Source organism: Acinetobacter sp. SM34, from assembly GCF_022012365.1.
In the GTDB taxonomy this organism is placed as follows: Bacteria; Pseudomonadota; Gammaproteobacteria; order Pseudomonadales; family Moraxellaceae; genus Acinetobacter.
Window position 1 is genome coordinate 57,672 of the sequence record NZ_JAKLTP010000001.1, and the last position, 57,671, is coordinate 115,342.

Consider the following 57,671-nt stretch of genomic DNA (forward strand, 5'->3'; position numbering starts at 1 on the left):
TTCCAATGAAGTTGCGCCATTTGGTGGTGTGAAGCAATCTGGTTTAGGACGTGAAGGTTCTAAGTTCGGTATTGATGAATATCTCGAAATGAAATATCTGTGTGTAGATTTATCTTCATAATAAATGCTACATCAACCAGTTAAAAATCAGCCCTGCCCATTCAGGGCTGATTTTTAATTAACTGTTTTTTATACAATAAAAACTATTTAAACTTAACTCACACAGCAGTTAAAAAATATTTTTAAGCAACAACATTTACCTATATCAATAACTGGAATTGATTTTCTGCCAAACATCTTTATTGGCTAAAATTATTGTTACACTGTTTAATGGTTTTTTTTATTGATTATGTATAACTAAATATAAGACACGAGTTCAACTCCTGTCATCTCAAATTCCAAATCAGAGAGTTCGATTTCATATAAAAATATTTAGAATCAATATTTAATGAATTTTCAATCTAGAAAAAGTCTTTATGAATATTTTAAATGTCACTCTTGCTTAGACTTGTATTGAGAGGTGATTCTTGATGAACCAAAGCCATAATTTTATATGAATTAGAATAAAAAAATCAGATATTGATTTTGAAAGATAGGCGAGTAGTCTGACTATATAATAATTAAGCGGATAAGGTGATTCTGAAAAACAACTGAGCTAATCATGTTTTGTATTTAATTCTAGATTATTCCTGGAGTTGTAAAATGAAATTATCAGAACAAGTAAAACAAGCATTTTTTGATTACATAAATCACAACTATAGAGTACCAAATTATCTATTAGTCAGTCCCGATATCTATAAAACATTACTTGAGGAACATAGTAATTTTATTACCACTACCCCAATGGATACGGGCATGGAAGATATGAAATTTCTAGAGTGTGAAATTGGAGTAACCTCAAATGATGAGTCATCATTTGAATGGAAAAAGAAATAATGTATTTTTGCTGTGATCGGAATTTCATCCTGTGTAATTCACTGTCTTACCTTTACGGGTACACAGCTAATGGTGCAATTTCTTCAGTTAAATGACCGTTTTTAATTACCGACTGCATGCAGGTTAAAAGCGGATCTTAAATTTATCCTGCTATTCTCGGTATAGTTTTTCTTATTGATTATCTCCTGCACCAGTAGCATCCATAGAGAACTCTGTTTCAACTATAAAATTATTAATTCAAGCCTACGAAAACAAATAATTTTGATCACTAAAAAATACGTTTAGATCAATAAAAAAACAATTATGAAATAGGTCTATTCCATTTTTTAGTTAAATATAGAAAAGGTGCCGAATAACTTAATTAGGCTGATATGCGGGACGCGTTGCAGTTATGTCGAATAGCGTAAGCTCTGGTCTCAATAAAGAGGTGAAATAATGAATATTGCAAAGAACACGATATGCCTTTGGTACGATAACGATGCTGAGGGTGCTGCACGATTTTATGCCGAAACTTTTCCGAACTCATCTGTTGGGGCTATACATCATGCACCTGGAGATTATCCATCAGGGAAAGAAGGTGATGTCATCACGGTCGAGTTCACGGTACTCGGTATTCCATGTATTGGACTGAATGGTGGGCCAGCATTTCAGCATAATGAAGCATTCTCATTTCAGGTTGCAACCGAAGACCAGAAGGAAACGGATTGCTACTGGAATGCGATCATCGGCAATGGTGGTCAGGAAAGCGAGTGTGGATGGTGCAAGGACAAGTGGGGGATTTCTTGGCAGATTACTCCTATAGCTTTACTCGAGGCTTATACCAGTTCTGACCGTGCAGCCGCCAAAAGGGCGTTTGATGCAATGATGACGATGAAGAAAATTGATATTGCCACGATAGAGGCGGCATTTCGTGGCTGAGATGTAGCAGCTTAATAATTCATTAAAGTTGGGCTACGTGGTGAGGTGACTTAACTCAAAATATTGAATTTATGATCAGATGAACAAGAAAACTTTTGAGATTTAGCTTGTGCACTTTCATTGGTTACTCTAAGAAGATATCTAATCCTTTATTCCAGCGAAAAGTTTTCTGCGGTCGCTGAAACTTATATCCCTATATGTATTCATAATTTGGAAAGTGCTAAGAATAAATTCAATCCACTCATTCTTTCGAATCTGTATGTGACAAAAAATTATACAGTTCTCTAAATACGTAAATTATTGTGTCCCATTGAGTTTGTTTGTTATGAAATCTGTGTATTGCGGTACATGACGTTGATGGAATAACTCAATTTGGTTAAAAATAATCAACAAAAAAAATAATTATGTTTTATTCCGTTTTAGTTATAGGGCAAAGTTGAGTCATATAACTTGAGTTAGGGGTCACAAACATAACCTCCTGTTCGGAGAACAAGACTATGAATTTCCTTAAAATATTGATGATTACCGGATGGGTTGTCCTATCCGCACCGGCCATTCTGGCAGCGGAGACTAAGGGTGGCAAATCGGGCAGCACCCCAGCAGCTGACCAGAAGGCTATCGCCAGTGCCATGAGCGCAGCACCCAAAAAAGTGGGTGCAGCAGCCACCATTGTAGCCATAGGCACAGATGGCAAGATGCGTACCTTGCGTAAAGGCAGTAATGGTTTTACCTGTATGCCGGATAATCCGACCACTCCCGGTCCAGACCCGATGTGCATGGACAAGGCAGCCCTAGAATGGGCGGAAGCCTGGATGGGTCACAAACCGCCGACTGTAGGTAAAATCGGCTTTATGTACATGTTAGCGGGTGGAACCGATGCCAGCAATACGGATCCCTATGCCACAAAACCAACTGCTGGTAATCATTGGATCAAGACGGGTCCTCACGTCATGATTGTCGGTGCTGAACCCAGTTTTTATGACATGTATCCCAAAAATGCCCAGCCGGATACTGCTGTACCTTACATAATGTGGCCCGGAACGCCTTATCAGCACTTGATGATCCCGGTTAAATAAATCTAAATCTGGATCAGGGTATACCGTCGCAGTCATGATTCTTTAGGTGCAAGTACATTTCTGGAGATAAACAACACATCCTGTAGTGCAGCGGTTTGCTGTGCATGCCGCTGCACTAGATTCATGAACTTAAAGCACAGGCCAGTAGCGAATGTGAATGGCTCAAGAAAACAGCCACTGATACCCTGCACAAATTAAAAAATAATCAGACTTAGTCTGCTTGGCTTTAAAGTTATTTTGTAGCTCTACACTATCCACTTTAACCATTTTTTATAAATGATTTTGCATCATTCTTTTGTAATTTGATCTTTATTAATGTCCTGATCGGTATTCAGCCATTCAATTTTCTTCACCTGATCGTTCACAATGGTAATGGTATAAAGCATATTTTCAACTTCATAAGTATAATCCATGGCCAGATAATGCTTTTTACCTTCTTGGAGTTCATGAGTAATCATGGAACTCGGAGATAAATGCAGACGATTTTGCATGTCGATATAAGAATCTCCCAAGCTGAGGGTTTGCCCTTCAGGAGTACGTATGGAAGATGTTTCAGAGGCTGCATGAGTAAATGTCATCGCTGACAAAAATATAAGTGGAATTAGTCGCTTAAATAACATGTTATCCCCAAAATAAAATGACAATCAGAATAATTTATCAATATAAAGAACAAAATAGCAGCATGTCTGTAGCAGAATTATTAACAAAATAAGCCCGATGTCGGACAGATCATTTTGACTTAAGGCTGTTTTATCGTGTGTATCTACATGTTCTTTATAACATAGGTGTGCAAGACGCCTTGTGGGTGTAGATAAAATCCAATACTGAATATTGCAAGTTATAGATTTATTTGTATTTACAATCGCATTCATCAAGCTATATAGAACAGAACTATGCTTAACCTTCGCGGCATTTAAAGCTAAACTATGCTATTCAGCTGTATGTCCGTACTTGGAGTAAACTTATGTCGTGGCTTTCTTCGCTTAAATCTGTGTTTTCACCCGCGCAAGAGGTGAAGGAGGAAGAAATCCAGAATGTGCTACAAGGCTATATCTTGCCCAATTCCAAGCATGCCCTGAAAGACCGAATTACTCAAATTAATGTAGAAGGTCAGGTATTACAAATCACCATTAATACTTATCCTGAAGAAGCTGATCATCTACAAAAAATTCATGATGATTTGGCCGATGCACTGGAAAAATGCGGCATTCAGGAACTGAATATGCATGTCATTCAGCAAAAGCACAAACAGGGTGAAAGCTGCACTAACCATGATCATGAAAAAGATGGACATTGTGGTGACAATAAAGCCCAAACTTCCACTGCATCTTCAGGCCAAAAACTTCCGCCTGTCGTAGATGCTGCTGGACAAACAGCTCAAGCTGAAAGCAAAAATGCAGAAGATCCCAATAATCCACCAATCCAGAAACCGGCACCGCAGCAAAGAGATGTGCCCAAGCATCCACGTATTCAAAATGTGATTCTGGTTTCATCGGGTAAAGGGGGTGTGGGTAAATCTACCACCACCGTCAACCTTGCTTTGGCCTTACAAAAACTGGGTTTAAAAGTCGGTGTTCTGGATGCAGATATCTACGGACCAAGTATTCCTACTATGTTAGGCAATGCCGGACGCACTCCCATGATTGAAGCAGAAAACTTTGTTCCGCTGGATGCGTATGGTCTGGCCGTGCTTTCCATTGGCCATTTAACTGGAGATAACAACACTCCGGTTGCCTGGCGTGGTCCCAAAGCGACCGGTGCCTTAATGCAATTATTTAACCAGACTTTATGGCCGGACCTCGATGTGTTGATGATTGATATGCCACCCGGAACAGGCGATATTCAATTAACCCTGGCGCAGCGCATTCCGGTGACAGGTGCGGTTATTGTCACCACACCGCAAAATGTTGCCTTACTGGATGCCACCAAAGGCATCGAACTGTTTAATAAAGTTCAGATTCCGGTGATGGGTGTAGTGGAAAACATGTCGACGCATATCTGTTCGAATTGTGGTTATGAGGAACAGATTTTTGGTACAGGTGGCGGTGACAAATTAGCTGAACAATACCATATTCCTTTACTCGGGCGTTTACCGTTAAATGTGCAAATCCGTGAAAATGCCGATGCCGGAAAACCTTCTGTGCTGGTAGGAGATGATGCTGCGGAAAGTTATATGGCAATTGCACAGAAAATTGCCGATCAATTGCCGAAAGTAGAAAAACCACAAAACCGGATTTTCTAATTTTTTTTGTCTGATTAAAGCAATATCTTCGAAAAGCCCAACCTTGTTTGGGCTTTTTACATCTTGAATTTAGCTTGTATTTTCAATAACAGACAATGCCATGAGACAGCAAGAAGCCGGCTAGGCTTCTAATAGATTAAATAGTGAGTCATAGCTAAAAATGGCATGATTACTGCGGATCTCGGCGCCGTTTATGATGCAGGATAATATTCCATCGCCACAATAGTCGGGTAATCACGAATAACACAACTGCAAAAATGGAAGCCTCTAGTAACAACCCGGATAATAAAATTTTTGCTAAACTTAAATCGATATGTCCATGCCCAAAGTGGGTAATAACGTGGCTGATCTGATGCAGCACACCCAGAATCATATCCTGATCAATCATATTGACCTGGAATATTTTACTGCCTAACCAGAACCCCAGATACAGAATCGGAACTAAGGTAAAAGGATTGGTTAGCCAGGCCAGACATAAACTGACCGGGAGGTTGACTTCAAATAGCAATACCGTCAATACAATCAAAATACTGTGAAACGGTAAGGGCAACATGCCCCAAAACGTGCCAATAAAAACAGCTTTTGAAATGGACTTTCTGTTCACGTACCAAAGTAAAGGATTTAAGGTGTGTTGACCAAAAATCTTCATTACTTTCATCTCTGCAACTTTTTGCGGTGAGGGAAGCCATGACTGAAAGAACTTTTTTGCCATAAAAATCGGCCGTTTAAATGATGGGATATTGTGCCTGAATAGATCCTTGAGGGACAGCTCAAGCCGGCTAAATGTAAATCATCAACCTTAAAATAGTATTTATTGAAACTTTTTCTAACAAATGACTCATAAGTGAAATTGTAAGTGTTTATTATAATTTATTGAAATTTAAATAATTTTTAAAATAAACTCTGTTTTTTTAAAAGATATAAAATTTCTGATTTGCTAAGTACAATAAACTCATTTACTCTTCGCGCACTCTATAGAGAGGTCGCATATGATTTCGTGGTTATTCATTGGCTTGGTTATTACCATTTTATTAACGCCTGGTCCAACAAATACATTGCTGGCATCTTCCGGTATTCAGGTTGGGGTACGTAAATCATTACGATTGATTCCTGCCGAATCTTGCGGCTATTTAATTGCCATCACTGTTTGGGGCATGGTCATTGGAACAGTTTCTGCTAAATGGCCAATCCTTCCCACACTATTAAAGCTTCTCAGTGCACTTTATATTATTTTTCTCGCCATTAAACTCTGGAAAACGGCAGATATTGAAGCCAGTTATAATCAGCCTACCATTCGTGCGCGCGAATTGTTTTGTGCAACTTTGTTAAATCCTAAGGCTTTACTCTTTGCTTCGGCAATTTTTCCAAGCACAGCTTGGCTCACAGTACACAACTATTTCCTCCATATTGCTATGTTTCTGGTGTTAATTGTGCCGATTGCCTTGTTTTGGACATTTATTGGCTCAATTTTAGCGTCAAATAAGGTGGGTTGGTTAAATCAATCTAATTTGCAAAAAACCGCTTCATTGATTTTGCTGAGTTTCTCTATCCCTCTTAGCTATTCTGCTCTTTTAAATCTTTAAATATGGATGAGGAAAATGTTCATTTTGTAAAAAATGTCATCATCACCCGTTCATTATTTCCATTACGGTAGATTTCAGTTAAAGTACAGCGCAATAATTGATTTAACTATTTTTGGATACAAATAATGGCAATTAAGTCTGATCGTTGGATTCGTGAAATGAGCGAAAAACACGGCATGATTGAACCGTATGCAGAAAACCAGGTACGTTATGACGAAACTGGTGAAAAACTCATTTCTTATGGTGTTTCAAGCTATGGTTATGATGTTCGTTGCGCACGTGAATTTAAAGTATTTACCAATGTCCATTCAGCAATTGTCGATCCAAAAAACTTTGATGATAAAAGCTTTATTGATATTGAATCGGATGTCTGCATTATTCCGCCCAATTCATTTGCCTTGGCCCGCACAGTAGAATATTTCCGTATTCCACGTAATGTATTGACTGTATGTTTAGGTAAATCGACTTATGCACGCTGCGGTATTATTGTAAACGTTACTCCACTTGAACCTGAGTGGGAAGGTCATGTGACCCTGGAATTTTCAAATACCACCAATTTGCCAGCACGTATTTATGCCGGTGAAGGTGTGGCCCAAATGTTGTTCTTTGAATCTGATGAAGTATGTGAAACCTCTTATAAAGACCGTGGTGGTAAATACCAAGGTCAGACCGGTGTGACATTACCGAAGGCATAAGTATTATAAATAATTGAATAAGCGGATCATTTTGGTCCGCTTATTTTTTGTTTCCTTCATTCATCGGAAACTGTGTTCATTCGACCAGTTTTTTTTGCAATTGCAATAATATTCAGCATAATAAAAAGTTGTACAGACTTGGTAATAACATTGTCGTAATGACAAATAAATAAAAATTCGGCATGCCAAGCATAGGATGAATTAAAAATAATGATGCGGAGCATCTGATAAAAAGGAAGGTCGTGATGACTCAAAGTTGGAATAATACAAGATTTAAAAAATCTTGTTTGGCGAGTGTGCTCGCAGCTTTACTTAGCCCATCAGTTTATGCGCTTGAATCTTTGTCAGATGATCATCTTTCTGAAACTACCGGTGAAGGGATCGCATTATTGCCTGAAAACTTTAAGATGGTTTTTCAGGGTCCTAACGATATTTCTACTGCTTCAAGCTATAACAATACTGCTATTGTTGCGGCAGACAAACCTAAATACGACACTGGTTTTATCCGTATTATTCCAGTAGGCGAGAACTATACAGGGACGACCGCGACAGATTTAACGACTAAACAGACCAAAGCAGATATTTTTATTTATGGTTTGGCATTATCTAAAACTAATAATGATGCCAATGCTCGTTTTAGTAATACGGGTTTTAACTGGGGAAGCACAGCAAACCCATGGTTGCTTCGTGCAGGTTCTGAACAAAATGTACCCCAATTTAGTACTAACGGTACTATTAGTTATATTGCGCTTGAAGCCCCATTGGCAAAAGTCACAGCAGATAGTACCGAAGACAAGATTAAGTTCGGTTTCTGGACGGATGCATTTTCACGAAAATGGGCGTCGAGTAATGCAATTAATCCTGTGACAGGTGCGCCTGTAGCCAATTCAACAGATGCAACGAATGTAGATGATACGGAGTTAAGCAAAAGTCAGCGTATGCGCTTACAGGTCGTCGCCAATGGTTTAAGTATTAATGGATCACAAGTTCGTTTATTCCAGACGCTGACTTCGGAGACTGCACAATATAACCAGACTTTAGGAATGGCATCTATCCTAAGGTTGAATACCAATTCAAACCCTGAAAATTTAACTTTTGCGAATACAGCTGCGAGTAAAACTGCGCTTGATGTGAATGTATTACGTATGAGTACCGCCGCTACTGATGATGGTATTGGGGCTACTCCAGCTCTTTTTGCAGGTCGCTTAGCCCCTGTGTTTGATAGTAATGAAGGTTTATACCTTTACAGCCCAAATATTAATTTAGTGCTGGGTAATATGTACCAGCCTTTTATTCTCGGTTCCGAGGGACGTAACATTGTGTTGGAAGTGACAGCAATTCCCAAGGTTGCAGATGTGTATAAGAAAATTTATACCGATTATTCACTCGCTTATTCTTCTGTAGGTGCTAGTAGTGATTACAAAGGTTCTACTTGTAATGTTTATGTTTGCGGTTATAACACAAGCCAGGTTGTAGCAAACGGATCAACAGTTAATTATCAGGGAAACAATGCCACTCATAGCAGTATTGCTATTGGTGGAGTTAGTTATGATTCAACAAAAAATTTATTAAATGCCGATAGGACTGGCACTACAACTGGTGTGGTATTTAGAGGTCCAGGTTCTACACCGACTGCTTCTGCGGTGAATTTAGGTTCGGCTGCTATTGATGGCATGTTAATTCAACATTTGAAATTTAAGACAACGGGACTATAGGGGTGGAATGCTTATGAAATTATTTTTTTATCCTGCCCTCATTATCTTTTCGAGTTTGGTTCATGCAGATCTTGTAGGCTTGAACAGTATAGAGTTGACCGATGTAATTGGACAGGGGGGGGCTGATTTAAGTTGGACATTGTCTTTAAACCATAAGTATGCCAATGACATGTCACTACAAGATATTTCTAATAAAAGTAAAGCCTTTAATACTTTGACGGTAAGCGATATTAACTATGTTTACAACTGTACCAACGACATTTTATGCCGTCTTGCGATTTCACCCAACAATCATGTGGAAAATGGCAATCAAAAATGGTTAGTATTTAAAAAAATCCAGGGAACATTGCAAATTGACCGTTTCTCCATGGATGGCTCGACCATTACCAACAAAGATGGAAATCCACAAACGGCAATGCAACTTACTTTTTATGATAATGCACCTTTAAAAATTAGAAATTTAGGTTTTGCTGGATTGTCTGTGGAAAGTGGGGCAGAAGGATACTTAAATTCAGAAACTTATGGCACAGAGGCTGGTACATTCGATAGAGGTTTAGAAAAAGGATTCATGGGGTTAAATGCACATGGGAATTTACATATCTCAGGTAACCTCAAAATTTTTAGTTATAACTGTGCTGGGACTTCAACTAGTCGCTGCTAGTCAGCTAAGAATTTAAGAATAGGGATATTAGAATGAAAATAATAAAATTAAATATACTGACAGCCTGCGTACTTATTGCTCAGCATGGTTATGCTATTCAAGAGTTAAGTGATCAATCACTAAGTAGTGTGACAGGACAAGATGGAATTTCTATTACGCATGAAATGTCGAAAGCGACAATTACTCAGGCGAATTGGATAGACTATACAGATCAAGGTAATATGAAACTTGGTTTGCAAGGTGTGGAAATTACGGGTAATGGCCAAACAAATATTTTAAGTAAATTAGACTTCGACGTAGGTGCAACTGCGAATGGCACAGGTGTAAAAATAAAAGCCAGTGTGTCCCCTTTTCAGGCGGCAGTGCAAAACATCATGTTGATTTGTGATACCTGTAGCACAGATCAACAGCAAAGTTTAGGTTCTTTAAATATTAAAACAACTACACCGTTTGTCATGAATCTTGAAACAACAAATGGATTATTTAACCGTGATGCGAAAGCTCATCTTGATCTTAATCTGCAAAATGCCAGTATTAGTTATGGGTTAAACAACTATAATCTGACTTTAAAAGATTTTAACTTTAATCTTGCAGCAGATGGTTATTTGTACATTGACCGTACAGAGGGTATTGTCTTAACAACTAAAGCTAGAGATGGTTCAGACAACCTGGTTGATTTAGGGCGCGTACAAGATACGAGTGATGTTAGTTCAACACGAACGGGAGCAGATGCCCCCACCAATCCTGGGGTGAATATTGATATACGTTATGGCACTGGAACTACGCAGAATAACGTTATTCGTATGGGGGCATCAGGTGCAATTGCCAATGGTAAAATCTTTATAAATTCTGACCAAAGTGGTTATCAGAATTTTCATCGCAATACCAATGGTATCCTGACAGGCACTCTAACCGATTACCAGGCTTTAGGTGTAGGTGGTTTGCATTTTGGTATGTCTGGAGAATTTACTCGTACAGGCAATACCTTACTTGGTACAAGCCATAAGCCTACAACTTTGGAAATTGGTCATACTGGACATGGTAGTTATGCCATTGAATTCTCAGATCTGGCACCATTAAAAATACGTACTTCAAATACTGATGTTACTAAATTAAATAGCCAAAATGCCTATATTGATTTCGGTGATATTTATATTAATACTGTTAGTACTAATAATTTAAATTTTATTTATAACGATACCATTGAGAAAGTTTTAGGTAAAAACCCAACAGATTCAAACCAAATTACCTATGCCATTAATGCAGCTAGCACAAAGCAAAATGCGGCATTAATTGCTGTGCGTGGTTTTGATTTTCAATCTATTGCCCGTACAGCACGTTTTATTTCAGATAACTCAATTGCGAAAATTGACAACCAAACTGCCCATTGGGGTATTGGTATTCCAATTTATAATCTGAATGCAAACTTGGCATTATTTTCAAAAAGTTATAAGTATAAGACTGCAACGACTGACAGCCAAGGGTTGGGCTATAATCTTGTCTTTTCGACTGATGGTTATGGTATTGATCAAAAAACAGGTGAGCCTGCCACAACGTCTATTATTGTAGTTGACGGTGGAACTGGTTCATTTAATGAACCAGTAAATTATTATGCAGGCCTTAGAAATATTGATTCCTACATGAAATCAGATGGATTGATTGGCTTTGAAGATGATGGAATTTATATTAAGGCAGACAATTTATTATTTGCTGCTAAAGCTGAAATTGCGATTGGACAACTGCCAGGATCTTTATATAACTGTCCAGTTGAAACCCCAAGTTGTACTACTAAAAAAATTGTACCCATTGATAATTTTGCCCAAAAAGACGATGTGTTGTCTTCTATTGCATTTAAGATAGATGGTAAAGGTGAGCTATTAATTATTCCGGGATCGGAAAGTCCAACTGGTACTGCAGATACGAATTTCTTATCGTTAAAAGCGAATTTTGAATTTAACCCGCCAGGAGTAACAGGTGGGAATGGCAGTTACTTCAGTATTATTAATGAAGATACCAATACAACTACTAATGCAGTAACGTCATCCAGTGTCAATCTAAACAAATTGCAAGGGCGTATTGGTCTTGAGTCTCGTATCAAAGTAAAAAGTGATACCGTGGTGATGGATAATCAAATTAAATTTAATTATGAAAATACAGTCAACTCAACGGTTACCAATAAGGTATTAAAAGCGGAATTGGCATTATCGCCTTCAGCAGGAACAATGCAAAAAATGGCAGATATTGCGATTACAGGTGGGACTATGCGTAGTACGTTAGGGATAACACCGCGTTAAAACAAATACCAAGGATAAAGAAAATGAAAAAAACAATATTTGCAGGCATTGTTACTTTAGTCTTAGCATTTGTAACATCCACAATGTCTTATGCAATGACGAGTCTAGATGATCAGTCACTTTCGGATGTAACGGGACAGGCTTTGTTTACACTTACTAAAGAGACTGATTCAACCCAAAGCCTGGATTTTTTTAAACTCGGTTTCCAGGCAGAACTGGCTTTAAATGCCAATATTAAATCACTACAGTTGGGCTGTGGTGGCGATAATGGTGCAGGAAAATGTGATATTGATATTTCGGAGTTATCTTTTGGTTGTGTCACAAATGCATCAGGAACTTGCATTACTTTACCTGGTGTAGCCGGACAACCCACAGGAACAGATCCTAATAATGCAGATACTAATCAAGCGGGTTTAAAAGATTTTGTATTAACCAATCCGTTTTTTCAGTTTGCGATTAAGGGTGGAAGCAACGCAGCAACCCGCCAGGTAGTCGGAATTCGTTTAGGAGCGGATAAAGCAGAAGGACCAATGAGTATTGGTAGTTTGGCATCTTATAGTGGTTATTTGACAGGTAAAACAAATTTAAATATTCAAGCACAAACCAATATTGGGGTAACATGCCAAGGTGGAACTGCAGGGTGTACCTCTGGAGCTGCAAAATATTCTGGTACAGCGTATGGTATGCCATCAGGGGGAACAGTCGCTACTGCATATTTGGGCGTAAAGGATGCTGAAATTTTAAACCTGGGAATTGTTAAGGTCAGATATCAGGATATGACAATTGATACAAAAGCAGCATCATCGAGTGCAAATGTCACAGCTAAAGGAACTCGATTAACACAAGTCGGAATTTCAAATTTAGAACTCGGTAAAACAGTAGATGATGTCGTTAATGGCTTGACGATTAATCAAATCTGCGCGACTCCATTTTATGGTGGAAGCGGCTGTGATGTCCTCACTGGACCTCAATTAGCGAATTCATTGATGCCTGTACTAAAAACAGGAATTCAAATTTATATGAAGCAACAAACTTTGATTGGTCTCGGTCTAGCTGTTCCAATTCAAGGGACATTCGAAACTGATTCCACCTATAGCGGAAAATTAACAACTTTGCTGAATGATTATATTTTGCCGTATAATTTAAACAATGTTCATCAATTAGACGTCAATTCTAATCTCTTTGGTATAGCCTTAACTGCTTTAGACAGTATTAAATATCCAGGTTATGCAGATTCTGTAGGGAAGGGTTGGTCAATGTATCTTCAAGATGCTTTTACCCTGAATATTAATGACTCATTAACCAATTTGATGTCAAACATGGTGCAAAATGGTAAGGCGGCAGCAGGTAATATTACAACTTTAGCGCCAGCTTATCGGAACTGCTTTGGCTCTTTAAAATTCTGCTAATTGTAAAATTTATAAAATAAAAAATCCCGCTACTTAAGCGGGATTTTTTATTTCAAAGACAAATTACTTTGCAATTTTAGCCAGTAATTCTTGTTTAGAAATATTTACAGATTCAGCATCGGTACGACCTTTATATTCGAAAGTACCGGCATCCAGACCTTTTTCACCAATCACAATACGGTGTGGAATACCGGTCAATTCAAGGTCGGAGAATTTCACCCCTGGACGTTCGTTACGATCGTCAAGAAGTACATCATAACCGGCTGCTTGAAGTTCAGTGTAGAGTTCTTCTGCAGCAGCCAATGCACGTGGTGACTTATGTGCATTCATTGGAACTATGGCAACTTCAAAAGGTGCGATTGCTGCTGGCCAGATAATGCCTTTATCATCAAAGTTCTGTTCAATGGCAGAGGCTACCACGCGCGTTACCCCAATACCATAACAACCCATAGTCACAACCAGTGGCTTACCATCTTCGCCTAAGACCTTACAGCCTAAAGCTTCAGAGTATTTTTGACCCAGCTGGAAAATGTGCCCGACTTCAATACCGCGTTTGATTTGTAGTGTGCCTTTACCATCTGGAGATGGGTCGCCTTCAACCACATTACGCAAGTCATAAACTTCAGTAAAGGTTGCATCACGTTCCCAGTTTACGCCAGTTGCATGTTTGTCGGCTTCATTTGCACCGGCAACAAAATCAGAAAGGACTGATGCTGCACGGTCAACAATAACGGTAATGCCTTTTTCAATCAAACCTTGTGGCCCAATGAAACCAGTGGTTAAGCCAAGTTCAGCAATTTGTGCTTCAGTTGCAAATGTTAAAGGTGCTGTAATTAAAGGATGCTTTTCAGCTTTAATTTCATTGAGTTCATGGTCGCCGCGAAGGAATAATGCCACCACAGGTACATTGCCTTTTTCATCCGCGATACCTTGTACGAGCAATGCTTTTACAGATTGCGCAGCATCGGTACCTAAAAAGGCAGAAACCTCAGCAATAGTTTTTTGATCTGGTGTATCAACCAGTTTCAATTCTTGGGTTGCAGCTGCACGTTCACCGACTAGAACAGCTTCAGCCATTTCAACGTTCGCTGCATAATCAGATTCGGTAGAGAAGGCGATATCATCTTCACCACTTGAAGCTAAAACGTGGAATTCATGTGAGCCGGAACCACCAATTGAGCCAGTGTCCGCTTGTACCGGGCGGAAGTCTAAGCCCAAACGGCTAAAGATACGGCAGTAAGTGTCGTACATCACGTCATAAGTTTCTTGTAGAGAAGCTTGATCCACATGGAATGAATAGGCATCTTTCATGATAAATTCACGTGAACGCATCACACCAAAACGTGGACGTACTTCATCACGGAATTTGGTTTGCACCTGATAGAAATTAATTGGCAGTTGTTTGTAGCTTTTCAATTCGTTACGTGCAAGATCGGTGATGACTTCTTCATGCGTTGGGCCAAGCACAAAATCATTGTTATGACGGTCTTTGAAACGTAAAAGTTCTGGACCATATTGCACAAAACGGCCGGATTCTTCCCAAAGGCTTGAAGGCTGGGTTACTGGCATGAATACTTCCAGCGCTCCTGCACGGTTCATTTCTTCACGGACAATCGCTTCAACTTTATTTAGCACGCGTACGCCCATCGGCAACCAAGTGTATAAACCCGAAGCCAATTTACGAATCATTCCCGCACGTAACATGAGCTGATGTGAAATCACTTCAGCATCATTTGGGGTTTCTCTTAACGTAGCAAATAAAAAGCGACTCGCGCGCATGGAAACTGTCCTAATAATTAAGCGTTAAAGCATAAGATTATACGATAAAAAATGAGGTGAACATTTCAGAATGTCACCTCATGTCAAGTGAGTTTATTATGCCATGATTTTTCGGATTTGGCGCGTCATAAAATTCTTCAAGTCATCCAGGTAGGTGAAGATCACAGGAACCACAACCAGAGTCAATAGGGTGGAAGTGATTACGCCCCCAATCACGGCATGGGCCATGGGTGCACTTTGTTCGCCGCCTTCACCCAGACCCAATGCTAGAGGAATCATCCCCATCACCATGGCACTGGTGGTCATTAAAATAGGGCGTAGACGGGTTTTACCCGCTTCTATAATGGCATCATAACGATCAACCCCACGATCCATGGCTTTTTTGATGAAGTCAATTAACAGGATGGCATTTTTGGTCACTAATCCCATCAGCATGATAATACCAATAATGGAAAACAGGTTCATGGTGGAATTAAACAGGAATAAAGCCAGAAACACCCCAATCAGCGAGAGCGGAAGGGAAGCCATAATTGCTGCAGGGTGAATGAAGCTGTTAAATTGTGAACCCAGTACAATATAGATAAACACAATGGAAAGGGTAATGGCTGTTAAAGCATAGCCTGCCGATTCTGCCATGTCTTTATTTGCGCCCTGCGTAGCAAAACTATAACCCGGTGGCAAATCAAAGTTATCTTCAATTTTTTTGATATCTGCACCAATATCACCTGCAGGTCGGCCTGCTGTATTGGCTTTTACCAGTACTTCACGAGCCAAATCACGACGGGTAATTTGCGATGCACCCATCGTTTCGTTAAAGGATGCCACACTCGCCAACGGTATTAAAATAGGCTGGCCTGAAGCATCGGTTTTTTGTGAGTTCAGATAAAGATTTTGTATATCGCTCGGTAAGGTACGTCTGTTTTCAGTCAGGCGAAGATTGACATCATAGGTTTCGCCTTTTTCATCTTGCCAGGTGGTTACGTTATCGCCTGCAATTAAGGGACGGATGACACTGGCAATTTGATTGACAGAAAGGCCTAAATCACTCGCCAAGACCCGATTGATATGAACTGCCAGGGTCGGCTTAGGTTCTTTCAGCGAACTTTCAAGATCGACGATACCTTCTACTTTAGAAATTTCTGCAAGAAAGCGATCGGAGATTTTTTGCAGTTCGTTTAGATCGGGTCCTTTAATGGAAATAAGAACCGGCTTTTGTCCACCAGAAACAGTTTCATCTGCAGAAGCCACAGAAGTAATGGTAATCCCAGCTACGCTTTGTAGGCGCTGGCGAAACTCGTTATTCAGTTGGGTTAGTGTTTTAGCACGTTCCAGACGAGGGGTAACCCTGACGCGTATGCTGACATGGTTTTTACCGCGATCAGTTACTCCATTAATAATACTGTAGGTATTACGCACATCTGGATGCTTGCGAAGAATATTTTCAACTTGTAATAGCTTGGCTTGTGAATATTCGAGTGATGCATCCACTGGTGTTTCAAATTTAATCCGAATTTCATTTTTATCTGGAACGGGAACAAATTCTGTACCAATCAATTTAGATAAACCCAAAGCCCCAAAAAGCGAAGCGACTGCAACCATCAGGGTTAAAATGCGGAAGCGTAATGCCAATTTTAACAGCTTTTCATAGTAATGGCTTAAATGATCAAGTTTTTTGGATATCCAGTTAAAGAAGCGTTTGATTCTGCCGGGTTTTTTGTTTGGATCATGTTTTTCAGCCCAGTGCGCAGAAAGCATGGGATCGAGGGTAAAACTGACAAACATCGAAATCAGCACTGCAGCACTGACGGTTACCCCAAATTGATAGAAGAATTTACCAATAATTCCGCCCATAAATGCAACCGGCAAAAATACCGCAACAATGGTGAGCGTGGTAGCTAAAACCGCCAGCCCAATTTCTTTGGTTCCATCCAGTGCCGCCGTAACGGCATCCTTACCCATATCGGCATGGCGGACAATATTTTCGCGCACTACAATGGCATCATCAATCAGCAGACCAATACTGAGGGATAATGCCAGCAAGGTCATCATGTTAATGGTGAAGCCAAACGCCCAAATAAAGGTTAATGTACCCAGCAGGGAAATTGGTAAAGTCAGCCCGGTAATGGCGGTGGAACGGAAAGAGCCTAAAAACAGTAAAACAATCAGAACGGCGAGCACTGCGCCTTCAATAATGGTACGTGCAACATCTTGAATACTGCCACGAATTCCTCGAGAACTGTCCACTGCAACTTTAGCCACTGTACCCTTGGGGAGCTGTTTCTCGATTTTCGCCAAGGCTTTATAGCTGGCATTGACCACATCAATCACATTGGAATCGGAATTGCGCAAAATATCCATTGCGACCGCAGCTTTACCATTTAAATAAGCGCTTGATTCAAAATCGGTTTGACCATCTTCAATGCTTGCCACCTGTTTTAAGTAAATAGGAGCACCATTTTTATTGGCAATAATCAAATCACCAAAAGCTTGCGGATGAATCACTTTAGACTTGATTTCCACCACCAGTTCTGAGGTCGGCTGTTTTAAAGTTCCTCCCGGAACTTCAATATTTTCACCTTTCAAGGTATTGATGACCTTGTCTACCCCAATGCCAAAGCTTTGCAGTTTTTGCGGATCGACTTCAATACGAATCTGGCGTTGTGCATCGCCCAGTAAATTGACTGTACCCACGCCTGGTACAGTTCGAAGTTGCGGGACAATTCGCTGACTTAAATAGGAGCTCAGGTCGCGTAACGGCATGGTCTCCGATTCAAACACAATCGACATCACCGCATTGGCAGTCGGGTCGTAACGCTCAACAACAGGATCTTGAATTTCATCACGGAACTGGGCAGTAACAGGAGCAATTTTATCGCGAATATCCTGGGCGGCCACCGCAGAAGACATATCTAAATTAAATTCGACAATAATGGTCGAAAGCCCTTCACTAGATTGAGAAATAATCTGTTTTAAACCGGAAATGGTGTTGATCTGATCTTCCATTTTTTTTGTAATTTCAGATTCAATGGTTTCAGGAGAAGCACCAGGATATGAGGTATACACCACCACAAATGGAAAATCGACATCGGGAAATTCTTCTACGCCCATGCGTTGCCAAGATGCCAGCCCCAGTACTAGTAAACACAACATCATCATGATGGTGAAAACAGGATATTTAACACTAATTCGGGTAAACCACATAAGAACAATCCTGTACTTATTTTTTATTCTTTATTGATGATGACCGCTTGATGAATGTCCTGGTCATTAAATTTAATACGGCTAATTTGGTCTGTGTTTTGCAGTCCTTGAACAACAGCCAAATTGTCCTGAGAACGTTGCTCTAATATCACCAGATTTACTTTTTCAATTTTGTTCTGTCGAATCACCCATACGTAGGGTTTAGCTTTAACATCCTGAATCACATCAAGTGGAATGAGCTGACCTGAAACCTGGGTTGAAGCAAGAATGTTGCCTTCTACGAAAGAACCGATACTGAGTGAGTTAATGGTTTCATTTGGTCTGGCAAAAAATTCAATCTGGCGACTGGCAGGATCGGCAATAGGGGAGACTCGAGTTAAAACCGCAGTCAGTTGCGCTGGATTACCTTGAATGGTGTATTCAATTTGTTGTCCAACCTTCAATGCAGCCTGCATGTCACTTGGCAATTTGGCCTGAATTTCCAATTGATTCGGATCCACGATTTCAAACAGGGTCTGGCCAGCAGCAACGGTTTGGCCGGCATCGACCTGGCGCTGTGTAATCACTCCAGAAATGGGGCTATAAATAGTCCCTTCACGCTCGGCTTTTTGGGCAATATTGACACTGGCCTGCTGTGCGTGCACATTTTCCAGTTGCGCCTGATAGTCTACATTGGCCTGTTCATATTCAACTTTGGAAATAAAGCCTTGATCCAATAAGCGCTGTTTGCGCTGCATCATATTCTTTGCTAGGTTGGCCTGGGCTTGAGTCGCTGCAAGATTGGCCTGGGCTTGCGCTAAACGTGCGGCATTATCTTGATTATTCAGGAGAACCAAGACCTGTCCCTTAGCGACCGACTGCCCGACCTGGACATAGACCTGGGTTGCAGTAGCCGTGACCTGAGCCTGTATGCTACTTTGATTGACTGCACGAAGCGTACCGGTAAAAGCACTTTTGGCGACAGAAGTGCCATTCTTCACGGAAACTAGATCTTTTTCAATTAACTCAATTTTTGTTGTTGTTTCTACAGGTTTTTCTATCTCATTTTTTTGGCAAGCTGTTAGAAGTAAAGTTAAACACAGAACGCTGCCGGTTAAATATTGCTTATGGTCACTTAATTTAGATTTTTTCATATGCTGTCCAGATAGCATGTAGCTTCATCCTTTTTATTTATTGTGACTTAAATTAAGTGCTTCATAGCCTAAATACAATTTATTCAAGCGCTTTTAAGCGAGCGATAATATTGTCGTATTCTGCTTGAGTATTTCGATAGTTAATTTGTAATGATTGAATCATTGCTTTTTTTGCTTCAATGTTCTTCTGATTGTTTTCTAAATTATTTTTTAAGCTACTTGGCAGGGCTTCAGCTTTACGCAAGTGTTCAAGCTGCTGACGTTTAAAGTAGATCCGGTCAGTCTGTAATTGTTTTAACTGGTCTTGCTGGAAGGTAATTTGTTTTTTAATACTGGCTAATAAGTCATTACGTTTTGTAATTGCAACTTGACTGCTACCATAAGCTTTTTTAAGTTTCAAGTCTGCTGCCTGTTTCTGGGCATGTGCGGCACGTAAGGGAGCCTGTTTGATCTCCAGTTCGCTATTGAAGGCACGATTACGTTTGATCACCTGCATGTTCTGATCCAAAGCTTCATAGCCATGGCGAATATGGTTGGGGGTAACGTTACTACTAATATTGGCCACACCTCTGCTGTCATAATAACGATACCAGGTGGCTTTAGGTGGCAGATTTTCAGCAAATGCCGATACTGCCTGAAAAATGATAAAAGAAAGAAAAATGAATCTTAAGGTCATTTTTTTTTGTGCAATGAAAGCAAGTTTGTATTTAAACTGACTTTGCATTGTAACCCCCGAATAAAAGTTGACTAAATTACTTATTTTAAAAGTAATAAATAGGCTATCTTAGACTTAAAATAAGCAATAAAAAACCTCTGTCTGTCAAAAAAAAATCATTGGTCGGTAGAAAATGTGAAGCTGTTATTGAAAATAAACGAAAGTGAGTCTTTGTGCGGAAAATGTTCATTGAAAAGGCAAGTAAAGATATGTTAAAAATGTTTTTAACTTGTAATAAAATTTTCGACTAAAATTGTTTGTACATTCTAAAAATCGGAAGGGTCATTAAATGGACGATAAATTCCACAATCTAAAAGTGATGGTGATTGATGATTCAAAAACCATTCGTCGTACAGCAGAAACATTACTACAACGTGAAGGTTGTGAAGTCGTGACCGCAGTAGATGGTTTTGAAGCATTGGCAAAAATTGCTGAAGCCAATCCGGATATTGTTTTTGTAGATATCATGATGCCACGTTTGGACGGTTATCAAACTTGTGCACTTATCAAGAATTCACAAAATTATCAAAATATTCCAGTCATTATGCTGTCAAGTAAAGATGGTTTATTTGATCAGGCAAAAGGTCGTGTTGTTGGTTCGGATGAGTATTTAACTAAACCCTTTAGTAAAGATGAATTGTTAAACGCTATCCGCAATCACGTAACAGCATAAGTTTATTTTTATTGGGGAAAAGCATGTCACGTATCCTTATCGTTGATGATTCACCTACAGAGACATTTCGTTTTAAAGAAATTTTAACCAAGCATGGCTTTGAGGTGATTGAAGCGGCAAATGGTGCTGATGGTGTCACAATGGCACAAGCAGAACTGCCAGATCTAGTGTTAATGGATGTGGTAATGCCTGGGGTAAATGGTTTCCAAGCGACACGTCAAATTGCACGTGGTACGACAACAAAACACATTCCGATTGTGATTGTCAGTACCAAAGATCAGGCAACCGACCGAGTTTGGGGGAAACGTCAGGGGGCGAGTGATTATTTGACTAAACCTGTAGACGAAAAACAATTAATTGATGTGATTAAACACCACCTCAATGCAGGATAAGCTCTATGGCAGCTAATGGATTTATCGAATTACTTCGGTTGGCGAAACGTGGCAACAAAAACTACGTTACCACTGAAAATGAAGTAAACCGATGGTCAGGCATTGCTTTTGAGATGATGGGGCAATATTTTGTTGCCCCTTTAGGTGAAGTATCTGAAGTGATTTATCCACCTAAATATACGCCGGTTCCCAATACTCAATCCTGGGTAATGGGTTTGGCCAATATTCGGGGACGTTTACTTTCAGTAGCTGATTTGGCGCATTATATTTCGGGGCATCGAAGTCAGTTTTCACCGACTCAAAAAGTATTGTGTATTAGTCATAATGACCATTATGTCGGTTTGGTGGTAGATCAGGTTTTGGGGATTCAACACTTTAACAAGAAAAGTTTCTTTTCTAAACACAGTGAATTAGACAGCAATTTACAAGAATATTGTCAGGGATATTTTTATCAACATAATCAACACTGGCATGTTTTTTTATTTAGTCGTTTATTGCAAAACCCAAAATATATGAATGCCTCTATAAAATTTATAAATTAATAGTCGCACGCTAAAGAATGATAGCGCAACTCGGGGAGAAGCTGGATGGGCTTTAAACTTAAAAAGAAGAATACAAGTGAAGGCACCAGCCGTAAGGGTGGGAATGCTTTATTAGCAAAGATTCAATCACAAACAGAGCAATTATCACGTGTATTTGGTGACAGTGAAAAGTCCAAACCATTAATTTTGGGCGCAGCATTTTCTCTGATCGTAGCACTATTCCTATTATTGTACTTATTCTATAGTGTGCCACGTAATAACGAATTGACACGTAGTGTCGGTGACTTGCGTCTGTTATCACAGACCATTTCACGTCAGGCTACTGATGCAACAGCTTCTGGAACCAAAGAATCGATTGATAAATTAGTTCAATCGCAAAAAAACTTTGCTGAAAACTTGGAGGTGGTTAAAGATATTCATCCACATACGGCTGCATTGATTGAAGTAGAAAAGCAGTGGAAAACGATATCAGAAGGGATTGATTTAATTTCATCTCAACAAAAAATGATTAACCAGCTTTACGATACCAACATTGCGATTGGTGAATCGATTCCGGGGATTCAGGCAGAATATAACCTAATGGTTGACCAAATGGCACGTCAAAACATGCCAAGTAACCAGGTGGTGATTGCGAAAAACCAGGTATTTATTGCAGAACGTATTCTTCGTTCGATCAGTTCTGTATTAGCGGGTAGTGATAACTCACGTGAATCTGCAGATGACTTCAGTGCCGATACCGAAACTTTTGGTTCTTACCTGAATGCCCAGTTGAATGGTAGTGCAGAACTGGGTGTAGAGAGTATTACTGATCCAGCATTACGTGAATCGCTTAGCGGTATTAAAAGCGAATATGATGATGTACTGAAATCTGCATCTGCAACGATCCTTAAAAACTCGACTCAAATTGTAAAAGTACGTCAAGCTTCTGCTTCAATTTTTGCCCAGTCAGATGAATTGTTAACTAACCTGAATAAGCTATCCGGCGGTTCAAGCTTGGCGATTGCACTTCCTGCATTGCTATTAATCTTGTGTCTGGTTGCTTTCCTGTTTGCTGTATTCAAATTACTTGCATTACGTGGCCAGTCAGATAAACAGCGTGTAGCAAGCTTGCAAGAAGAATATGACCGTAACCAAAACGCGATTTTACGTTTACTGGATGAAATTGCCGATTTGGCAGATGGTGATTTGCGTTCATACGCAACGGTATCTGAAGATTTTACCGGTGCAATTGCCGACTCCATTAACTTCGCGATTGACCAGTTACGTGACCTTGTATCGCGTATTACCGATACATCGCAAGAAGTTGCGCAATATACCGCCAATACGCAGGGCATTACCAACCAGTTAGCCGAAGCATCTGAACACCAGGCGCAAGAAATTGCCGGTGCATCTGCCGCAATTAATGAAATGGCAATGTCAATTGACCAGGTATCTTCAAACGCTGAAGAATCAGCAGTCGTTGCGGAACGTTCGGTAAAAATTGCTGCCAATGGTGCGGATGTTGTAAACCGTTCTATTGAAGGTATGGATACCATTCGTGAGCAGATCCAGGAAACTTCAAAGCGTATTAAACGTTTGGGTGAGTCTTCTCAGGAAATTGGTAACATCGTTGCCTTGATTAACGATATTGCCGACCAAACCAACATCCTGGCATTGAACGCTGCAATTCAGGCATCGATGGCAGGGGAAGCAGGTCGTGGTTTCGCCGTGGTAGCCGATGAGGTACAGCGTCTTGCGGAACGTTCAGCATCTGCAACCAAACAGATCGAAGGCTTGGTAAAAACCATTCAAACGGATACCAACGAAGCGGTAATTTCGATGGAACAAACCACTTCGGAGGTTGTACGTGGTGCGAACTTGTCTAAAGATGCCGGTGTGGCACTGGATGAAATCCAAAACGTATCGAGCAACCTGGCGAAATTGATTGCCAACATTTCTGATGCTGCAAAACTTCAGTCTGCTTCTGCAGGTCATATTGCAACCACGATGAATGTTGTACAAGAGATTACCTCGCAAACCACCACAGCAACATTCGATACAGCACGTTCGGTATCTGAATTGGCAAATATGGCCGAATCATTACGTGAATCTGTAACTGACTTTAAATTACCTGACTAAGGTAAGACCGAAGCCTTGTGATGATATACCTTGCTTGCGGGCAAGGTATATCCGAAAAACACAGATAATGCATCGACAAGATGAACTTAACTTCAAAGTTAGGTCTCGCGTGATGGTGACAATTAAGTTTGAGTGCCCTTCTTGGTGGCAAATCAACGTAAGAAGCCTAAGCTATGAAAGAAATATTAAAAAATTTAGTTGAAACGACAACGCTTCCTGAAGATAGTTATCTTGATCAAGATGCAGAAATTTTAGAAATTTTTGTTGAAGAAATAGAAGAGATCTTCGTTGAATTAAGTACTTTATTTGTTCAATGGTTTGAAAATCCACAAGATCAGGAAACCTTGACTACGATTCGTCGCCATTTCCATACCCTTAAAGGCTCTGGACGCATGGTGGGGGCAAAGTCGTCTGGCGAATTGGCGTGGTCGGTTGAAGATACTTTGAATCGTGTCATTTCCGGCACAGTAGTTTTGGACAGCACAGTTCAACGGTTTGCTCAAACTGTATTTAATATTTATCAATATAAGTTATACCCAATTTTTAAAACGGTACAAAATGCTGATATCGACTTAAGACCTCTCGTATTATTGGGGCAGCAAATACAGCAGCAGGTCAGCATAGAGCCTGCATTAGAAGAGTTACTTGAGCTGTCTAGCAGCTTGACCAGTGTAGATAGCCCCACTGGCTTAGAGTTACATGACCTATCATCTAGTGAAATAGAAATTGAAGCAGCAAGCGAAACTACTGCTAATGAAGAGCCTGTTGCAGCAGAAGACAATAATTATCTAGAAGAAACGGTTGCAATCTTTATTGAAGAAGCGGAAGAGCATCTGCTTACGATTGATCAGTTCCTGAAAAATGAACCGGAAAAACAGCAGGATTATAATGGCCTGATCCGTGCCTTGCATACCTTGCGTGGCAGCTCTTCAATGGCTCAAATTGAACAAATTTTTGAAGCCAGTACCAAGGTTGAAAACCTATTTAAAACGCTTTTACAAGAAGAGATTGTTTCTACATCGGCACAGACTGCTTTGCTGATTCAATATGCTGAATTTGTCCGTGATTATTTACATACCTTAAGACAGGGGCAAACCCAGAAGCTGGATGCGATTTATGCCACCTTTAACACGGCATGGGACAGTTACGGTTTCACTTCGATAGAAGTGGATGAAGATGTCAACCCGCAAGGTCTAGTGTCCAAACTGGTTGAACTGAATATCGACTTGCTGTTGGATGCAGAGTTCGAATTCGATAAACGCGCCAAAGTTGAATATCCGGAATATATCCAGGCTTTAAGTGAACAGGCACAACAGTTATTGGATCATACCGATAACCGTGCTGCGATGGGTATTCATCAATTTACCAATGAATTGAAGTCTAGCTATGAGGCACTGGTATCCAAGCCAGAACTGCTTAATATTGATTATGCCTATGAATTGTTCGGACAGGCACATCAAGAATTTATTCATCTGTTTGATACCCTGGCAGCGGGTCAGCGCGTTATTTTAACGGAAGATGTTCAGAAAATACTGAGTGACCTAGCGGCCTTTGTTCAGCAAGACCTTGAACAGTTTGAAGCTGAAGAACCGGGTGCTGAAATTCAAGCCAAAGCAGTCCCAGCTATTGCTTCAGGCAGTGTGGATCTGGCGCAAATTTCACAAAAAATACGTTCAGATCGTGCGCAAATGCATGCCGCTGATGCAAACAGTGATTTTGATGAAGATTTGCTGGAGATCTTCCTGGAAGAAGCAGAAGAATTGTTAGGCGGGATTGATCAGGACTTGAATACCTGGTCGAAAGATCCATCCGATACAGCGGCACTGAATAATTTAATGCGTTATTTGCATACCCTCAAAGGTGGTGCAAATATGATTCAGGCGACTCATATTGGTTTAATCTCGCATGAATTAGAAAGCATTTATGAGCGGGTGATTCGTCAGCAAATTGAAGTCAATCCACAACTCATTAGTATTATTCGTTTAGTACAAGATGATATTTCCGATCGTATTCAAGTCATTCGTGATGAGCAGATTGACTATGCTGGTACTGAATCGATTGAAATTTTAAGAAATATTCAAGCGATCGCTCAAGGTAGCGTGGTGGTAAGCGCTGCAGTTGCAGAAGTCGAAGCGATAGCTGTACCTGAAGTCGCGACTGAAATTGAAGAACTTGGAACTACAATTGAAATTGAAGCCGAAACTGAAGTCGAAGCTGAAACAGTTGCTGAGGAATTAGCAGAACCTGTGGCAATTTCAGCCGCAGAAGTCGAAACAGTTGCTGAAATTACCTTGATAAGTCCGGTTCATGTTGAAGATCCAGATGATAGTATCCGTTCAATTGCACAGGAAACATTCCTAGAAGAAGCAGAAGAGATTCTGGAGTCTACGGATGGCCTGTTGAAGCAATGGTTTGATCAGCGTAGTGACCGTAGCTTGCTGCTTCAATTACAACGTGCAGCCCACAGTTTGAAAGGTGGTGCGCGAATGGTTGAAAATGAACCGGTAGGGGCCATTGCCTACCAGTTGGAAACCACATTCGAACGTTTTGCGGTGCATCAGTTCAACTCGAATGTTTATGACCTGTTATTGCAAACAACCTTTGCATGGTTAAAACAGGCGATCTTCGAGCAAGATTACAGTAATTACGACAGTATTAAGTTAAGCTTAGAGTCAATTGAATTTGTTGATGTAACGGCGAAATTGCCAAATCGTGCCACTCAGCCCGATACGCTTACAACGGTTAAAGCCTTTGAATTCGTTCAGGGTGATGGTACGGAACCACCGGCAATGCTGGGTGAATGGGGTACAAGTACTCAACAGGAAAACAGCAATGAAATGATCCGTATTTCTGCCGATCTGGTGGAAAAAATGATCGATTTGTCTGGTGAAAATGCGATTAACCGTTCGCGTATTGAAATGGACTTGGGCCAGTTTGGTAATACCCTGAACGAAATGGAATTGGCGATCAAGCGTCTGGCTGACCAGTTACGTCGAATGGAAGGTGAGCTAGAATCGCAAATTATTGCCAAACATGGTGACACTTCACGTTATGCTGACTTTGACCCATTGGAGATGGATCAATATTCATCATTGAACCAGTTGTCAAAATCACTGGCGGAATCTGCATCTGACTTGGTGGACTTTAAAACGACCTTGTCTGAAAAGATTCGCGATACCGAAGGCTTATTGTTACAACAATCACGTATTCAAGCCGAGATTCAGGAAAGCTTGATGCGTACACGTCTGGTACCATTTGACCGTTTATTGCCACGTTTGCAACGTATCGTGCGTCAAACCTCATCGACGTTGAACCGTCCAGCGGAGTTAATTGTTCAAAACACTGAAGGTGAATTGGATCGTAACATTCTTGAACGTCTGGTGACTCCGTTTGAGCACATGCTACGTAACGCGATTGACCATGGTCTGGAAGACACTCATGTACGACATGAACTACAGAAGCCTGAAGTTGGGAAAATTGTCCTCAATATTAGCCGTCAGGGTACTGACGTACTGGTGTCGTTCAGTGATGATGGTAAAGGGATTGATGAAGCAAAAATTAAAGAAAAAGCGCTCAGCTTGGGTTTAATTAAAGCCGATCAATCCATTGATAAGCAGGAAATCCTGCAATTAATTTTCCATCCTGGATTTACTACTGCCAAAGAAGTGACCCAAATTTCTGGACGTGGTGTTGGTCTGGACGTGGTGCAAAGCGAAATTAAGGCGCTGGGTGGGCATATTTCCATCGAGTCTGAATTGGGTAAAGGTACTACATTTACCATTCGGGTACCGACCACAGTAGCGGTAAGCGATGCCTTGATGGTGAAATCTGGTGATCAGCAGTTTGCGATTTCACTGGCACAAATCGACCGTATTGTACGTATTGCACCATCTGCGCTGGAGCAGTATTTCAACAGTAAAGATGACTTCTTTAAAATTGATAATACCAGCTATAAACTGCGTTACTTATCTGAATTCGTATCCAATCAGCCTTTACCGCGTTTAAGTAGTATTGCGCATTCTTTACCGGTGCTACTCATTAAGGGTAATAATGGGCAAACCATTGCCTTATTGGTAGATCAGCTGATTGGTTCACGTGCACAAATTGTGGTGAAACCGATCGGTCAGCAATTCTCAAGTGTGGGTGTCATTGCCGGAGCAACCATTTTAGGTGATGGTCAAGTCTGCCTGATTTTGGATGGCCAGAATATTGCCCGCCAAATTCAGAGTACCCAACGTCTTAAACATCTGTCTGATCAGCGTGAGCATTCTCGTTACAGCAATGCGCGCCGCCTGATTATGATTGTGGATGACTCGGTGACTGTACGTAAGGTGACCTCACGTTTACTTGAGCGTCAAGGCTTTGATGTGGTAACAGCCAAAGATGGTGTAGATGCCATGGAGCAGCTGGAAAATGTCAAACCAGACTTGATGTTGCTGGATATTGAAATGCCACGTATGGACGGATTTGAAGTCACTAACCTAGTTCGTCACCATGACGTGCATCAAAACTTGCCTATTATCATGATTACTTCAAGAACAGGCGAGAAGCACCGTGAACGTGCATTCAGCCTTGGGGTAACGCACTATATGGGTAAACCGTTCCAGGAAGCGGAATTACTGGAAAATGTGGAAAGTTTGTTAGACGAGACCAGTCAGGGGTAATTAAATGAGCCAAAATAGTGTTTCAAACTCTGCTGTTGATCAAATTTCACAACAAGAGTTATATCACCTTATTACGGTATCTACCGGATTTATCGATACGTATATTATTGGGTGTCATGGCAAGGAAGCGATGATTCTTCCACAAAATATTGTCTTGTCGGCACTGGATAGTGCCACACAAGTACCTTTTGTAGAATGGCATGAACTGAAATTACCGGTATATGCGGTGAATGATCCAGAGCGGAAAACTGGCGTGGCATTGGTGATTGAAGGGGATGATGTCAGTCAGCGTTTTGCCCTGATGTGTAATGAGATGCCAAAAACTATTCGTCTGCGTATTTCTGAAGTGGTGGATGATGAGCGCACCGTAACAGACCTGGATGTATTTCAGTATGTGCGTATGGGCGATCAGGTATTTCATGTGCCAAATCTGGCTCACATCCAGTCTTCTTTGGGGTTATAAAACCTAGCGCTTAATCTAATAATGGACAATAAAAAAGGAACCTTAAGGTTCCTTTTTTATTTATGGATTTATTAGTTTTTAGTTAGCCAATAAGCCTTCCAAAATTTGCTCATAAATTTCAGCAAGCGGTTCTAAATCAGCGACATTTACATGTTCGTCAATTTGATGAATGCTGGCATTTAATACCCCGAGTTCGAGCACTTGTGCACCAGTAGGTGCAATAAAGCGACCATCAGAAGTGCCACCACTGGTAGACAACTCAGTTTCAACACCTGTTACATTACGAATGGCATTTTTTGCTGCATTGACCAGTTCACCCACTGGAGTCAGGAATGGCAAACCAGATAAGGTCCATTCAATATCGTAATTCACTTGATGTCGATCCAGAATTTCCAGAGTACGTTCTTTTAGCTGTTCGGCAGTGACTTCAGTTGAATAACGGAAGTTAAATAAAAGATTCATGGTTCCTGGAACCACGTTGGTTGCACCGGTACCTGCAGAAATATTGGAAATCTGGAAAGATGTAGCCGGGAAATATTCATTACCATTGTCCCACACCGTATCACACAGTTCAGCTAAGGCTTTAGATGCAGTATGAATCGGGTTAATGGCAAGGTGAGGATATGCTACATGGCCTTGTTTACCTTTTACGGTCAATTTGGCATTCAATGAACCACGACGACCATTTTTAACGATATCACCCAATTGATGCGTACTAGAAGGTTCACCGACCAGACACCAGGTCATTTTTTCATTACGTGCTTCTAAAGCTTCTACTACTTTAACCGTTCCGTTAATTGACGGACCTTCTTCATCCGAAGTAATAAGGAAGGCAATAGAACCTTTATGATTCGGATATTTGGCAACAAAACGTTCAGAAGCTACCACCATGGCTGCCAGTGCGGTTTTCATGTCGGCACTACCGCGGCCATAAAGTTTGCCATCGCGGATTTCCGGTACAAAAGGATCTGAATTCCAGTCATCTAAACTGCCGGTGGGTACGACATCGGTATGGCCTGCAAAACAAAGCACCGGTGCTTCAGTTCCTTTACGCGCCCACAAATTATCGACATCTTCAAAACGCATCGGTTCAATATTGAAGCCTATTTTTGCTAAACGTTCCGCCATTATGGTTTGGCAGCTATGATCGATCGGTGTTACAGAAGGCTGACGTAACAGTTGCAAGCTTAAATCAAGGGTGGAGGAAGATGTCATGCGATTTTCATAAGTCGATAAATTTGTCGGTACTATAATAGGCGAATATGCCCTTGAAAGTGAATGACTGCCATAAAATTGCCATAAAAAAACCCTATCTTGGATAGGGTTCTGTGTGTGCTGAAGACAAACTAGTTTTTGCGGATTTCCTCAGAAGTTTTTTCTGCAGTATTGGTCACGGCATCTCCGGCTTTAGATACATCTTTACCCATACCTTTAAAGGTATTACAGCCAGTTAAAGCGAATGCAATAATGAGGGAAGCGGCAAGAATTTTTTTCATCATCATCTCCAAGTAATTCATTATTTTGATGTCAATTCAGGTTAATTAATGCCCAGCGTAAACAATATGGTTTTTTGATGGTAGAAAAGTAAGCATTTGTTATAAAAATAGACAATTCTCATAAAGTTAGCCCTTTACCTTTTGAGAAAGGAGGGGAGAATTTCGGTACATATAGAAATTATTTTGATCTTTTTGCAGATATAACCCATTGCTCCACCAGTGTGCCGTATCGCTACTGATATGCTGTTGCGGACAAATCCATTCTTGTCGTTGTAATCGATAAAAATCAGAAGTTTGCGGTGGAATATGGCTTCCCCAGTAACCTAAGCGGCGTTGCAGATTAACCCAGTTAGGGATAGCGCTTACCGTGCTTTCAATAGGGAGGTAGAGCTGTCCTTTAAGTACCGCAAAACGCTGTTCAATATTATGCTCCAGTGCATCCTCAAATTGAAACTGCTGCTGGCTAAAGTGACTTAACTTGCGCAATAAGGTATCGCTACGGTTTAAGCCATACCAATAAGGCAAAGAAAAATCACGTTCCGCCAAATAGTATTTTAAAGCCACTTCCCAGTGTTCAATGGCCTTGCTTTCAGTATTGAATAACAGGAAGTCGAGTTCACCCAAGGTGCGTGGCCCAGCTATTTTTTGAATGCTATGACCGAGTAATTGATAAGGGTGATAGTCTTGCTCGAGCAGCCAAAACCAGATAAACATTTCAAAACGTAATCCCAAACGGGTACTTTTCAGTTGTTGTAAAAAGCTTTCTAACTCTTGCGGATGCTGATCTAAATAAAGCAGTCTGGCACGATAATTTTCAAAATGGCTGTGCCATATAGCATTGTCGTGAAACTGAAAAGTGTGTTTTAACACCAGTTCGGCAGGAGTATCCGATAAAATATTTGGACTGCATATGCAAAAGGCCAATTGCCGAACCAGTAAATTTTTAAATTGCAGCCAAGGTTCCTCAAGATGAGACGCTTGATTTAAAACAAACATAGCCAACCCCTGGCGCTAGATTAAAAAGTGCAGAATGACAACGGATAATATGCAAAAACACTTTATACTACCGCAATTAGATGTATAGGGCAGTGCTATGAAAATGTTGTTTTGGCGAAGTTTGGTGATGATTTTTGTCATCCTGGGCTTTATCGGGGCACTTTTACCGGGTATGCCAACAACAGTATTTCTGATTTTAGCCGCCTGGTCAGCCTCTAAAGGCTGGCCACAAATGGATGCCTGGCTGCTGAATCATCCTAAATATGGCGCAACATTAAGAGCATGGCGCAAAAACGGCACCGTACCACGCAAGGCAAAATGGTTCGCCAGTATCATGATGCTAATCAGTGGAATCATCATGTTATTTACTACTGCTCCAGTGTTGGTGAAAATATTTACCGATTTGACCATGCTAAGCGTTGCCATCTGGCTATGGCTACGACCTGAACCTGCAGCTGAACCGATTAAAGACGTTGAGTAATTTTGTTATGACATATTCTTTAGAGCAGGCAGATGTCTGGATTGATTTGGCTGAGCAAATTTTAACCTTGCCTAAGCATCACAAGTCTTATGTCATCTCTAGCGGCAAGAACGGGATCGGTGAGCAGGAAAATTCCGGCAAGACGCCTAGGGGCTGGCATAAAGTGGCACTCAAGTTCGGATATGCAGCGCCTAAAAATGCAGTGTTTAAAGCGCGACAAGAAACTGGTGAAGTATACGATGCTGCATTGGCTGCACAATGCCCTGAACGCGACTGGATTCTATCGCGCATTCTCTGGTTAAGCGGCCTGGAAGAAAATTTTAATCAGGGTGAGGGCTGTGACACCTTTAAGCGCTATATCTATATTCATGGCACCCCCGATACGGAACCCATGGGGATTCCAATGTCTCATGGCTGTATCCGGATGCGCAATGAAGATGTGATTGAATTATTTGAACTGATCGCTGAGGATGCTGTGGTGTTTATTTCAGAACACCGTTTGAATTCGACGGACTGTAAAATAGGCACTCACTGATAAATAAAGAGGCAAAGCAGTTAAAAGCTGAAAATCCAGGTTTATCGGATTGATTAAAAAATAGCAGTATTTGCCAACAGTTCAAAAACCATGAAAATTTTGCCTTAAAATCATGCCGTGATTTTTCGGGTTTTTACAGGAAATAGTAAATAAGTTATCGAATTTGTTTGTTTTTATAGCGAATAACCTATTTTTTAATCACTCAAACGTAAAAAACCAAAAACAGGCAGAAAAGCGTTTGACAGGCTGCATAGATTCTCTATAATGCACCACACAAACGATGAAGTCGTAAAGGGCGCTTAGCTCAGTTGGTAGAGCGTCTGCCTTACAAGCAGAATGTCGGCGGTTCGATCCCGTCAGCGCCCACCAATCCTTTACGTTAAATGTTTTAAGTGCAGCGGTAGTTCAGTTGGTTAGAATATCGGCCTGTCACGCCGAGGGTCGCGGGTTCGAGTCCCGTCCGCTGCGCCACTTAATTCAGATAACAAGTTGTTTGTACCACAATAGAGACATTGTGTAGATGCAGCGGTAGTTCAGTTGGTTAGAATATCGGCCTGTCACGCCGAGGGTCGCGGGTTCGAGTCCCGTCCGCTGCGCCATTTACATGATAGACCTTTTGAGGGCGCTTAGCTCAGTTGGTAGAGCGTCTGCCTTACAAGCAGAATGTCGGCGGTTCGATCCCGTCAGCGCCCACCAGATTTTTTATGATGCAGCGGTAGTTCAGTTGGTTAGAATATCGGCCTGTCACGCCGAGGGTCGCGGGTTCGAGTCCCGTCCGCTGCGCCATCCCTAAAATCGAAAATGTAAGACCCTTTGAGGGCGCTTAGCTCAGTTGGTAGAGCGTCTGCCTTACAAGCAGAATGTCGGCGGTTCGATCCCGTCAGCGCCCACCATATCTTCGGATATGAAACTTATTTATAAGTTTGCCGTGCAGCGGTAGTTCAGTTGGTTAGAATATCGGCCTGTCACGCCGAGGGTCGCGGGTTCGAGTCCCGTCCGCTGCGCCATTTTCTAGATTCCTTGTTCTAGATCATGGTTACATCCAGCAAGATTTCTTTCTTGCGTCATAAAAATAGTCATGCTATTTTTATTCCTCAAGGGCGCTTAGCTCAGTTGGTAGAGCGTCTGCCTTACAAGCAGAATGTCGGCGGTTCGATCCCGTCAGCGCCCACCATATATTCTCCTTGATAAAATTCTATTTTTTCCATAAAATCTCTAGTTAATAATAATTTTAACTATTGAAAAACTATGAGAAATCCATATCAACGCAAAGCTGCTAAAACTCAAAATAATACCTATAACGCGCAAGAGATCTATAAACAATTTGTTGAAATGATTGTAGGCCAAGGTTATGTCCATGCCTTATATGATGACGGCTGGGCATTATGTGCGACTCCTACCGGTCAGCGTGCATTTGCCATTTGGCAAAGCAAAGGCCTGGCAAAATTGTTGGTAAAAGACAATTGGGCAAATTATCAGATTCAGGAAATTTCATTAAAAGATTTTGTCGAAAAAGTGATTCCTTTTTTACGCCAGGAAAACACCATCGTGTCGATGGATTTAACCCCGGAAGGGCAAAATGTGCTGGTTGCACCGGAAAAATTATTATTGGATATTAAAAATTATCTGTATCGGATTTACGTACAAAAACCTGAATTATTTAAAGATGCAAAACTACCTTTACCACGTAACATTCGTTTGAACTGATTTTAGTATTCCTGTAACAGCCAACCACTAATGAAGGCAAAGTATTCGCGCAACCAGGAGTTGTAGCGAATATAAAGCGGTGTTGGAGCGCTGAGCGTGACTATCTGCTGATAGCCTTGATGTTTGGCAATGGCTTTGGCGCGTAAAATATGAAAGTCACTGGTGGCAATCACAATAGGCTGGTTCAGATGAATATGCCGCTGTGCCAGCAAAGGCTGTACATTGCGCAGGTTTTCTTCAGTACTGGTACTTTTTGCTTCTAATAGAATACGTGACTGATCAATATGATGCTGTTGTTGCAGATATTCAGACATTACTGCTGCTTCAGAAATCTGTTCTTGAAACCCTTTACCTCCGGTCACGACCAGCAGTGTTTCGGGGTACTGTTTGGCATAGGCGGCACCGATATCTAAACGCTGTTTTAAAGTGGGGGAGGGTCGACCCTTTTCGATTCCACTGCCCAATATAATGACTGCAGCAGCGGGCTGCATGTTATTGGACTGCTGACTGCTATAGTGCAGATAACTGAAAAACATCACTAATGTGATTATCCAGAGAACAAATCCCGCCCATGCACAGCGCCATAAAGTCTGTCTTAATGGGGTGAGCTGAATAAAGTTTTGAATCCGGTTAAAAAACAGGGCATAGAGCATCAGTGCTATACCGATAATCAGCGGAAGAATAATGCCTAAGTGAATCTTGTCCAGAGCAAGTAACCATAAGCCATCCAGTGCCAGCAAGCTGCCTATTATTAAGCTGAGACTGCGTTTAAAATTGCTGGACATAGCATGGACTCGAGATGAAGATTGTGCTTAGTTTAAACAGATTATAGAGTTTGAGAATAAAAAACCGAGCATTAAGGCCCGGTTTTTTTATTTGATTTAATGATTTAGATTGAATGATGAATTAGTAAACATCACGACGATAACGGCCTTGTTGACGTAGCTGGTCAACTTTAGTTTCACCCAGAATGTCGATTAAGGCCTGATCTACATCGCTAGCCATACCATTGATGCTACCGCATACGTAAATCACTGCGCCATTCTCCACCCAGGCTTTTAGTTCTTGCGCCTGTTTGCGTAATTTATGATGCACATAGACTTTTTCTGCTTGATCCCGTGAGAAAGCTAAATCGAGGTGTTGTAGCATAGCGGTGCTTTGCCAGGCTTCAATCGTGCTCTGATAGAAGAAGTCATGTTCACGCTTGCGTTCACCAAAGATTAGCCAGTTCTGAGTGTAGTTCTGACGGGTACGTGCATGTAACAGGCTCATTAATCCGGCAAGGCCTGTACCGTTACCAATGCAAATAATAGGGCGATTGTCATCAATCAGATGGAAAGATTCATTGTTACGGATGCGCAGTGCAATTTCACTATTCAGTGCTGCATGCTGTGTCAGCCAGCCTGAACCTAAGCCCAGTTGACCTTGGGCATCGGACTGTTGGCGCACCACTAAACGCAGAACTTGTTGTGAAGGAATACTGGCAATGGAATATTCACGTGAAGGCAGTGTAGGAAGTTGCTCCAGTAAATGATCCATATTGGCAAAAGGTTCAACTTCAACAGTCAAATCTTTGTTCCATAAAGCTTCTTCAATATTGATCTTTAACGAATCTACAGAGGTATTCGGCTGAATTTGATGCTGCTGCATAAACTGGGCAATACGTTCAGTACTGTTTCCGGGCTGAATCTCGGCGATATCACCGGCTTGCCAGCTCACTTCATGATCCGGCTTTAATTCGATATTAAAGGCGGGAGCACCTAAACTGTTTGGATTAAGCAGATCGCGTTTTGTGAGTGTCCAAGTATCGAAAGTTTTTTCGATATTCATGGCTTGTAATTCAAGTTGGGTCACTTTGGTTAGAGCGCTATTCCATGTCTGAATCTGCTCTTGATTGGCATTATCCACTTCAATGATATTAAACAGCTGCTGCGCACCATTCTGTTTTAACCAGTTATCAACTGCGTGGCCAAAATGACAGAAAGTGTCGGCATATTCTCGAGCACCCAAGGCCAATACTGCATAGTGCAGATGGCTTAAATCAGCTTTTTTGCGCAGTATTTTTTTGGCAAAACCCGAGGCTAAATCGGGTGCTTCACCGGTACCGTAAGTACTGGCTACAAATAAAACCTGTTCGGTATTTTTTAAATCATCCAGACTTAAATGCTGTACAGATTTCACGCTAGCAGGCTGGTGAGCCTGTTGCAGGCTGGTTGCTGTACGCCATGCCAGCTGTTCTGCTGTACCAGTTTGTGACGCATAGACAATCAGCCAAGGTTTTGCATTGCCATCAATACTAACTGCGGTTAAGCCGTGACGTGCAGCTTGGGTCAGTTTCTTCTGTTTGCGACGTTTCAGATAGAGCATCCAGCCTGTGACAAAGAACAATGGCATAGCCAGAGCAGCGAGCATTGCCATGAACTGGTATACCGGACCAAAGAAACTGCCACGGTGCACCGGCAGCATGCTGCTCATTATTTTTTCATTTAACTTTTTATCTTCATAAATTTCCATCTCTTTAATGGTAGATGCTTGATAATCAAATATGGCTTTGTTTCGTGCACGTTCATGCTGGGGAATGGCATCGACAAAGCTAATTTCAAGTTCACCATTGGACTTTTTCGGAATATTTAATGTGATGCTTGAATAATCACGACCGACTTGTGCATTAAAGCCGTTCCAGCTTTGGCTGAGTGCCAGATTGATCTGTTCCGGGCTTAAACCTTTTTTCTCCTGTTTTTCACCGCGCGGATGTTCAGCAGCTTTTTCAGGGTTACCTGTAGCTGCATTAGGCATTGTCTGGTCTGAACCTTCGCGGTTGCCGCGTGCTTCCCCGCCACGTAGCGTTTCTGCTTCACCCTTACTTTGCGGTTGTTCAACACCCATCACAGTGTACAAGCCACTACGCCACCAGCCATAAGACCAGGTTAGGCCTGTACACGCGATAATCAGGAAGAAAATCACCACCCAGGTACCCACAACCGCATGTAAGTCCCAAAGGAAATTACGACCTTTCAGTTGTGGCTTAAGCATGAACCACTGTTTAACAGAATGCTTTTTCGGCCAGCGCAGATATAGACCACTGAGTACAAAAAAGATCAGCATGAGGGTACAGGCCCCAGTGATCTGCTTGCCGACGGGTCCAATGGTTAAATTTCGATGCAACTGCTCGATAAACTTGAAAAATTCTCGTCCTTTAATCTCAGGTAACACTTCGGCTGTGTAAGGATTAATCATCATGGTATAGCCTTTACGTGCACCTTCTTTGACAATATTAATGCTTGAAGATGCGGTCGGGTCTTTGGCTACAGTGATGCTGTTAATTTTCATCTCTGGATCAGTCACCTGAAAATGCTGATACAGTTCGGAAGGGGTTAATTTGGCACGATTTTCAGCCTGTACCGTATAACTCTGTGGATTCAGCCATTTTTGAATAGGTTGTTCATAGGAATAAATGGCACCGGTAACGCCCATAATCGAGAGAATTAACCCGGCGGTAATCCCGAGGAACCAGTGGATCTGAAAAAAGGTTTTTTTTAACATAGCCGAAAAAACAGGGTGATAAACAGAATTAAACTGAATTATAACTGAACTTTTCCAAAATGATATCGATTTTGTAGGTAATATTTATTCTCATTATCATTTAGTTTTATCTAAATTAAAAAACCTCCAATCTGGAGGTTTTTATTTAACTGTATAGCTTGGTCTAGCGTTTAAATCTGTTTTGCTTCGCCCACTGTTTCAGTCAGGTGCTTGCGGATGGTATTGAAAGAAAAGTTCTTTGAATCCATACGTTTTGGCAGAATATAAGCACCTTGCTGACCTTTGACCTTGAAGTTAATCAGCATAAAGTCAGGCGTATTATACCATTCATACACATCTTTCCAGCCAATCGCACCTACACCTTCTTGTGCGCCCATTTGTTGACGCATGATCAGACCGTGTGGTTGTACGCCTAAACGAATGCCTTTAATTTCCTGAACCGGAAATTCGTTCATTTTGCGTTTTACATACCATTCCAAGCCGAATTTACGGATGAGCAGATAGACTACAACACAGACTAAAGCCACCCAGCAAAAAATAGTAGAATAATTTTTCAGCAAGATGATGCCGGCAATGGAAAGAATGGCAACAGCAGCCATGATCAACCATGCTTTGGTACCAATTTTATTGGTGCTACGCCAGATAGCAAGTTGAGCTTGACGTTGCTCAGCCTCGGAAATTTCATAGTTCACAGGCTGTAGGGTATAAGCGTATAAATTTTTCGCGGTCATAATGAATTAACAAATTTAGAACTGTAAAAAGTTTAGCATTATTTATACCAATTCAGTGAGTATATTGTTCCAAAATCATCCTATTTATAATGAGCCTAATTCGGTGGCCTTTTCATCACGGTCATGGCTTAAACTTTGCTTTAAACGACTGAGTTGACTCAGAATGCTGAGCATCAACGATAATTGCTGCAAAACGATCAGCGATTTATGATCATCTTCATTATTTTGGCTTAAGCGCTGACGAATGGTATTCAGCATATTCTGTGCGCTGAGGTCAGGGACTTCATCGTTTAATAGCGCACCGCGAATATCATCTAAAGCTTTGTCTAATAGTTGCAAAACTTCCTGATCTTCAATCTTCTCGCGATGTGCGCCCAGTGCGGCAATATAACTGAGCAGGGTATGATTCAGACACAGGAATTCAAAAGCCAAGCTTTTTTGTACCGGATCAAAATCCGGTTCTGTGGCTAAGGTTGAAATGAGTGAGGCAACATCTGCATCGTTATTATGGGCAGCACGACGCACTACACGATATTTCAAGCCGTTATTGCGTCCGCTTTTGTACTGTTCAATGACTTCGGCTAAATATTCACATTGAGTGGTGAGTGAACGTCGGATCGTGCGGGGCAAACGACGGAATTTCCAGTCCGGGAAAATAAAGCTCACCCCAAACCAGGCCAAGGCACAGCCAATCAGGGTATCAATCATGCGGGGTAGGGCTGCGGCAAAACCTATTCCATCGAGGTTAAAATTAATTAACGCCAAAATAGTGATAAAGGCAGTGGCTTGGGCATATTGTTTACTGCGTAATTCAAAGAACAGTACCCCACTTAAAATCAGCAGTAATAATTGTCCTTCGATTGATGGAATAAAATACAAAATGGCATAACCCAGAATAATACCGACCAAGGTACCAACGATACGCAGACGTAAACGGCGTTTGGTGGCGTTAAAGTTAGGCTGGCTGACAAAGAGAGCAGTCAGTAAAATCCAGTAGCCATATTGAATCTGGGTAATCTGGACAAAAATATAACCAATAAACAGGACAATAGAGACACGAATTGCGTGTCTAAACAGCACCGACTCTGGCGTTAAATGCTGCTTGATCCGGATGACAATATCATCCCAGCCTTTTAAATCATCATCTTTCAGCTGGTTTTCAATATGTTTGCTTTTATCGAACTTGATATGCCGTTCAGTTTCTACATTACGCAGTTGGGCATCAATTGACTTTAAATTTTGATACAGCGAAAACAGTGCATTGACCCAGACCTGATCATATTGCTGCTCGGCACGAAGTTTTTCCAAAGACAGCTTTAAATTGGCAAAAGCATGTTTAAAGCGTTTGTTATGCTGATAGGTTTCACGCTGCAAAATGCTCTGGCTTAAATCTTTGCAGGCCTTGGCCTGAATAGAGAGAATCCGTTGAAAGCGAAACAAAATATCACTATGTTCAAAAATCTTGACCAGCTTTTGATAATCAATATGCGCTGAATCGGCACGTTCATGAATATCCTGTGCCACAAAATAATATTGCAGGCTGCGACGGGTATCTTTTTGCCCCCGGTCACCTTTTAAACGGGTCAGTAACGCAGTTTTCATCTCATTGAAAATGCCGACCAGCTTGCCATTTTCCAAAGACAGCTCAATCATGCTTTGTTGATAACTGTCTGGAGTCATGTCGACATCAAACAGGTTGGATTTGGCAAACAGAAAATCACCGAGTGATGAGTAGCACTGAGATAATTTGTCCTGAACCTGGCGAACTGGAAATAACAGAAAACTGATGGTGGAAAGCAGGCCATACCACATTGCACCAATCACCAGGAGTCCAGCTTGAGTATACCAATGATCAAACAGTCCAACACCGAGCATTGAATAGACGGAAATGACCAGACAGCCATAAGAAATGGTGGCGTAGCGACGACCGAGTGAACCCAGTAAAATCCAGCCGATGCATGACACGATTAGCCCAATGGCAAATAAAATGGGATGAGGAAATAAAAAATAAATCGAGACAGCGGTAATAAAGAAGCCGATATAGGTATAAATCAGGTTCATGATCCGCACCGAAAAGCGGTCATCGATATCACTTAAACCGGCAGCGACTACACCTAGGGTCAGGGGGATGGTGATAAGTTGCTGTCCCATAAAATAAGGCACAAAGGCAGTACCCGCGAATGCAATAATCATGCGCAGGTTATACATAAATGTCGTGTTATAAGTCGCTTGTTTAAGACGCGTCAGCCAAGATTTCAAGTTATGTCCTAATCCACAAATGATTTATGCAGCATGCAGTGAAATTATGTGATTTTTCACTCTCATGACTGGGAAATAATACTATGTACAGTGTAAGCTTGTCTGCAAAGCCTATATTTAAAAATTAAATATCAATATGTCTGCACAACAATCAACACAAGCATATTCCACGGCCTGGATTATGCTGCTGGCCTTGCTGACCTCTTTGGGTCCGCTTTCTATTGATATGTACTTGCCGGCCTTGCCACAAATGGCACAGGATTTTGAGGTAAGTACGCAAATGGTAGCCAATACTTTACCTGCTTATTTTCTGGGACTGGCTTTAGGGCAGCTGATTTATGGCCCGCTGAGTGACCGAATTGGACGTAAAGCACCGTTGTATCTGGGTTTAACGCTGTATGTGCTGGCCAGCCTGTTGTGTGTTTTTGTCAGCAATGAGTGGAGCCTGATTGCAGCGCGTATTGTACAGGCGGTTGGTGGCTGTGTGGGTGTGGTCATTGCCCGGGCTGCCATTCGTGACCGTCTGGATATGCAAGCTTCAGCGCAGGCCTTTGCCAGCATGATGATTGTGATGGGGATTGCGCCTATTATTGCGCCGAGCTTGGGTGCGATGATATTAAAGTTCTTTTCCTGGCAGGCGGTGTTTGTCATTTTGGCTGTGGTGGGGCTGGTCTGTTTGCTGTGTGTACACTTTTTCTTTAAGGAAAGTTTGCCGCATGAACGCCGTTTAAAGTTAAATATTGGCCAGGTCTTGCGCTTATATATCACTATTTTTAGAGACCAGAGTTTCAGATGGCCGATGTTGGCAGGATGTTTTTCAGGTGGGGTTTTATTCTGCTATATCAGTTCATCAGCTGCCGTGCTGATGGATGATTATGGCTTAACCCAGCAGCAATTTGGCTATGCCTTTGGGCTGAATGCCTTTGGTATTATGCTGCTGTCCACTTTAAACAAACGGTTGGCGCAGCATTTTTCTGTAATGCATCGGTTGAAAATGGGCGGTATATTGCAGCTGATCGGTGCCACTATTTTATTGGTCTCGGGGTTAATGGCGACTAGTCCATTATGGCTAGTCTTTATAGGCATGTTTTTGGCGGTTTCAGGTATTGGTTTTACCGGCCCCAATGCGATGGCCCTGGCCATGTCGGAGCAGGGCGCACGCGCGGGAACCGCCAGTGCAATTATGGGAAGCATGCAGTTTGCTTGTGGCTTGCTCGGTGGAATCCTGTTAAATTTCCTGATCTGGAGCTCGCTGCTGAATATGAGCATTGTCATGTTGATCTTTGTTGCGATTACCCTGCTTACGATTATGAAACTCAGTTTAAATCAGGCACAGTATGAATCTTCATAAAGATGAATGAACTAAAAAGAGACCTATAAGGCACTGCTGTCCCATAGTTGAAGTCCATGTGTCAGATTCGCGAGTGTGGCAGGGATGCCCCACACATTCCCCATTCCTTGCGCTGCGTTTTAAAGCAGTGCTTAAAACTGGCTCAGGTCGTGTATGGGGAATAAAGACTTTTCTTGCGAACTCAAAATATATTTTGAGTTCTCATTTTGGTCTGTCAACAGTAGGGTTTAGCCTACACAAAGCCATTTAAACCTCTAAAGAAAAGACAAGGCTGTGAAAAATATAAATATCAAATACCTAAAGATAAAAAATCATTATGCTGATTCAATACTAAAATAAAATTCAAATTATGGGACAGCATTGACCATGATTGTCTCTTTTTCTTTAAAACGGTTTATTGATCCATAAAAACCGTGAATTCATCAACCGCAATACGCGGTGTAATAAAAGTATTCACAATATCATCAGGATCGGCATAATCGAGTGCAAGGGTACAAACCAGTTCTTCATTTTCAGGAGCATTCAGCACATCCAGTACGATGGAATGAAAATGGTTGCATGCTGCTTGTGGACAGGTATCCAGATCACGCGCCTTGGCAGTGATCATCACATTTTGAATCATCATGGCAATGTTTTTTGATACTGCTGACCCAGTTCGGGTTGTTGTATAAGTTCAGTTTGGGCTTTGCAAACCACGCCGCAGCGTTTCATCATATTTCTTGCCCATAATCACATAGCCTTTCCAAGGCTGAGTATTGCTTCCTGAAGGTGCCCGGCTCACTACAGTCAAAATATCCCTCATGATTTGCATATCAACCGCTTTATTTAAAAAACACCTAATGAATGAAGAGAGCTAATGGCATGATCAACGTGCTGAACCTGTTACAAGTGCATAAAAAATCCTTTTGAAATGAGTCTTTAAGCAGGATTTTACTTTATACATTAGTCGAATGGGGATGGGATAAAACTTATATGATTTTTATATAAGTAATTGAATATAGTATTAATTTTAAAATTGTCATTTATAAATAAGATTGTTTTTTAATCGTCGTTCGAGAAAACTGATTTTAATAAAGCATAAAAATTGCTAGATTTGCCATGACGTGTAAGTTTTTACATGTTGCAATTTTATAATATTTTAAATTTTTTACTGCCTCATAAGCTGAAAATGCAATGATTTTTTAAGCTTGTTAATTTTTTGAAGGGTTTTTTTTCATAGATTTATTGGGTTTTGAAAAATCAAAGAATGCATGGATGCGAATATTTAACAAATCGGAGATTTTAAGAATGAGTCAATTACGTAACGGTAAATTTATCGCTAAAGGTTTAGCATTAGCAGTTACAGCGGTAATGGCAAGCACTACATATGCAGGCACAGCTGAACAAAAACAGATTCAGGACTTACGTAAAGAAGTAGAAGCATTAAAATCTTTAATCCAACAACAACAGCAAGTTCAACAACAGCAACAAACTCAAATTGAGCAAGTCAAAGCACAGCCAGTACAACTTGCTGCAGCGGCAAAACCTGAAGCACCTGCAACAGGCTTTAAAACCAAAGCCGGTGCAAATGTAAACCTATACGGTTTTGTCCGTGGCGATGCCAACTATATTATTGAAGGCGCAGATGATGACTTTAACTCTGCACATAAATCTGAGGGCAAAACTAAAGATAAACTTCGTGCCACTGCTAAAATCACACGTCTTGGTTTAGATTTTAATACGAACGTTGGTGATGCGAAAGTTGGTGGTAAAGTTGAAACTGACTTTGCCGGCTCTAATGAAGCTTTCCGTATTCGCCATGCTTATTTAACTTATAATGACTGGCTATTCGGTCAAACTACTTCGAACTTCTTGTCCAATCATGCTCCTGAAATGATTGATGCTACTACCAACATTGGTGGCGGTATAACGCGTATTCCTCAAGTTCGTTATAACTTCAAACTTGCACCACAAACTCAGTTGTTTGTTTCTGCAGAAAAAGGTAATAGCCTTGCAACTTTGGCAGGTACAGCGGCTGCTGACAAACTTGCCGGTACTGCAGCTGATGTGACATACCGCTTACCAACGCTTACTGCTAAGTTAACCCAAGGTTTTGCAGATGGTAAAGGTTCAGTATCTGCACGTGCTTTGGTTGAAAATTATAAATCAACAGCAGCTGATGATGACAAAACTGGTTGGGGTGTAGCTGCAGGTGTAAATTATCAAGTCACCAATCCATTAAAAGTGTCTGCTGATGTTTCGCATGTGGTGGGTAACAGTAACTATTTATATGGCAGCAATTCAGCTTATATTGTAGATGCGGCAAATAACAGTATTGAGCAGAATGAATTTAATGCAGTTCAAGTCGGTGCAACTTATAAGATTTTACCTAACTTGCGTTCAACACTGGCTTATGGCGCACAGTTTGCTGATGATGGTACTGACTATGCCCGACTCAATACGACAGCGAATGAAAAAGTGCAACAGGCATGGATCAACGTTATTTATTCACCAGTTGCACCAATTGATCTAGGTGTGGAATATATTAACGGTAAGCGCGACACATTTGCTGGCGAATCATATAAAGATAACCGTGTAGGTTTAATGGCTAAATATAATTTCTAATTCAAAACTGGAAATTTAAAAAAGAGGCGATTGATTCGCCTCTTTTTTATTTGAAAAATTATTTTTAATCTCCAATTAATGTTAAAGCAATCTAATCAATACCATGTAATAAGCGTTTTTTCGATAAACAAAAATTGGTCAAAAAATGAGATAATATAATTATGATAGGGCAAATGTATCAATGATGTTTTTAAAGGCTGATATTTTTGTAATGGGAACTTTACGAAATACTACAGTTTCACAAATAGATCATTCTTAAACTATACGCCTTTTTACGAACAGCTTTATTTATCTTTAGGTGGTTCATGAGCAACATCAAATTTAGTTTTATTGTTTTGGCAGTACTGGGTCTGGGTGGATGCCAAACGGTGTCTCAACCTAAGCTTACTGTTGGTTCAACTGGACTATCTGAACCACCAACTGTAGATGCTCAAGTCCGGGCAGACCGTATTAATTTTAAAAAACTCAAACAGCAGGAAAACCGTCCTATTGTGGCCTTGGTGCTGGGTAGTGGTGGTGCTCGGGGCTATGCCCATATTGGGGTGATTCAGGTGCTGGAGCAGCAAGGTATACACCCTGATTTGATTGTAGGAACCAGCGCAGGCAGTATTGTGGGTTCCATTTATGCCAGTGGTAAAACAGCAGAAGAACTCCGCGATATTGCTTTAAACATGAAAGCCAATGATGTTCGTGATGTAAAGCTAGATATGAAAGGCTTTTTTGACGGTCAAAAAGTTGAAAATTATGTCAATCAGCAAGTCAATAATACGCCATTGGAATCGCTAAAAATCCCCATGTACGTGGTCGCAACGGAATTAAAAGAAGGCAAAAAAGTCGTCTTTAACTATGGTAATACCGGACAGGCGGTACGCGCTTCGGTGTCTATTCCAAGCATGTTTATTCCAACCAAAATTGGGGCGGATGAATATGTAGATGGCGGTTTGGTGAGTCCTGTACCTGTAGGCGTGGCACGTGATTTGGGTGCGGATATTGTGATTGCCGTGGATATTCTGGCACAACCGATGCATACCGAAACCAGTAATGTTTGGGGAATGTTCAATCAAAATATTAATATTATGCAGAGTCGTTTAGCTGAAGAAGAGCTCAAGCATGCAGATATCGTGATTCAGCCGGATTTAAGGGAAAAAGGCCATATATTTGATGTAAAAGGCCGTGCAATGACCATGCAAGCCGGTGCAGATGCAGCGCAAAATCAATTAAATCCCATTACAGCCTTATTGAAACAGAAACATTATCCATTCGGTCATACCGTTCAGCAATTAAGCGCACAGGATTAGCCATTTAATAAACTTCAATGATGAAATCGAATAGAGCCCAGGCTTAGATTCATCATTGCGATGCTGTTATTTTTAGTTGATTTAAATTTTGGTTTTGATTAATAATTGATCAAAAATAATAGGGTGGTACTGTAAATAGAAACTAATTAATTGATATTTCTCAATAAAATAAACTAAGTGATGAAAGCTTTTATACTATACAATTTTTATATTAATATGTTTTTGTTCAATGATTTAAGTTTACCAGTGGATCAAAATTCACTAAACTGGTTTTATTGAAATGGTGATGAAAGCATATTTCTGTAAGGATGGTTAAATGAATAGCAGTAGTATGAAAATAGAAAAATTTTTAATCGGCCAAAAAGTCAAAATGGCAAGTATGGGACATCTGGTATTTACCGTCATTGCAGAAAATACCGATGGTACCTATAGTGTTGAAACCCAGCTAGACCAGCAGAATGTACTAAGTTACGGCAATATTTCTAAAGAAATGCTGCGTGAGATAACAGCTTAATCTAATTTTAATTAGGCAATTTATTTGCAGGATGAAACAGGTTAAAGCTTCGCACTTTCGCACCCATGTATTTAATATTTTGTTTTACCCAGTCTTGGTTGGGTGATGACCTAAACAAATGTTTTAAAAAACATAGCCATATTTTTTTGTAATCTAATTTTTAGAACAAATATTCTATTAAAATCAGTCTATAAGAAAAATGCTTATGCGTCAGTGAGTTGATAAATTTGATATATATTTTCTTGAATGATACCAAAATCACTATAAATAATAATGATGGTTTTATTGCCAATTTCCACATTTTATTACGCAGAAAAACGCTATAATCCTTGCTTATACTATTGTCTGTAAATGAGTCTAGAGAACGCGATGTCCCCATTAGATCAAATTGCTCCAGCATTAGATGACCAGTCTGAATTAACCATGACAGTCTTAATGACTCCTGATATGGCAAACTTTTCAGGAAATGTGCATGGCGGAACAATTCTAAAATTACTGGACCAAGTCGCATATGCATGTGCTAGCCGTTATTCAGGCAGTTATGTCGTGACCTTGTCGGTCGATAAAGTCAATTTCAAAGAACCGATTCATGTTGGTGAACTCGTGACTTTCCTTGCCAGTGTCAACCATGTGGGTCGTACTTCTATGGAAATCGGGATTCGCGTAGAAGCACAGAACATCCAAAAGCGTACCGTACGTCATACCAATAGCTGCTATTTCACCATGGTGGCCGTGGATGAAAATGGTAAACCGAAACAGATTCCTGCATTAAATCTGGACAATGACTGGAAACGTTGCCGTTTTGAGGCTGCTGAACATCGCAAAGTGGCACGATTGCAAGAAAGCCATCATCCTTCATGCAGTATTTATAAAAAAACCTCACAATGCTAATGGCCGAATAAGGCGAGTTTGAAACATTGATCTAGAAAAGACTGCTTTTAAGCGGTCTTTTTTGATTTTAACGGGAAGATTGGAGCTATACAGCAAGCAAAAATTATCCTAATATAAAACGATACGTATCGTTTCGTTTTGGTGGTTGATGACTGAACTAGAAAAAACTTCGCGTCGCAAGCAATGTATTTTGCAGGCAGTGACTGCCGCATTGGAAGATGAGGATTACAGTCATTTAACCGTCGAAGATATTGCTGCACGGGCAGGGGTAGGAAAGTCGACCATTTATCGCTGGTGGAAGCATAAATCTGATCTGGTTTTTGATGCCTTTAAAGAGCACACCGCTTCGGTCTTTGATCTGAACTTCGAGCAGAGCCTGGAAGTTAATCTGAACCAGCAGCTGTTAAAATTGTCACTCGCGCTAAATCATCCATTAGGGCGAGCTTTATTGGTGGTAATGGCCGAGCATCGTGAAGCAGCCGGTGAATTCTTCAGGCTGTATTTATTACCGCGTCGTGAGCAAACACGCAAGCTGATTCAACTTGCCATAGAGCGTAACGAAATTATTGCCGATTATCCCTTTGAACTGATGCTGGATACGCTGTATGGGCCGATTCATTATCAGATTATTTTCTTTAATTGCATGCCAGATGAAACTTACATACACAATCTTGTGAGTTTGGTGATGCAACCTGTTCTGGTTCAAAAGTAGCACTAGGCTACCGTTAAGTGGGTCATTATGTCTGCGACAAACACAGGGCGTCTATGGAATCGCTCTTTTATATTGTGTCTATGCAATAACCTGTTTTTATTTACCTATTATTATGCCTTACTGACTATTCTGCCGATTTATATCATGAAGGATTTAGGCGGAACAGTGAAAGAAGCCGGTTTGGCACTGACCTTGTTTCTGGTGTCTTCCATTGCAGTTCGGCCATTTTCCGGACTGATTGTAGAAAAATTAGGTAAAAAAATAGCCTTTCGCGGTTCAGAATTGCTATTTGTTCTTTTTGCTTTTAGCTATCTATTTGCCGACAGCATGTGGGCCTTATTGCTGATACGTTTTATTCATGGCATCTGGTTTAGCATATTAACCACGGTGACCGTACCCATAGCCAATGATTTTATTCCCGATCATCGCAAGGGCGAGGGCATGGGCTATTTTGTCATGTCGACCAATCTTGCCGTGGTATTTGGGCCTTTAATTGCCTTAACTGTACTGCAATTTACTGATTTTATAATGTTATTTGCACTGTTAACCGCAGTGATCAGTCTGGGTTTTATCTTCTGTTTAATGATTCCGGTTCAGGAAAACAAGATCACTCATCTCAATGCGCATACGGAAAAGCCAAGGCTGGGCTTTCATGACATTATTGAAACACGTACCTTACCGATCGGCTTTGTCGCATTGCTGACCGCATTTGCCTATTCCAGCATTATGAGTTTCATTGCTGCTTATAGTGAATCTAAAGATCTGCTTGCGTATACCAGCCTGTTTTTTATTGTCTTTGCCATTTCTATGATTGTGGTACGACCGTGGGTGGGCAAAATTTATGATCGCAAGGGTGCCAGTGCTGTCATTTATCCTTCCTTTATTTTCTTTGCTATAGGCCTGGTCGTGGTCAGTCTGATCTCCAATCAATGGCTGCTCTGGTTATCTGCTATATTTATTGGCATTGGCTATGGCTCACTCTTTCCATGTTTTCAAACCATTGCCATCCAGTCTGTCGCCAAACAGCGTATGGGACATGCCATTTCCACCTTCTTCACCCTGTTTGATTTGGGTATGGCAATCGGTTCAGTCATTTTAGGCTTGATGATTGCCTATTATGGTTATCAGCTGAGTTATTTATTTTGTGCTGTAATTACTGTGCTGACTTTATTTGTTTATAAATACACAGTTTCGGCATCACTCAAGCAACTTAAATAAAGAGGTACGGTACGTGGAATTACGTCATTTACGCTATTTTGTTGCAGTTGCACAAGAACTGAATTTTACCAAGGCGGCACAGCGCATGTGTACGGTGCAGCCTTCTTTAAGCCAGCAAATTAAAGACCTTGAACAAGAAGTCGGGGTGCAATTGCTGGTGCGATCGAACCGGAAGGTTGAACTGACAGAAGAAGGCAAAGCCTTTTTAAAAGAAGCCTTGTTAAGTCTGGAACATGCTGAAAAGGCGATTCAGGATGCGCGGAAAATTGCCAACTTGAGTAAAGACCAGTTGAATATTGGCTTTGTGCCTGTAGCGGAAATGAAAATTTTCCCTTATATCATGCCGAATATTCGAGCACATTTCCCTGACATTAAAATTAACTTTCATAGTCTGACTGACGCTCACCAGTTTAAAGCCCTAAAAAAAGGTGATATTGATATTGCCTTTACCCGCTATATCGATGAATCGAACGAACTGGAACACGTGCAAATTTTTAGTGAACCGCTGGCTTTAATTGTGCCTAAGGATTCACCGATTGCCGAGCAGCGTCATATTAGTATCAAGAGTTTTAATCATCAGGATTTTGTCATTAGTGATGAGGATGCCTCACCGCAGTTGCACAAAATTATTACCGATTTCTTTAAGCAATCTAAACTGGACGTCAACATTGTCCAGCATTCGACCAACATTCTGTTAAATGTCAATCTGGTTGGCATGGGGGTGGGTTGGAGCCTGGTACCGGCTTATGTGATCCCGCTATTGGGGGATAAAATTATCGTGAAAAACACCATTGAACCTTTACCGATGATTGATCTGTATGCCAGTTACCGTAAAGGGCAAAAAAATGAAGTGATTGAGCTGATTTTAAAAATCTTGAAAGAGCAGTTTTATATGGGTTTCTTTTAATAATAAATTTTTTACAGTGCACGATGCTTTTTTTAAGTGAGAAGCATCATTGCACATGGCCATGCTGTCCCATAACAATTATCCCTCGCTTAATTAAATTGATCTATACTCGAAATCTAAAACAAGAATATAGGCCGAACAACAATGATCAAGCTGTACAACAATGCACAATCACGTGGCATGACCCTGCTGCCTTTACTGAAAGAGCTGGGTATAGAAGACCAGATTGAACAGATTCAAGTGCCGTATGAACAGATGCATCAAGCTGAATATTTGAGCATTAATCCGATGGGGAAAGTACCGTGTCTGGTCGATCAGGGTGTTGTGGTGTCGGAGGTGGCAGCCGTATTTGCTTATCTGGCCGATAAATATATGGAAAAGGGATTAGCTCCGGCATTGGATGATCCCAAGCGTGGTGCCTATCTGAAATGGATGTTCTTTGCTCATGGTCCTTTGACTGAATTTATGGATTTAAAAGGACTGGGAGTATCGGACGAGCAAATTGAACAAAGAAAACGGAGCCTGACTTTTGGTCATGAAGAAAGCGTATTGGCATTGCTAAAAAAGGGTATGCAAGAAGCAACTCCATATTTGCTGGGTGAGAAAATTTCAGCAGCAGATTTATTTCTGGGTTACTGGCTGGTTTTTGCCATCTCATTCAAAATATTGCCTTATCTGGATGAGTTCAAGCCGTTTATTCAGCTGCTGGCCCAACGTGATTCTATGAAAGATGTGCCGTGGTTTCAGAAAATAAATGCTTAATATTATTTTGTTCTTTCATTTATGCAAAATCAAAAAACTATTTGAACACCTCTTCTCATCTCACCAGATCTGGGAGGAAAGGAGATTGTGATCCTGTGAATAATGTTCGAGTTATCGTAGATTCCAAAACAGGTTGAGTCGTAATAACTATGAAAGGAAATCTGTAATGGAAGAAAATATAAAGCTTATTGAATCCTTATACAAAAGGATTTCAGTAATTCTTTTAAATGAATGGGATCCTATTGGTGTGCAAGATTTTCCAGAAGCATTTGATGAATATGATAGCTATGTTGCGCCATTGTATAAAATGCTGATAGACAAAAAACCATTACAAGATATATTCGAGTATTTAGTTTGGGCTGAGTCAGAGCATATGGGGTTAAGCACTGTTGATAGGCAGCATACTCATCTTGTTGCCCAAAAATTGAAAGGCCTCAGCGATTAAATTGATTCTGTGATTAATTTTGTCTAGTTCCATCATTGTACTCTGGAACACCAAACTGGTTAATTTTAGTTATTAGAAACCTAACCAATTATTCATTCGTGGGTAATTGGTTTTTTCTTTTTTAAAGAAAAGGAAGAGGGTGTCCAGTTATATACGTTCTGCGTGCCCATTTGGATAAGAAGATGCAATTTATATCGGTAAAGAATTTAGATAAAAAAAGACCACGCTTTCGCGTGGTCAGGCCTCTGAATATGATTCAGTGAATGTATTTTTATATCTGTATTATTTTACGTGTAGCTTTTTGAACAGCTGCTGGCTTACGTGGTCTAAAGTTTGTGGAATGGCCAATGCTGCCACAAAACGGTCAGGACGTAAAATAACAACCGAGTCAGATGTTTTACCAAACCAGCTGCGAATATCGGTACTAATATCGCCAATGGTAATCACGCCGTCAAATTGCTTACGGTTTTCATTACCAAACTGAACTTCGGGAATCACCTGAATAAATTTGACGCCTAATTTCTTCCAGACTTGCATAGTGGCATCCGAGATGCCCCATTGAGGATCGACGCCCCAAGCAATAATGGCAAAGTCATTCGCAATCACTTCATCAAGCAGAACAGTTTCACCAGATTCAAGTTTCACCTGTGGCTGGATAAACATTTTACCGACAGGAGATTCCTTTTTACCGTCTGCAAGTAATGCACCATCATTATATTTCGGCATCGGTTTAAAGCGCATTTCAAGCAAATACTGTTTAATCGGTTTGATGTAATTCAACGCATAGGCAATACCGTCACGCACGAAACCTTGCCATTTTTTCGGTGGTGCAAGCACGTGGCCAGCCATCACAGAAAGGTCAATCATGGCTTTGGCATGATCTTTACGTTCAATCTGGTAAGAGTCTAATAAATCTGGAGTCGCTTTACCTTGTACAACCAATGCCATTTTCCAGGCCAGGTTAAAGGCATCACGCATACCGCTGTTATAACCCTGACCTTGCCATACTGGCATAATGTGCGCCGCATCACCGGCAAGTAAAATGCGGTCTACACGGAATTTATCGGCAATACGTGCGTTGTGGGTATAAACACGCTGACGAATCACTTCGATATTTTCAGCATTCGGTAATACTTTAGACAGTAATTTGGCGATGTTTTCCGGTTTGCTCAGTTCTTCCTGAGTTTCACCCGGCATCACCATGAATTCGAAACGGCGGATACCATGTGGTAGTGCAGCAGAAACATATGGACGCACCGGGTCACAGCACAAGTAAATGTGTGGAGTCGCTAGAGGATCATTTTCAATGTCGATCACGATCCATTGATTCGGTGCAGTTTTACCATCAAAAGCAATGTTTAAAGTACGACGTACAATCGAGTTACCACCATCACAGGCAATTAAATATTTTGCTTGAACAGTTTCTTCTTTCTGGTTTTTATCTTGAATCTTAAGCGTTACGCCATTGGCATCCTGACTAAATTCATTCAGCTGACGTGAAAAAAGCACTTCAGTTTTTTCATATTGTTTTAAACCTTGCAGCAAAACATTGTCGACCTGAGGCTGAATAAAGGCATTACGACGTGAGAAACCAAATTCACGTGTCAGCGGCTGAATATCTGCGAAACAGCGACCTTTAGGGGTCAAGAAACGCATTGCATGATTTGGCGTGGTATGCGGTAGTACTTGATTGACCAGACCCAGTGATTGAATGGTACGTAAAGATTCATCATCAATACCAATTGCACGCGGGTAATCGATCAAGCTGTCTAACTGCTCGATGACGGTGACCTGAACGCCTTGTTTGCTTAAATAGTTTGCAATAGTCAAACCTACCGGGCCTGCACCCAAGATTGCCACTTCAGTCGTGTAATTCGTTTTGCTTGTGTTCACAGCGAATATCCATTCAATTCACAATAACGCTATTAACGGTGAAGTAGAGCAACCAAACAAGCTATGCCATAGTAGAGATGTAGAATGAAAAGAAAACAGCTTTAAAATCGATAATTTATTAAATTATTGATAATTAATAATTATATATGTATTTAACTATAGGGTTTTACAGATTAATAATCATTTTTTTCTATCATTGATCAAAAATTTTGAGAAATAAAAAAAGCTGAATTATTAACATAATTCAGCTTGCTTGATGCAATCATTCCAAGTGTGAACAAGGTGGAGTGAATGATTGCGAGGCTTAAAATTTTATTGAGCAGGTTTGGCCGCAGAAGTTTTTTCGGCTGCAGTTTCTACAGCCGCAGTTTCTTCAGCAGGTTGAGCTGAGGCTGGTTTAGCCACTGTATTTTCAGTGGCTGTGGCAGGTTGTTCTTGGGTCGAAACAACCACTTTTTCTTCTTCTTTTTTGGGTTTCTCTGCCTTTGCCGCAAAAGTGCCGGTAGCAGCGATGGTAAAAGTAGAAACAAGTAATATTTGAATGAGTTTCATATCAGGCATCCTTTTTATTTTTAAAAGTTATAGGTCGCATATTTTTCATCACCAAAATATGGACAGCACTCATGCTAAAGTTGATGGGCTGTGCGAGCAATCAATTCAACAAACTGAAACACAGCTGTTAACCTGAAAAATACAAGTAAGCGTTGAGTGTTTAGGTAATGTAAGAAACACGGCAAAAATTGCAGAAAAAATGTATGAAGATATTTCTATAGATGCTTATAAACAGGCTGTTTTTTACTTGTGATATACAAAACAGGGGTTCAGCAGCATTTTTGCAGATAAGCTACTTGCGATTAAATGTAAAAAAATCTTTCAGAATTTGCGCAAAAGTTTAACAACTCACGCTTGAAGTTGCTTTCATCCATATAGTCAGCTCACAAGCAAGGTTGCTAAGCATGTCTATCAATAAAAGAATAAGCACTAAAAAGGCCAGGCGAAGCATTAAATTCTGTTGAATTCGTTGCGATCCCGCAGGGAAAAAATTAAAGTGGAGCTAGCTGCCGATGGCTTGAGAGAGCAGCATACACTTGCAGCCATTGACTTTAGTCCCTCTCAAAAGCGAGTAAATTTTGAAACTGATTTCTCCCACTCAAGCTGTACCGACGCATATTATTTCCGGATTTTTAGGTGCTGGAAAAACCACTTTGCTCAAGCATTTACTCAGTCAAAAGCCAGAAAATCAGGTTTGGGCGGTATTGATGAACGAGTTTGGACAAATTGGGGTCGATCAACAGTTGTTGCCGCAAACGCAAGGTTATGAAGTCAAGGAGCTATTGGGCGGCTGTCTGTGCTGTAGCAGCCAGTTGCCGATGCAGATTGCCTTGTCGCGCTTATTATCTGAAAGCAAACCGGACCGCTTATTTATCGAACCGACAGGGCTCGGCCATCCTGCACAATTGTTGGAACAGCTTACCGAACCGCATTGGCAGCAGAGTATCGCCATGCGTGCACTGGTCACGGTGGTGGATGGTTCTCGCTTGCATGATTTGGACTGGACGCAGCAAAATTTGTATGCAGATCAGTTAAAAGCGGCAAATATTATTGTGGTTTCACATGCAGACACCATGGATTTTGCAGATGATCAGGCTTTAGAGGCACTTAAAAATGAATATCAAGCGTATCAGCAAACCTGGCTGATGAGTGGGCAAGAGCAGATTTCACTTCAGCAAATTGATCAGGTTTATGTCGGAACTGAACGCAAAATTCAGCCTTTACTGAAAATTCAAAAGACATTTTCAGCTGGACAGCCTCTACCAGAAATTAAACAGTTGCCTTATCACTATGTTGAAACTGCTCAAGGCTATAGTGTAGCGGGGTGGAAATTGCCCAAACGCTGGCAATTCGATTTTTATGCCTTGCTGGACTTATTGTGTGAACAGCAGCATTGGCTACGGATTAAAGGTATTTTTAATACCAATCAGGGTTGGAAAAGCTTTAATTTTAATCCAGAACAATTTAACTACCAGTCTGCTGAAGAAGGCATTGATAACCGTATTGAAATTATTGTGCAGAATCAGCATGACTGGCAGTTATTTGAACAGCAACTGTTTCAGTGCCAGATTCATCCAGAGCTGGATTAAAAACATTTCAGCAAAATACATCCAAATCTTATATGCTAGGCGCCAAATTTGAGGACACTTTTATGGCGCTTAAAGCAACGATTTATAAGGCGGATTTAAATATTGCCAATATGGATGATCATCAATACGGTGATTATCAACTCACTATGGCGCTACATCCATCGGAAACCATTGAACGCTTGATGGTACGTATTTTGGCCTATGCCCGTTTTGCAGATGAAGCCCTAGAATTTACCAAAGATCTGTTTGAAACCGCTGAACCGGCTTTGTGGCAAAAAGACTTAACTGGTCAGCTGATCAAGTGGATTGAAGTGGGCAGTCCAGATGAAGATAAGGTGAAGAAAGCCAGTGCGCGTTGTAAGCAAGTGGCTGTAGTCAGTTATGGATCAGCTGTAGATGAATGGTATAAGCGCAACAGCAAATTAAAAACCTTAAGCAATGTCGAAGTGTGGAAACTATCCACCGCGACTACAGAAGCATTGCCACAATTATGCGAGCGCACCATGCAGTTGCAGTTAAACGTGATGGATGGTGAATGGACCTTGATTGGGGATCATGCCCAGGTTGTGGTGGAATGGGAACAATTACAATAAGTATATACAGGTTGCAGGTCTAGGCTTGCATCCTGATTTAAAAATTGCGTATACCTGAAAATAATAAAAATGAATAAGGGGAAAATTATATGCATCCGGATCTCTATCGTTTGCTGATTGCCCTGGGCATTGGTGCAATTATTGGTGCAGAGCGAGAATACCGCAGTAAATCGGCTGGCCTCCGAACCATGATCATGGTCAGTCTGAGTTTGTGTCTGTTTACCATTATGTCTTTAAAAATTGGTGTAGATAGCCATGACCGGATTGCAGTCAATATTCTGACCGGTTTAGGTTTCGTCGGGGCAGGGGTGATCTTTAAAGACGAAAACCGTATTTCTGGAATTATCACGGCTACCACCATTTGAATGACAGAGGCATTGGGCATGGCGGCTGGTGCAGGCTATGAGCTGTTAAGCCTGTTCGCTATATTCATTGTTTTAATCGTACTGATTTTTTTGATCTATGTTCAGGAGGGTATAGAAGCCCTGAGCCATGCACACACTTATCGAATTATTTGTCCTTATCAGTGCCAGACTTTAGATCAATATGAAGAATTGTTTAAAACCTATGACATGAAAGTGGTTCGCAGTGTGCAACATAAAACCGAGCAGCGCATTAGCGGACGCTGGATTTTGATCGGTTTGGGTGAAAATTATAAAAAATTAACTGCTTATTTATTGAATGATTCGAATATCCAGGAGCTCAGCTTTTAAGTATAGATAAATACGGATCCCTTAAATTCTAAAGCATGCAGCTAAATCCAGTTATACTAAGTATTGAAAATGTGATGCTCAGTTTAGGTAGATAACTATGAATGAATTAGAAATTATTGATTTAAAAGTCGGTGAAGGTAAAGAAGCGGTCAAAGGTGCGCTGATTACCACCCATTACACCGGTTGGCTGGAAGATGGCACCAAATTTGATTCATCTATTGACCGTGGTAACTACTTTGAAACCGTGATTGGTACTGGTCGTGTGATTAAAGGCTGGGATCAGGGCATCATGGGCATGAAAGTGGGTGGTAAACGTAAATTAATGGTGCCTGCACATCTGGCTTATGGTGAACGCAAAATGGGCAAAATCATTCCAGCCAACTCAAATCTGATTTTTGAAATTGAACTTTTTGATGTTAAAACACGTGATTAATCCGCATTAATGGTTGATTAAAAAATATTCTGCAAGATACAGGGATAGATCTTGCAGATATGTGAAAAATAATTTGAGTTTTATTTTTTTATCGTTACATTAATAAATAGCTAAGCGTATTTAAGGATGATCCGCTTTTTGTATAAAATTCAGAAACTGATCCATTTTTTCAAACTTTTTCTAGCAATATGTCTATGCATAGGTCTGGGACAAAAACAGGTCTGGGCATTATATGAAGC

At 40.8% G+C, this 57,671-nt stretch carries 49 protein-coding genes, 8 tRNA genes and 2 pseudogenes (2 of these 59 cut by a window edge); 43 read left to right on the forward strand and 16 right to left on the reverse strand.

The window, feature by feature from the left end; genetic code table 11:
* From LZZ98_RS00255 to LZZ98_RS00270, 4 genes are all read left to right on the forward strand, one after another.
* Positions 1-121, forward strand: partial view of an NAD-dependent succinate-semialdehyde dehydrogenase gene (locus LZZ98_RS00255; RefSeq protein ID WP_237786161.1) — the 3' portion only. 1,328 nt of this gene lie to the left of the window's left edge; the window shows 121 of its 1,449 coding nt (coding positions 1,329-1,449); its start codon lies beyond the left edge, outside the window; it ends in the stop codon at positions 119-121.
* Positions 122-702: 581 nt separating this feature from the next.
* Positions 703-936 carry a hypothetical protein gene (locus LZZ98_RS00260; protein ID WP_237786162.1) on the forward strand — a complete coding sequence of 78 codons (234 nt, stop codon included), beginning with the start codon at positions 703-705 and terminating at the stop codon, positions 934-936.
* A 435-nt stretch (positions 937-1,371) separates the two neighbouring features.
* Positions 1,372-1,854, forward strand: a complete 483-nt coding sequence (locus LZZ98_RS00265) for a VOC family protein (RefSeq protein WP_237786163.1) — start codon at positions 1,372-1,374, stop codon at positions 1,852-1,854.
* A 497-nt stretch (positions 1,855-2,351) separates the two neighbouring features.
* Entirely contained in the window at positions 2,352-2,930 is a 579-nt protein-coding gene (locus LZZ98_RS00270; protein ID WP_237786164.1) for a hypothetical protein, read from the forward strand.
* 287 nt (positions 2,931-3,217) lie between these two features.
* Here the strand turns inward: LZZ98_RS00270 and LZZ98_RS00275 are convergent, their stop codons facing one another.
* Entirely contained in the window at positions 3,218-3,508 is a 291-nt protein-coding gene (locus LZZ98_RS00275) for a hypothetical protein (RefSeq protein ID WP_237786165.1), read from the reverse strand.
* A 386-nt stretch (positions 3,509-3,894) separates the two neighbouring features.
* Between LZZ98_RS00275 and apbC the strand changes: the two genes are divergently transcribed.
* Positions 3,895-5,172, forward strand: a complete 1,278-nt coding sequence (apbC, locus tag LZZ98_RS00280) for an iron-sulfur cluster carrier protein ApbC (protein WP_237786166.1) — start codon at positions 3,895-3,897, stop codon at positions 5,170-5,172.
* Between the two features lie 169 nt (positions 5,173-5,341).
* Here apbC and LZZ98_RS00285 read toward each other — a convergent pair whose 3' ends face one another.
* Positions 5,342-5,890, reverse strand: coding sequence for a DUF2062 domain-containing protein (locus LZZ98_RS00285; RefSeq protein WP_237786387.1), 549 nt, complete (start codon positions 5,888-5,890; stop codon positions 5,342-5,344).
* Positions 5,891-6,161: 271 nt separating this feature from the next.
* Here LZZ98_RS00285 and LZZ98_RS00290 point away from each other — a divergent pair, with 271 nt between their 5' ends.
* From LZZ98_RS00290 to LZZ98_RS00315, 6 genes are all read left to right on the forward strand, one after another.
* Positions 6,162-6,755: a LysE family translocator gene (locus tag LZZ98_RS00290; protein ID WP_237786167.1), complete on the forward strand. Its 594-nt coding sequence runs from the start codon at positions 6,162-6,164 to the stop codon at positions 6,753-6,755.
* A 125-nt stretch (positions 6,756-6,880) separates the two neighbouring features.
* The gene (dcd, locus tag LZZ98_RS00295) at positions 6,881-7,450 is read left to right on the forward strand and encodes a dCTP deaminase (RefSeq protein ID WP_086174816.1); all 570 of its coding nucleotides are present in this window, start codon (positions 6,881-6,883) and stop codon (positions 7,448-7,450) included.
* Between the two features lie 245 nt (positions 7,451-7,695).
* Positions 7,696-9,165 carry a hypothetical protein gene (locus LZZ98_RS00300; protein ID WP_237786168.1) on the forward strand — a complete coding sequence of 490 codons (1,470 nt, stop codon included), beginning with the start codon at positions 7,696-7,698 and terminating at the stop codon, positions 9,163-9,165.
* A gap of 7 nt (positions 9,166-9,172) precedes the next feature.
* Positions 9,173-9,826, forward strand: coding sequence for a hypothetical protein (locus LZZ98_RS00305; protein WP_442862675.1), 654 nt, complete (start codon positions 9,173-9,175; stop codon positions 9,824-9,826).
* Positions 9,827-9,858: 32 nt separating this feature from the next.
* The gene (locus LZZ98_RS00310) at positions 9,859-12,120 is read left to right on the forward strand and encodes a DUF6160 family protein (RefSeq protein ID WP_237786170.1); all 2,262 of its coding nucleotides are present in this window, start codon (positions 9,859-9,861) and stop codon (positions 12,118-12,120) included.
* A gap of 23 nt (positions 12,121-12,143) precedes the next feature.
* A complete protein-coding gene (locus tag LZZ98_RS00315; RefSeq protein ID WP_237786171.1) occupies positions 12,144-13,529 on the forward strand; it encodes a hypothetical protein in 1,386 nt (461 codons plus the stop codon).
* A gap of 63 nt (positions 13,530-13,592) precedes the next feature.
* Here LZZ98_RS00315 and LZZ98_RS00320 read toward each other — a convergent pair whose 3' ends face one another.
* The 4 genes from LZZ98_RS00320 to LZZ98_RS00335 all read right to left on the reverse strand — a co-directional run bounded on the left by LZZ98_RS00320 (position 13,593) and on the right by LZZ98_RS00335 (position 20,366).
* Positions 13,593-15,308 carry a proline--tRNA ligase gene (locus LZZ98_RS00320; protein ID WP_237786172.1) on the reverse strand — a complete coding sequence of 572 codons (1,716 nt, stop codon included), beginning with the start codon at positions 15,306-15,308 and terminating at the stop codon, positions 13,593-13,595.
* Between the two features lie 96 nt (positions 15,309-15,404).
* The gene (locus LZZ98_RS00325; protein WP_237786173.1) at positions 15,405-18,509 is read right to left on the reverse strand and encodes an efflux RND transporter permease subunit; all 3,105 of its coding nucleotides are present in this window, start codon (positions 18,507-18,509) and stop codon (positions 15,405-15,407) included.
* A 23-nt stretch (positions 18,510-18,532) separates the two neighbouring features.
* Complete coding sequence (locus LZZ98_RS00330) at positions 18,533-19,642, reverse strand: efflux RND transporter periplasmic adaptor subunit (RefSeq protein ID WP_237786174.1); 1,110 nt, start codon at positions 19,640-19,642, stop codon at positions 18,533-18,535.
* A 79-nt stretch (positions 19,643-19,721) separates the two neighbouring features.
* Complete coding sequence (locus LZZ98_RS00335) at positions 19,722-20,366, reverse strand: hypothetical protein (protein ID WP_237786175.1); 645 nt, start codon at positions 20,364-20,366, stop codon at positions 19,722-19,724.
* Positions 20,367-20,646: 280 nt separating this feature from the next.
* Here LZZ98_RS00335 and pilG point away from each other — a divergent pair, with 280 nt between their 5' ends.
* The 6 genes from pilG (at position 20,647) to LZZ98_RS00365 (ending at position 29,209) form a co-directional block, all read left to right on the forward strand.
* A complete protein-coding gene (pilG, locus tag LZZ98_RS00340; RefSeq protein ID WP_086174807.1) occupies positions 20,647-21,030 on the forward strand; it encodes a twitching motility response regulator PilG in 384 nt (127 codons plus the stop codon).
* Positions 21,031-21,053: 23 nt separating this feature from the next.
* Positions 21,054-21,422: a response regulator gene (locus tag LZZ98_RS00345; RefSeq protein WP_086174806.1), complete on the forward strand. Its 369-nt coding sequence runs from the start codon at positions 21,054-21,056 to the stop codon at positions 21,420-21,422.
* 5 nt (positions 21,423-21,427) lie between these two features.
* A complete protein-coding gene (locus LZZ98_RS00350) occupies positions 21,428-21,964 on the forward strand; it encodes a chemotaxis protein CheW (RefSeq protein WP_086174805.1) in 537 nt (178 codons plus the stop codon).
* 45 nt (positions 21,965-22,009) lie between these two features.
* The gene (locus tag LZZ98_RS00355; RefSeq protein WP_237786176.1) at positions 22,010-24,082 is read left to right on the forward strand and encodes a methyl-accepting chemotaxis protein; all 2,073 of its coding nucleotides are present in this window, start codon (positions 22,010-22,012) and stop codon (positions 24,080-24,082) included.
* Between the two features lie 173 nt (positions 24,083-24,255).
* Positions 24,256-28,746 (forward strand): hybrid sensor histidine kinase/response regulator, encoded by a 4,491-nt coding sequence (locus LZZ98_RS00360; protein WP_237786177.1) that lies wholly within the window; start codon positions 24,256-24,258, stop codon positions 28,744-28,746.
* Between the two features lie 4 nt (positions 28,747-28,750).
* Complete coding sequence (locus tag LZZ98_RS00365) at positions 28,751-29,209, forward strand: hypothetical protein (protein WP_237786178.1); 459 nt, start codon at positions 28,751-28,753, stop codon at positions 29,207-29,209.
* Between the two features lie 78 nt (positions 29,210-29,287).
* Here LZZ98_RS00365 and dapE read toward each other — a convergent pair whose 3' ends face one another.
* The 3 genes from dapE to LZZ98_RS00380 form a co-directional block, all read right to left on the reverse strand.
* Positions 29,288-30,424: a succinyl-diaminopimelate desuccinylase gene (gene dapE / locus LZZ98_RS00370; protein ID WP_237786179.1), complete on the reverse strand. Its 1,137-nt coding sequence runs from the start codon at positions 30,422-30,424 to the stop codon at positions 29,288-29,290.
* 131 nt (positions 30,425-30,555) lie between these two features.
* Positions 30,556-30,705: an entericidin A/B family lipoprotein gene (locus LZZ98_RS00375; RefSeq protein WP_086174800.1), complete on the reverse strand. Its 150-nt coding sequence runs from the start codon at positions 30,703-30,705 to the stop codon at positions 30,556-30,558.
* A 126-nt stretch (positions 30,706-30,831) separates the two neighbouring features.
* Entirely contained in the window at positions 30,832-31,701 is an 870-nt protein-coding gene (locus LZZ98_RS00380; RefSeq protein WP_237786180.1) for a DUF1853 family protein, read from the reverse strand.
* Between the two features lie 97 nt (positions 31,702-31,798).
* On the opposite strand from LZZ98_RS00380, the gene LZZ98_RS00385 reads away from it, so the two are divergent.
* The 11 genes from LZZ98_RS00385 (at position 31,799) to LZZ98_RS00435 (ending at position 34,424) form a co-directional block, all read left to right on the forward strand.
* Positions 31,799-32,182: a YbaN family protein gene (locus LZZ98_RS00385; protein WP_237786181.1), complete on the forward strand. Its 384-nt coding sequence runs from the start codon at positions 31,799-31,801 to the stop codon at positions 32,180-32,182.
* Positions 32,183-32,189: 7 nt separating this feature from the next.
* Positions 32,190-32,717, forward strand: coding sequence for a cell wall-recycling L,D-carboxypeptidase ElsL (gene elsL / locus LZZ98_RS00390; protein ID WP_237786182.1), 528 nt, complete (start codon positions 32,190-32,192; stop codon positions 32,715-32,717).
* Positions 32,718-33,010: 293 nt separating this feature from the next.
* Positions 33,011-33,086, forward strand: a tRNA-Val gene (locus tag LZZ98_RS00395).
* Between the two features lie 25 nt (positions 33,087-33,111).
* Positions 33,112-33,188 (forward strand) — tRNA-Asp (locus tag LZZ98_RS00400).
* Positions 33,189-33,239: 51 nt separating this feature from the next.
* Positions 33,240-33,316, forward strand: a tRNA-Asp gene (locus LZZ98_RS00405).
* Between the two features lie 21 nt (positions 33,317-33,337).
* A tRNA-Val gene (locus LZZ98_RS00410) sits at positions 33,338-33,413 on the forward strand.
* A gap of 13 nt (positions 33,414-33,426) precedes the next feature.
* A tRNA-Asp gene (locus tag LZZ98_RS00415) sits at positions 33,427-33,503 on the forward strand.
* Positions 33,504-33,534: 31 nt separating this feature from the next.
* Positions 33,535-33,610 (forward strand) — tRNA-Val (locus LZZ98_RS00420).
* 37 nt (positions 33,611-33,647) lie between these two features.
* A tRNA-Asp gene (locus tag LZZ98_RS00425) sits at positions 33,648-33,724 on the forward strand.
* 91 nt (positions 33,725-33,815) lie between these two features.
* A tRNA-Val gene (locus tag LZZ98_RS00430) sits at positions 33,816-33,891 on the forward strand.
* A 74-nt stretch (positions 33,892-33,965) separates the two neighbouring features.
* Positions 33,966-34,424, forward strand: coding sequence for a DUF2750 domain-containing protein (locus LZZ98_RS00435; protein WP_237786183.1), 459 nt, complete (start codon positions 33,966-33,968; stop codon positions 34,422-34,424).
* 2 nt (positions 34,425-34,426) lie between these two features.
* On the opposite strand, the gene LZZ98_RS00440 is transcribed toward LZZ98_RS00435, so the two are convergent.
* The 4 genes from LZZ98_RS00440 to yccS all read right to left on the reverse strand — a co-directional run bounded on the left by LZZ98_RS00440 (position 34,427) and on the right by yccS (position 40,957).
* Entirely contained in the window at positions 34,427-35,209 is a 783-nt protein-coding gene (locus tag LZZ98_RS00440; RefSeq protein ID WP_237786184.1) for a YdcF family protein, read from the reverse strand.
* 121 nt (positions 35,210-35,330) lie between these two features.
* Entirely contained in the window at positions 35,331-37,967 is a 2,637-nt protein-coding gene (locus LZZ98_RS00445) for a PepSY domain-containing protein (RefSeq protein WP_237786185.1), read from the reverse strand.
* A 170-nt stretch (positions 37,968-38,137) separates the two neighbouring features.
* Positions 38,138-38,698, reverse strand: a complete 561-nt coding sequence (locus tag LZZ98_RS00450; protein WP_237786186.1) for a hypothetical protein — start codon at positions 38,696-38,698, stop codon at positions 38,138-38,140.
* A gap of 84 nt (positions 38,699-38,782) precedes the next feature.
* Positions 38,783-40,957, reverse strand: a complete 2,175-nt coding sequence (yccS, locus tag LZZ98_RS00455; RefSeq protein ID WP_237786187.1) for a YccS family putative transporter — start codon at positions 40,955-40,957, stop codon at positions 38,783-38,785.
* Positions 40,958-41,093: 136 nt separating this feature from the next.
* Here yccS and LZZ98_RS00460 point away from each other — a divergent pair, with 136 nt between their 5' ends.
* Positions 41,094-42,308, forward strand: a complete 1,215-nt coding sequence (locus LZZ98_RS00460; protein ID WP_237786188.1) for a multidrug effflux MFS transporter — start codon at positions 41,094-41,096, stop codon at positions 42,306-42,308.
* Between the two features lie 394 nt (positions 42,309-42,702).
* Here LZZ98_RS00460 and LZZ98_RS00465 read toward each other — a convergent pair.
* A pseudogene (locus LZZ98_RS00465) lies at positions 42,703-43,166 on the reverse strand (nitroreductase).
* Between the two features lie 429 nt (positions 43,167-43,595).
* Here LZZ98_RS00465 and LZZ98_RS00470 point away from each other — a divergent pair.
* The 9 genes from LZZ98_RS00470 (at position 43,596) to LZZ98_RS00510 (ending at position 51,659) form a co-directional block, all read left to right on the forward strand.
* Positions 43,596-44,912 carry a DcaP family trimeric outer membrane transporter gene (locus tag LZZ98_RS00470; RefSeq protein WP_237786189.1) on the forward strand — a complete coding sequence of 439 codons (1,317 nt, stop codon included), beginning with the start codon at positions 43,596-43,598 and terminating at the stop codon, positions 44,910-44,912.
* 305 nt (positions 44,913-45,217) lie between these two features.
* A complete protein-coding gene (locus LZZ98_RS00475) occupies positions 45,218-46,210 on the forward strand; it encodes a patatin-like phospholipase family protein (protein WP_237786190.1) in 993 nt (330 codons plus the stop codon).
* 316 nt (positions 46,211-46,526) lie between these two features.
* Positions 46,527-46,724, forward strand: a complete 198-nt coding sequence (locus tag LZZ98_RS00480; protein ID WP_237786191.1) for a hypothetical protein — start codon at positions 46,527-46,529, stop codon at positions 46,722-46,724.
* 369 nt (positions 46,725-47,093) lie between these two features.
* Complete coding sequence (locus LZZ98_RS00485) at positions 47,094-47,615, forward strand: acyl-CoA thioesterase (protein ID WP_086199282.1); 522 nt, start codon at positions 47,094-47,096, stop codon at positions 47,613-47,615.
* 148 nt (positions 47,616-47,763) lie between these two features.
* On the forward strand, positions 47,764-48,327 hold the full coding sequence (locus tag LZZ98_RS00490) for a TetR/AcrR family transcriptional regulator (protein ID WP_237786192.1): 564 nt from the start codon (positions 47,764-47,766) through the stop codon (positions 48,325-48,327).
* A 27-nt stretch (positions 48,328-48,354) separates the two neighbouring features.
* Positions 48,355-49,545: an MFS transporter gene (locus LZZ98_RS00495; RefSeq protein ID WP_237786193.1), complete on the forward strand. Its 1,191-nt coding sequence runs from the start codon at positions 48,355-48,357 to the stop codon at positions 49,543-49,545.
* Positions 49,546-49,558: 13 nt separating this feature from the next.
* The gene (locus tag LZZ98_RS00500; RefSeq protein WP_237786194.1) at positions 49,559-50,452 is read left to right on the forward strand and encodes a LysR substrate-binding domain-containing protein; all 894 of its coding nucleotides are present in this window, start codon (positions 49,559-49,561) and stop codon (positions 50,450-50,452) included.
* Positions 50,453-50,596: 144 nt separating this feature from the next.
* A complete protein-coding gene (locus LZZ98_RS00505; RefSeq protein WP_237786195.1) occupies positions 50,597-51,214 on the forward strand; it encodes a glutathione S-transferase family protein in 618 nt (205 codons plus the stop codon).
* Positions 51,215-51,380: 166 nt separating this feature from the next.
* Positions 51,381-51,659, forward strand: a complete 279-nt coding sequence (locus LZZ98_RS00510; RefSeq protein WP_237786196.1) for a hypothetical protein — start codon at positions 51,381-51,383, stop codon at positions 51,657-51,659.
* A gap of 282 nt (positions 51,660-51,941) precedes the next feature.
* Here LZZ98_RS00510 and LZZ98_RS00515 read toward each other — a convergent pair whose 3' ends face one another.
* Positions 51,942-53,552 carry a bifunctional 3-(3-hydroxy-phenyl)propionate/3-hydroxycinnamic acid hydroxylase gene (locus LZZ98_RS00515; protein WP_237786197.1) on the reverse strand — a complete coding sequence of 537 codons (1,611 nt, stop codon included), beginning with the start codon at positions 53,550-53,552 and terminating at the stop codon, positions 51,942-51,944.
* A gap of 312 nt (positions 53,553-53,864) precedes the next feature.
* Positions 53,865-54,104, reverse strand: coding sequence for a hypothetical protein (locus LZZ98_RS00520; protein WP_237786198.1), 240 nt, complete (start codon positions 54,102-54,104; stop codon positions 53,865-53,867).
* 578 nt (positions 54,105-54,682) lie between these two features.
* Here LZZ98_RS00520 and LZZ98_RS00525 point away from each other — a divergent pair.
* The 5 genes and pseudogenes from LZZ98_RS00525 to LZZ98_RS00545 all read left to right on the forward strand — a co-directional run.
* Complete coding sequence (locus LZZ98_RS00525; protein ID WP_237786199.1) at positions 54,683-55,693, forward strand: CobW family GTP-binding protein; 1,011 nt, start codon at positions 54,683-54,685, stop codon at positions 55,691-55,693.
* A 62-nt stretch (positions 55,694-55,755) separates the two neighbouring features.
* Complete coding sequence (locus LZZ98_RS00530; protein WP_237786200.1) at positions 55,756-56,286, forward strand: YaeQ family protein; 531 nt, start codon at positions 55,756-55,758, stop codon at positions 56,284-56,286.
* Positions 56,287-56,375: 89 nt separating this feature from the next.
* Positions 56,376-56,999 (forward strand): annotated as a pseudogene (locus tag LZZ98_RS00535) (MgtC/SapB family protein).
* Positions 57,000-57,096: 97 nt separating this feature from the next.
* Positions 57,097-57,432 carry an FKBP-type peptidyl-prolyl cis-trans isomerase gene (locus LZZ98_RS00540; RefSeq protein WP_237786201.1) on the forward strand — a complete coding sequence of 112 codons (336 nt, stop codon included), beginning with the start codon at positions 57,097-57,099 and terminating at the stop codon, positions 57,430-57,432.
* 138 nt (positions 57,433-57,570) lie between these two features.
* A protein-coding gene (locus LZZ98_RS00545) for a diguanylate cyclase domain-containing protein (protein ID WP_442862676.1) crosses the window boundary here: on the forward strand, positions 57,571-57,671 show its 5' portion. Its footprint extends 1,762 nt past the window's final position; only the first 101 of its 1,863 coding nucleotides appear in the window; it begins with the start codon at positions 57,571-57,573; the stop codon falls past the right edge of the window.

Excerpts from the sequence above, each read along its gene's own strand:
- LZZ98_RS00540 (WP_237786201.1), top strand. The coding sequence starts at position 57,097 with ATGAATGAATTAGAAATTATTGATTTAAAAGTCGGTGAAGGTAAAGAA.
- LZZ98_RS00470 (WP_237786189.1), top strand. The coding sequence starts at position 43,596 with ATGAGTCAATTACGTAACGGTAAATTTATCGCTAAAGGTTTAGCATTA.
- LZZ98_RS00275 (WP_237786165.1), bottom strand. The coding sequence starts at position 3,508 with ATGACATTTACTCATGCAGCCTCTGAAACATCTTCCATACGTACTCCT.
- LZZ98_RS00260 (WP_237786162.1), top strand. The coding sequence starts at position 703 with ATGAAATTATCAGAACAAGTAAAACAAGCATTTTTTGATTACATAAAT.
- LZZ98_RS00305 (WP_442862675.1), top strand. The coding sequence starts at position 9,173 with ATGCTTATGAAATTATTTTTTTATCCTGCCCTCATTATCTTTTCGAGT.
- LZZ98_RS00480 (WP_237786191.1), top strand. The coding sequence starts at position 46,527 with ATGAATAGCAGTAGTATGAAAATAGAAAAATTTTTAATCGGCCAAAAA.
- LZZ98_RS00365 (WP_237786178.1), top strand. The coding sequence starts at position 28,751 with ATGAGCCAAAATAGTGTTTCAAACTCTGCTGTTGATCAAATTTCACAA.
- LZZ98_RS00375 (WP_086174800.1), bottom strand. The coding sequence starts at position 30,705 with ATGAAAAAAATTCTTGCCGCTTCCCTCATTATTGCATTCGCTTTAACT.
- LZZ98_RS00440 (WP_237786184.1), bottom strand. The coding sequence starts at position 35,209 with ATGTCCAGCAATTTTAAACGCAGTCTCAGCTTAATAATAGGCAGCTTG.
- LZZ98_RS00300 (WP_237786168.1), top strand. The coding sequence starts at position 7,696 with ATGACTCAAAGTTGGAATAATACAAGATTTAAAAAATCTTGTTTGGCG.
- LZZ98_RS00485 (WP_086199282.1), top strand. The coding sequence starts at position 47,094 with ATGTCCCCATTAGATCAAATTGCTCCAGCATTAGATGACCAGTCTGAA.
- LZZ98_RS00345 (WP_086174806.1), top strand. The coding sequence starts at position 21,054 with ATGTCACGTATCCTTATCGTTGATGATTCACCTACAGAGACATTTCGT.
- LZZ98_RS00315 (WP_237786171.1), top strand. The coding sequence starts at position 12,144 with ATGAAAAAAACAATATTTGCAGGCATTGTTACTTTAGTCTTAGCATTT.
- dcd (WP_086174816.1), top strand. The coding sequence starts at position 6,881 with ATGGCAATTAAGTCTGATCGTTGGATTCGTGAAATGAGCGAAAAACAC.
- apbC (WP_237786166.1), top strand. The coding sequence starts at position 3,895 with ATGTCGTGGCTTTCTTCGCTTAAATCTGTGTTTTCACCCGCGCAAGAG.
- elsL (WP_237786182.1), top strand. The coding sequence starts at position 32,190 with ATGACATATTCTTTAGAGCAGGCAGATGTCTGGATTGATTTGGCTGAG.
- LZZ98_RS00380 (WP_237786180.1), bottom strand. The coding sequence starts at position 31,701 with ATGTTTGTTTTAAATCAAGCGTCTCATCTTGAGGAACCTTGGCTGCAA.
- LZZ98_RS00520 (WP_237786198.1), bottom strand. The coding sequence starts at position 54,104 with ATGAAACTCATTCAAATATTACTTGTTTCTACTTTTACCATCGCTGCT.
- LZZ98_RS00435 (WP_237786183.1), top strand. The coding sequence starts at position 33,966 with ATGAGAAATCCATATCAACGCAAAGCTGCTAAAACTCAAAATAATACC.
- LZZ98_RS00475 (WP_237786190.1), top strand. The coding sequence starts at position 45,218 with ATGAGCAACATCAAATTTAGTTTTATTGTTTTGGCAGTACTGGGTCTG.
- LZZ98_RS00490 (WP_237786192.1), top strand. The coding sequence starts at position 47,764 with ATGACTGAACTAGAAAAAACTTCGCGTCGCAAGCAATGTATTTTGCAG.
- LZZ98_RS00355 (WP_237786176.1), top strand. The coding sequence starts at position 22,010 with ATGGGCTTTAAACTTAAAAAGAAGAATACAAGTGAAGGCACCAGCCGT.
- LZZ98_RS00270 (WP_237786164.1), top strand. The coding sequence starts at position 2,352 with ATGAATTTCCTTAAAATATTGATGATTACCGGATGGGTTGTCCTATCC.
- LZZ98_RS00450 (WP_237786186.1), bottom strand. The coding sequence starts at position 38,698 with ATGACCGCGAAAAATTTATACGCTTATACCCTACAGCCTGTGAACTAT.
- LZZ98_RS00335 (WP_237786175.1), bottom strand. The coding sequence starts at position 20,366 with ATGCAAAGTCAGTTTAAATACAAACTTGCTTTCATTGCACAAAAAAAA.
- pilG (WP_086174807.1), top strand. The coding sequence starts at position 20,647 with ATGGACGATAAATTCCACAATCTAAAAGTGATGGTGATTGATGATTCA.
- LZZ98_RS00360 (WP_237786177.1), top strand. The coding sequence starts at position 24,256 with ATGAAAGAAATATTAAAAAATTTAGTTGAAACGACAACGCTTCCTGAA.
- LZZ98_RS00330 (WP_237786174.1), bottom strand. The coding sequence starts at position 19,642 with ATGAAAAAATCTAAATTAAGTGACCATAAGCAATATTTAACCGGCAGC.
- LZZ98_RS00530 (WP_237786200.1), top strand. The coding sequence starts at position 55,756 with ATGGCGCTTAAAGCAACGATTTATAAGGCGGATTTAAATATTGCCAAT.
- LZZ98_RS00310 (WP_237786170.1), top strand. The coding sequence starts at position 9,859 with ATGAAAATAATAAAATTAAATATACTGACAGCCTGCGTACTTATTGCT.
- LZZ98_RS00445 (WP_237786185.1), bottom strand. The coding sequence starts at position 37,967 with ATGTTAAAAAAAACCTTTTTTCAGATCCACTGGTTCCTCGGGATTACC.
- LZZ98_RS00290 (WP_237786167.1), top strand. The coding sequence starts at position 6,162 with ATGATTTCGTGGTTATTCATTGGCTTGGTTATTACCATTTTATTAACG.
- LZZ98_RS00510 (WP_237786196.1), top strand. The coding sequence starts at position 51,381 with ATGGAAGAAAATATAAAGCTTATTGAATCCTTATACAAAAGGATTTCA.
- LZZ98_RS00265 (WP_237786163.1), top strand. The coding sequence starts at position 1,372 with ATGAATATTGCAAAGAACACGATATGCCTTTGGTACGATAACGATGCT.
- LZZ98_RS00495 (WP_237786193.1), top strand. The coding sequence starts at position 48,355 with ATGTCTGCGACAAACACAGGGCGTCTATGGAATCGCTCTTTTATATTG.
- LZZ98_RS00320 (WP_237786172.1), bottom strand. The coding sequence starts at position 15,308 with ATGCGCGCGAGTCGCTTTTTATTTGCTACGTTAAGAGAAACCCCAAAT.
- dapE (WP_237786179.1), bottom strand. The coding sequence starts at position 30,424 with ATGACATCTTCCTCCACCCTTGATTTAAGCTTGCAACTGTTACGTCAG.
- LZZ98_RS00385 (WP_237786181.1), top strand. The coding sequence starts at position 31,799 with ATGAAAATGTTGTTTTGGCGAAGTTTGGTGATGATTTTTGTCATCCTG.
- LZZ98_RS00460 (WP_237786188.1), top strand. The coding sequence starts at position 41,094 with ATGTCTGCACAACAATCAACACAAGCATATTCCACGGCCTGGATTATG.
- LZZ98_RS00505 (WP_237786195.1), top strand. The coding sequence starts at position 50,597 with ATGATCAAGCTGTACAACAATGCACAATCACGTGGCATGACCCTGCTG.
- LZZ98_RS00350 (WP_086174805.1), top strand. The coding sequence starts at position 21,428 with ATGGCAGCTAATGGATTTATCGAATTACTTCGGTTGGCGAAACGTGGC.
- LZZ98_RS00325 (WP_237786173.1), bottom strand. The coding sequence starts at position 18,509 with ATGTGGTTTACCCGAATTAGTGTTAAATATCCTGTTTTCACCATCATG.